The sequence below is a fragment of the Roseburia sp. AM23-20 genome (genome assembly GCF_003470905.1).
GTDB classification, from domain to species: domain Bacteria; phylum Bacillota; class Clostridia; order Lachnospirales; family Lachnospiraceae; genus Roseburia; species Roseburia rectibacter.
The window spans coordinates 1-57,671 of sequence record NZ_QRHS01000010.1 but is presented as its reverse complement, the minus strand read 5'-3'; the positions used below and the strand labels follow the sequence as shown (position 1 = coordinate 57,671).

At 39.2% G+C, this 57,671-nt stretch carries 55 protein-coding genes, 3 tRNA genes and 1 pseudogene (1 of these 59 running past the window's edge); 27 read left to right on the top strand and 32 right to left on the bottom strand.

What is annotated here, in order from left to right; all coding sequences use genetic code 11:
- From DW650_RS09555 to DW650_RS09535, 5 genes are all read right to left on the bottom strand, one after another.
- On the bottom strand, positions 1-426 hold the beginning of the coding sequence (locus DW650_RS09555) for a PSP1 domain-containing protein (protein ID WP_117920553.1). Its footprint begins 486 nt before the window's first position; only the first 426 of its 912 coding nucleotides appear in the window; its start codon is at positions 424-426; its stop codon lies off the left edge, out of view.
- A gap of 1 nt (position 427) precedes the next feature.
- Entirely contained in the window at positions 428-1,477 is a 1,050-nt protein-coding gene (locus DW650_RS09550; protein ID WP_117920555.1) for a DNA polymerase III subunit, read from the bottom strand.
- Between the two features lie 120 nt (positions 1,478-1,597).
- Complete coding sequence (locus DW650_RS09545; protein WP_117920556.1) at positions 1,598-2,041, bottom strand: YaaR family protein; 444 nt, start codon at positions 2,039-2,041, stop codon at positions 1,598-1,600.
- A gap of 82 nt (positions 2,042-2,123) precedes the next feature.
- Positions 2,124-2,726: a guanylate kinase gene (locus DW650_RS09540; RefSeq protein WP_118209767.1), complete on the bottom strand. Its 603-nt coding sequence runs from the start codon at positions 2,724-2,726 to the stop codon at positions 2,124-2,126.
- Between the two features lie 30 nt (positions 2,727-2,756).
- Positions 2,757-4,247, bottom strand: coding sequence for an aminotransferase class I/II-fold pyridoxal phosphate-dependent enzyme (locus DW650_RS09535; RefSeq protein WP_118209801.1), 1,491 nt, complete (start codon positions 4,245-4,247; stop codon positions 2,757-2,759).
- A 107-nt stretch (positions 4,248-4,354) separates the two neighbouring features.
- Here DW650_RS09535 and mobA point away from each other — a divergent pair, with 107 nt between their 5' ends.
- A complete protein-coding gene (gene mobA / locus DW650_RS09530) occupies positions 4,355-4,960 on the top strand; it encodes a molybdenum cofactor guanylyltransferase (RefSeq protein WP_117920559.1) in 606 nt (201 codons plus the stop codon).
- A 24-nt stretch (positions 4,961-4,984) separates the two neighbouring features.
- Here mobA and DW650_RS09525 read toward each other — a convergent pair whose 3' ends face one another.
- The 3 genes from DW650_RS09525 to DW650_RS09515 form a co-directional block, all read right to left on the bottom strand.
- A complete protein-coding gene (locus DW650_RS09525; RefSeq protein WP_118209766.1) occupies positions 4,985-5,860 on the bottom strand; it encodes a hypothetical protein in 876 nt (291 codons plus the stop codon).
- Positions 5,861-6,490 (bottom strand): type IV toxin-antitoxin system AbiEi family antitoxin domain-containing protein, encoded by a 630-nt coding sequence (locus DW650_RS09520; protein ID WP_117920561.1) that lies wholly within the window; start codon positions 6,488-6,490, stop codon positions 5,861-5,863. It abuts the gene before it with no gap.
- Between the two features lie 268 nt (positions 6,491-6,758).
- Positions 6,759-8,165, bottom strand: a complete 1,407-nt coding sequence (locus tag DW650_RS09515; RefSeq protein ID WP_118209765.1) for a D-alanyl-D-alanine carboxypeptidase family protein — start codon at positions 8,163-8,165, stop codon at positions 6,759-6,761.
- Positions 8,166-8,445: 280 nt separating this feature from the next.
- On the opposite strand from DW650_RS09515, the gene trmB reads away from it, so the two are divergent.
- Positions 8,446-9,084, top strand: coding sequence for a tRNA (guanosine(46)-N7)-methyltransferase TrmB (gene trmB, locus DW650_RS09510; RefSeq protein ID WP_118209764.1), 639 nt, complete (start codon positions 8,446-8,448; stop codon positions 9,082-9,084).
- Between the two features lie 239 nt (positions 9,085-9,323).
- Here trmB and DW650_RS09505 read toward each other — a convergent pair.
- Positions 9,324-9,396, bottom strand: a tRNA-Lys gene (locus tag DW650_RS09505).
- 184 nt (positions 9,397-9,580) lie between these two features.
- Here DW650_RS09505 and pepT point away from each other — a divergent pair.
- Positions 9,581-10,804: a peptidase T gene (gene pepT / locus DW650_RS09500; RefSeq protein WP_118209763.1), complete on the top strand. Its 1,224-nt coding sequence runs from the start codon at positions 9,581-9,583 to the stop codon at positions 10,802-10,804.
- A 172-nt stretch (positions 10,805-10,976) separates the two neighbouring features.
- Here pepT and DW650_RS09495 read toward each other — a convergent pair whose 3' ends face one another.
- From DW650_RS09495 to DW650_RS09425, 15 genes and pseudogenes are all read right to left on the bottom strand, one after another.
- Positions 10,977-12,584 (bottom strand): hypothetical protein, encoded by a 1,608-nt coding sequence (locus DW650_RS09495; protein WP_243102914.1) that lies wholly within the window; start codon positions 12,582-12,584, stop codon positions 10,977-10,979.
- Positions 12,585-12,709: 125 nt separating this feature from the next.
- On the bottom strand, positions 12,710-13,159 hold the full coding sequence (locus tag DW650_RS20310; RefSeq protein ID WP_279216628.1) for a response regulator: 450 nt from the start codon (positions 13,157-13,159) through the stop codon (positions 12,710-12,712).
- A gap of 62 nt (positions 13,160-13,221) precedes the next feature.
- Positions 13,222-13,557 carry a hypothetical protein gene (locus tag DW650_RS09485; protein WP_147403013.1) on the bottom strand — a complete coding sequence of 112 codons (336 nt, stop codon included), beginning with the start codon at positions 13,555-13,557 and terminating at the stop codon, positions 13,222-13,224.
- A complete protein-coding gene (locus tag DW650_RS09480) occupies positions 13,542-13,973 on the bottom strand; it encodes an Rrf2 family transcriptional regulator (RefSeq protein ID WP_118209760.1) in 432 nt (143 codons plus the stop codon). The genes DW650_RS09485 and DW650_RS09480 overlap by 16 nt, the downstream gene beginning before the upstream one ends.
- 66 nt (positions 13,974-14,039) lie before the next feature.
- Positions 14,040-14,441 (bottom strand): HI0074 family nucleotidyltransferase substrate-binding subunit, encoded by a 402-nt coding sequence (locus DW650_RS09475; RefSeq protein ID WP_118209759.1) that lies wholly within the window; start codon positions 14,439-14,441, stop codon positions 14,040-14,042.
- The gene (locus DW650_RS09470) at positions 14,425-14,694 is read right to left on the bottom strand and encodes a nucleotidyltransferase family protein (protein WP_117920570.1); all 270 of its coding nucleotides are present in this window, start codon (positions 14,692-14,694) and stop codon (positions 14,425-14,427) included. The genes DW650_RS09475 and DW650_RS09470 overlap by 17 nt, the downstream gene beginning before the upstream one ends.
- A 183-nt stretch (positions 14,695-14,877) precedes the next feature.
- Positions 14,878-15,039: pseudogene (locus tag DW650_RS20040) on the bottom strand (IS630 family transposase); the annotation flags it as partial.
- A 192-nt stretch (positions 15,040-15,231) separates the two neighbouring features.
- Positions 15,232-15,303, bottom strand: a tRNA-Arg gene (locus DW650_RS09460).
- A 517-nt stretch (positions 15,304-15,820) separates the two neighbouring features.
- Positions 15,821-16,699 carry a DUF3881 family protein gene (locus tag DW650_RS09455; RefSeq protein ID WP_118209757.1) on the bottom strand — a complete coding sequence of 293 codons (879 nt, stop codon included), beginning with the start codon at positions 16,697-16,699 and terminating at the stop codon, positions 15,821-15,823.
- Between the two features lie 101 nt (positions 16,700-16,800).
- Positions 16,801-17,835: an HD-GYP domain-containing protein gene (locus tag DW650_RS09450; RefSeq protein ID WP_117920586.1), complete on the bottom strand. Its 1,035-nt coding sequence runs from the start codon at positions 17,833-17,835 to the stop codon at positions 16,801-16,803.
- 25 nt (positions 17,836-17,860) lie between these two features.
- Entirely contained in the window at positions 17,861-18,382 is a 522-nt protein-coding gene (locus DW650_RS09445; RefSeq protein ID WP_118209756.1) for a DUF4446 family protein, read from the bottom strand.
- A gap of 41 nt (positions 18,383-18,423) precedes the next feature.
- Positions 18,424-19,332, bottom strand: coding sequence for a ParB/RepB/Spo0J family partition protein (locus tag DW650_RS09440; protein ID WP_118209755.1), 909 nt, complete (start codon positions 19,330-19,332; stop codon positions 18,424-18,426).
- A gap of 3 nt (positions 19,333-19,335) precedes the next feature.
- Positions 19,336-20,103 (bottom strand): ParA family protein, encoded by a 768-nt coding sequence (locus DW650_RS09435; RefSeq protein WP_117920589.1) that lies wholly within the window; start codon positions 20,101-20,103, stop codon positions 19,336-19,338.
- Positions 20,104-21,556: 1,453 nt separating this feature from the next.
- The gene (locus tag DW650_RS09430; protein ID WP_117920590.1) at positions 21,557-22,198 is read right to left on the bottom strand and encodes a response regulator; all 642 of its coding nucleotides are present in this window, start codon (positions 22,196-22,198) and stop codon (positions 21,557-21,559) included.
- Positions 22,199-22,212: 14 nt separating this feature from the next.
- Positions 22,213-23,217, bottom strand: coding sequence for a sensor histidine kinase (locus DW650_RS09425; protein WP_117920591.1), 1,005 nt, complete (start codon positions 23,215-23,217; stop codon positions 22,213-22,215).
- 184 nt (positions 23,218-23,401) lie between these two features.
- On the opposite strand from DW650_RS09425, the gene DW650_RS09420 reads away from it, so the two are divergent.
- On the top strand, positions 23,402-24,373 hold the full coding sequence (locus DW650_RS09420; protein ID WP_241070821.1) for an alpha/beta fold hydrolase: 972 nt from the start codon (positions 23,402-23,404) through the stop codon (positions 24,371-24,373).
- A 108-nt stretch (positions 24,374-24,481) separates the two neighbouring features.
- On the opposite strand, the gene rsmG is transcribed toward DW650_RS09420, so the two are convergent.
- The 8 genes from rsmG to rpmH all read right to left on the bottom strand — a co-directional run bounded on the left by rsmG (position 24,482) and on the right by rpmH (position 31,866).
- A complete protein-coding gene (gene rsmG, locus DW650_RS09415; protein ID WP_199654240.1) occupies positions 24,482-25,198 on the bottom strand; it encodes a 16S rRNA (guanine(527)-N(7))-methyltransferase RsmG in 717 nt (238 codons plus the stop codon).
- A gap of 92 nt (positions 25,199-25,290) precedes the next feature.
- Positions 25,291-27,267, bottom strand: a complete 1,977-nt coding sequence (gene mnmG / locus DW650_RS09410; RefSeq protein WP_118209799.1) for a tRNA uridine-5-carboxymethylaminomethyl(34) synthesis enzyme MnmG — start codon at positions 27,265-27,267, stop codon at positions 25,291-25,293.
- A 241-nt stretch (positions 27,268-27,508) separates the two neighbouring features.
- Positions 27,509-28,882 (bottom strand): tRNA uridine-5-carboxymethylaminomethyl(34) synthesis GTPase MnmE, encoded by a 1,374-nt coding sequence (mnmE, locus tag DW650_RS09405; RefSeq protein ID WP_118209753.1) that lies wholly within the window; start codon positions 28,880-28,882, stop codon positions 27,509-27,511.
- Between the two features lie 128 nt (positions 28,883-29,010).
- On the bottom strand, positions 29,011-29,637 hold the full coding sequence (gene jag / locus DW650_RS09400; RefSeq protein WP_006857741.1) for an RNA-binding cell elongation regulator Jag/EloR: 627 nt from the start codon (positions 29,635-29,637) through the stop codon (positions 29,011-29,013).
- Positions 29,638-29,661: 24 nt separating this feature from the next.
- Positions 29,662-30,954, bottom strand: a complete 1,293-nt coding sequence (locus DW650_RS09395; RefSeq protein ID WP_118209798.1) for a YidC/Oxa1 family membrane protein insertase — start codon at positions 30,952-30,954, stop codon at positions 29,662-29,664.
- Positions 30,955-30,978: 24 nt separating this feature from the next.
- Complete coding sequence (gene yidD / locus DW650_RS09390; protein ID WP_117920594.1) at positions 30,979-31,188, bottom strand: membrane protein insertion efficiency factor YidD; 210 nt, start codon at positions 31,186-31,188, stop codon at positions 30,979-30,981.
- A gap of 28 nt (positions 31,189-31,216) precedes the next feature.
- Complete coding sequence (gene rnpA / locus DW650_RS09385; protein WP_006857739.1) at positions 31,217-31,555, bottom strand: ribonuclease P protein component; 339 nt, start codon at positions 31,553-31,555, stop codon at positions 31,217-31,219.
- Between the two features lie 176 nt (positions 31,556-31,731).
- Positions 31,732-31,866, bottom strand: a complete 135-nt coding sequence (gene rpmH / locus DW650_RS09380; RefSeq protein WP_015561063.1) for a 50S ribosomal protein L34 — start codon at positions 31,864-31,866, stop codon at positions 31,732-31,734.
- A gap of 691 nt (positions 31,867-32,557) precedes the next feature.
- Between rpmH and dnaA the strand changes: the two genes are divergently transcribed.
- From dnaA to DW650_RS09265, 23 genes are all read left to right on the top strand, one after another.
- Positions 32,558-33,916 (top strand): chromosomal replication initiator protein DnaA, encoded by a 1,359-nt coding sequence (gene dnaA, locus DW650_RS09375; RefSeq protein ID WP_117920617.1) that lies wholly within the window; start codon positions 32,558-32,560, stop codon positions 33,914-33,916.
- 337 nt (positions 33,917-34,253) lie between these two features.
- A complete protein-coding gene (gene dnaN / locus DW650_RS09370; protein ID WP_117920595.1) occupies positions 34,254-35,366 on the top strand; it encodes a DNA polymerase III subunit beta in 1,113 nt (370 codons plus the stop codon).
- Between the two features lie 45 nt (positions 35,367-35,411).
- Entirely contained in the window at positions 35,412-35,627 is a 216-nt protein-coding gene (locus DW650_RS09365) for an RNA-binding S4 domain-containing protein (protein ID WP_118209752.1), read from the top strand.
- On the top strand, positions 35,624-36,730 hold the full coding sequence (gene recF, locus DW650_RS09360; protein WP_118209751.1) for a DNA replication/repair protein RecF: 1,107 nt from the start codon (positions 35,624-35,626) through the stop codon (positions 36,728-36,730). The genes DW650_RS09365 and recF overlap by 4 nt, the downstream gene beginning before the upstream one ends.
- A 4-nt stretch (positions 36,731-36,734) precedes the next feature.
- Positions 36,735-38,672: a DNA topoisomerase (ATP-hydrolyzing) subunit B gene (gyrB, locus tag DW650_RS09355; RefSeq protein ID WP_006857737.1), complete on the top strand. Its 1,938-nt coding sequence runs from the start codon at positions 36,735-36,737 to the stop codon at positions 38,670-38,672.
- Between the two features lie 89 nt (positions 38,673-38,761).
- A complete protein-coding gene (gene gyrA / locus DW650_RS09350) occupies positions 38,762-41,386 on the top strand; it encodes a DNA gyrase subunit A (RefSeq protein ID WP_006857736.1) in 2,625 nt (874 codons plus the stop codon).
- A 33-nt stretch (positions 41,387-41,419) separates the two neighbouring features.
- Positions 41,420-42,511, top strand: coding sequence for a hypothetical protein (locus DW650_RS09345; RefSeq protein ID WP_118209750.1), 1,092 nt, complete (start codon positions 41,420-41,422; stop codon positions 42,509-42,511).
- 37 nt (positions 42,512-42,548) lie between these two features.
- Positions 42,549-43,484, top strand: a complete 936-nt coding sequence (locus tag DW650_RS09340) for a hypothetical protein (RefSeq protein WP_118209749.1) — start codon at positions 42,549-42,551, stop codon at positions 43,482-43,484.
- Positions 43,457-44,392 carry a helix-turn-helix domain-containing protein gene (locus tag DW650_RS09335; RefSeq protein WP_118209748.1) on the top strand — a complete coding sequence of 312 codons (936 nt, stop codon included), beginning with the start codon at positions 43,457-43,459 and terminating at the stop codon, positions 44,390-44,392. The genes DW650_RS09340 and DW650_RS09335 overlap by 28 nt, the downstream gene beginning before the upstream one ends.
- A gap of 333 nt (positions 44,393-44,725) precedes the next feature.
- Complete coding sequence (locus tag DW650_RS09330; protein ID WP_118209747.1) at positions 44,726-45,088, top strand: hypothetical protein; 363 nt, start codon at positions 44,726-44,728, stop codon at positions 45,086-45,088.
- 14 nt (positions 45,089-45,102) lie between these two features.
- Positions 45,103-45,831, top strand: a complete 729-nt coding sequence (locus DW650_RS09325) for a hypothetical protein (RefSeq protein ID WP_118209746.1) — start codon at positions 45,103-45,105, stop codon at positions 45,829-45,831.
- Positions 45,832-45,979: 148 nt separating this feature from the next.
- Positions 45,980-46,423, top strand: a complete 444-nt coding sequence (locus DW650_RS09320; RefSeq protein ID WP_006857732.1) for a LytTR family DNA-binding domain-containing protein — start codon at positions 45,980-45,982, stop codon at positions 46,421-46,423.
- Positions 46,424-46,477: 54 nt separating this feature from the next.
- Positions 46,478-46,936 carry a DUF3021 domain-containing protein gene (locus DW650_RS09315; protein WP_243102913.1) on the top strand — a complete coding sequence of 153 codons (459 nt, stop codon included), beginning with the start codon at positions 46,478-46,480 and terminating at the stop codon, positions 46,934-46,936.
- A 142-nt stretch (positions 46,937-47,078) separates the two neighbouring features.
- Positions 47,079-49,946 carry a beta-glucosidase gene (locus tag DW650_RS09310; RefSeq protein WP_118209744.1) on the top strand — a complete coding sequence of 956 codons (2,868 nt, stop codon included), beginning with the start codon at positions 47,079-47,081 and terminating at the stop codon, positions 49,944-49,946.
- Positions 49,947-50,187: 241 nt separating this feature from the next.
- Entirely contained in the window at positions 50,188-51,054 is an 867-nt protein-coding gene (locus DW650_RS09305) for a Rossmann-like and DUF2520 domain-containing protein (RefSeq protein ID WP_118209797.1), read from the top strand.
- A gap of 32 nt (positions 51,055-51,086) precedes the next feature.
- Complete coding sequence (panB, locus tag DW650_RS09300; RefSeq protein ID WP_118209743.1) at positions 51,087-51,914, top strand: 3-methyl-2-oxobutanoate hydroxymethyltransferase; 828 nt, start codon at positions 51,087-51,089, stop codon at positions 51,912-51,914.
- 13 nt (positions 51,915-51,927) lie between these two features.
- Positions 51,928-52,773, top strand: a complete 846-nt coding sequence (gene panC / locus DW650_RS09295; protein WP_118209742.1) for a pantoate--beta-alanine ligase — start codon at positions 51,928-51,930, stop codon at positions 52,771-52,773.
- A gap of 13 nt (positions 52,774-52,786) precedes the next feature.
- Positions 52,787-53,179: an aspartate 1-decarboxylase gene (gene panD / locus DW650_RS09290; RefSeq protein ID WP_118209741.1), complete on the top strand. Its 393-nt coding sequence runs from the start codon at positions 52,787-52,789 to the stop codon at positions 53,177-53,179.
- A 179-nt stretch (positions 53,180-53,358) separates the two neighbouring features.
- Positions 53,359-54,504 carry a putative ABC transporter permease gene (locus DW650_RS09285; RefSeq protein ID WP_118209740.1) on the top strand — a complete coding sequence of 382 codons (1,146 nt, stop codon included), beginning with the start codon at positions 53,359-53,361 and terminating at the stop codon, positions 54,502-54,504.
- Positions 54,505-54,545: 41 nt separating this feature from the next.
- Complete coding sequence (locus DW650_RS09280) at positions 54,546-55,391, top strand: fumarate hydratase (RefSeq protein ID WP_118209739.1); 846 nt, start codon at positions 54,546-54,548, stop codon at positions 55,389-55,391.
- 102 nt (positions 55,392-55,493) lie between these two features.
- Positions 55,494-56,045: a Fe-S-containing hydro-lyase gene (locus tag DW650_RS09275; protein WP_117920609.1), complete on the top strand. Its 552-nt coding sequence runs from the start codon at positions 55,494-55,496 to the stop codon at positions 56,043-56,045.
- A 97-nt stretch (positions 56,046-56,142) separates the two neighbouring features.
- Positions 56,143-57,201: a Gfo/Idh/MocA family protein gene (locus DW650_RS09270; RefSeq protein ID WP_118209796.1), complete on the top strand. Its 1,059-nt coding sequence runs from the start codon at positions 56,143-56,145 to the stop codon at positions 57,199-57,201.
- A 173-nt stretch (positions 57,202-57,374) separates the two neighbouring features.
- Positions 57,375-57,462 (top strand) — tRNA-Ser (locus DW650_RS09265).
- The last annotated feature ends 209 nt before the right edge of the window (positions 57,463-57,671 follow it).

The following is a 57,671-nucleotide window of genomic DNA, read 5'->3' as shown; positions in this document are numbered from 1 at the left end:
TTCAATCCTCGTGCGGAAAACCGCCGCAAGATCTTTTACCAGTTCACGGAAATCGATACGTCCGTCCGCCGTAAAATAAAAGAGCAGTTTATTATTGTCAAACGTATACTCTGCTTCTACAAGTTTCATATCAAGTTTATGTTTTGCTATTTTTTCCAGACAGATCTTAAACGCTTCTTTCTCTTTTTCACGGTTTTTTAATGCTGTCTTTTCATCTGCTTCCGTTGCGATACGGATAACCGGTTTTAACGGCTGGATCACACTGTCATCGTTTACTTCTCTTGCAGGGATCATAACCGTCCCCATCTCAATGCCGCGTGCAGTCTCCACAATTACATGCATTCCTGCGGTCAGATCCAGATTTCCCGGTCCGAAATAATAAATTTTACCGGCATTCCGGAAACGGACTCCTACTATTTTTATCATGTTAATTCTCCTTTATGGTCAGCAGAAGCAGTTCGATCACCAGATCAAAATTTACATTTGCATTCAAACGCACCTGTGCTTTTGATAATGCCTGTAATATTTCCTCGATCCCATTATAGGAACTCTGCTCTGCCTGTCTTTTTATGTCATAAACCTCATCCTTGAAAATAAGGCCATTTACATCCTTCGTTGCTTTATAATACAATACATCACGATACCAGATCATCATAAGATCAAAGTAATCGTTGATCTTAAGTTTGTATTCACTGATCTGCTTTACCGCCTCTGTCATCTCATAGAGATCGATATCGTGCAGACGCTTGATGAGCTGGAGCGCCGATGCTTTTAACTCATTAAAATCATCTGATGCCGCAAGCTGGATCGCTTTTCCGACATTTCCCTGTGCAAATGCCACACAGACATCTGCCTGATAGTCCGGGATCTGATAATGTGCCATCAGATATTTCTTGATCTTTTCATCCGGCACAGCCTTTAAATTTAATGTCACACAACGCGATAAGATTGTCGGAAGAAAGCTCTCCGCATTGGTGGTCAAAAGCAGGATCACCGCATATGCAGGCGGTTCTTCAATCGTTTTTAACAGTGCATTCTGTGCCTGCTGGTTCATTTTTTCCGCTTCATCCACAATGTAGATCTTATGTTTACTGCTGTATGGTTTGATCACAATGTCGTTGTTTAACTGCGTCCGGATATCGTCTACCGAGATCGTATTCGGCTTTTCATGGCTGACATAAATAATATCCGGCTGATTTTTGCCTGCTGCCTGTTTACAGGAATGACATTCCATACATGGCTCCGCCGTAAATCTGCTCTCTATTCTTTCAGATTCTGTTTCCCCTGCAAGTTCCTCTAATTTTTTATTTACTGCTTCACACTGCAGCGTCTGTGCAAATGCCTCCGCGATCATCATTTTTCCGGATTTGTCCGGACCGTTTAATATATAAGCATGTGAAACTTTATCCATGGTAATGGCATTCTGCAGGTGCTCTATGATCTGTTCATGTCCAACGATGTCCTTAAATGCTGGCATATCATTCCTCGTTTCTGCACATATTTTTACGGTTTATTTTACCGGATCATCTGCGCTATGTGCCGCGCTTTTATCCACCCGATCGGGGCAGAATATCTTTCTTATCCACATTTCAAAAGATCAGGTGAGGATATCTAATATCAATCCCCTTATCTCTCCGATCTTACTTAAAATAGCGATATGGTCTTTCTCATCCTTTACCAGCTCCTGTGCCAATTCGTCCAGATTTGAATCGATCAGCTTGATCAGACCGTACACTCTGTGACGGCCTCTCCGGTCAAGGAAGTTCTCTCTGGAAAATTTGTGGGAACGGAATACCACTTCGTTCATAAATTCACGGATCAGACCGCGGTATTTCTTCATATCACGGATATCCATATGCTGTGCAATACGATTACCCTGTGCTGTAATATCAGAAAGAAGCATGTCCACTTTTGCCTGAAGATCTGCATCTGTGATCGCACTCGCAAGTGTAAACTTAAAGGAACCATCCCCCTGTACATTCTGGCTGGTATCCGGTACCTGTGTAACCTCTGTTACATGATTTAATTTGTTAATATCCAAAGTTTACACCTTCTTCCTCTAAAAAATCCCTACACTTTATCTGATATTTCTGTGGCATGCACCTGATGCCATACACTTTCCGCTATGCATCCTGATGCTGCTCCTGTGCTCTGATATACGCTGCAATCCGCTCTTTTGTCTCGTCTAATAACTCATTGCAAAATCTTTTGGTGATTCCCGCTTCTTTTAATTTTTCCTCGGAAAAATCTTTTTCATCTGCAAGAAAACGACGGCATAATTCCTCATATTTCGGAGTTTCCTGCCTGCGCTCCCTGTCAAGTGCACGCTGTAAGCGCATACCATCCTCTACTTCTATATATATCGGAATAACTTTCTTAATTCCAAAGTATTCCCGAATCTTAAGATAAGACTCTAATGTTCCAATCATAAGATAACTCTGACGATCCAGATCGACCTGATGATCTGCTACGGTGAAATACTTCCAGATGCCATGAACCGTATGATATGCACGCAGTTCAATGATCTTTCCTTCTGCTGCGAGCTTTTCTACCGTATCTTCGTCACAGAAATAATATGATACACCATTTTCTTCACCGGCACGCATCGGTCTCGTCGTATATGGAACCACAGTCTTTAGCTTAAGTGTCCCATCTTTCATCAGCATCCCATACAAAGTATCTTTACCAGATGAGCTTTTTCCCATCATGTAATATATTTTTCCCATTTGTCCTGCCTTATCAGTATAATATAGTCTTTAAAAATATACAATCTTTATCCGTTCTGCATAAAGATCTGTACTTCCCTGTAAATTTAATTTCAAATGGATACAGGTGCGGAGTCTTTCTATAAATTCTGCCGTGATAATTTCTCCCGGAACAATCAGCGGGATTCCCGGCGGATATAAAAAAATGAAATCTGCAGCCACCTTATCTATCGCCTCATCAAAGGGAACCTCTGCTATCTTTCCCTCCTCTGCTTCATAGATCTGCACCCGGCATGGATTCGGACGATAAACCTCTTTTACAAAAGAACTGTTTCCTTTTTGTGCCTGACTTGCTTCTTCCATACCACAGCCCGGCGAGTCTTTTTGCATGCAGCATTTCTGTTCTTTTTCTCCTGATCCACACAGCGACTGCTCGATCTCATGCAATGCAGAAGAAAGTCTCTGATATCCTTCATCCGTATCCATGATACTCGTCATCGCAAGCGCATAATCTCCCGACGCCATTTCAAGCTGAAGATGATATTTCAAAAGAAGTTCTTTATAAAGCCACTCACCGCTTTTACTGCTGTCCCGGACAAATATAACGATCTTAGAATCATCCCAGGCAAATGCCTCTTCTTTCGATAAATCCTGCTCCGTCATAACATGTATTTTTTTTAAATCTTCACAGCTTTTATAAAATTCATTTAATTTTCGCCTGTAATTGTCAAATAGTTCCGCTTCACATTCTTTTACGGTGCGGATACATGCATCCATTCCAGCCATAAGAATATAGGAAGGCGAACTTGTTTCATAGATTCCAAGATATTTTTCTATGCGTGATCTGGAAATACGGTCTGAATTAAGATGAAGCAGTGCTGTCTGTGTAAAAGATGGCAGTGTCTTATGCAGGCTCTCGATTGCAGCATCCGCCCCAAGTCTTACCGCATTTTCCGGAAATTCCCCGCCAAATCCAAGATGTGCTCCATGTGCTGAATCTACAATCAGCGGAATCCCATATGCATGCACGATTCCGGCAATTCCTTCAATATCAGAGATAATTCCCTCATATGTCGGCGAAGTGATCACAACGGCTGCGATCTCCTGATCACTTTTTAACGCATCTTCTACCTGCTGGGGTGTGATCTGTCCCTGGATTCCACATTCTGTCACTGCCGGATAAAGGTATTCGGCAACAAGCTCTGACAAAAACAGGGCATGATATACCGCTTTATGACTGTTTCTTGCCACAAGAATCTTTCCCCGTTTTCCCACTGCTGCACAGATCGACGCAAGAATCCCACAGGTGCTTCCATTGACAAGATAATAACAATGCTTAGAACCATACAGATCAGCCGCACGCTGTTGTGCCTCTTTTAAAATGCCCTCTGCATGATGCAGATTATCAAATCCATCGATCTCGGTAATATCTATCCCATATACTTCCGGAAAAGGCAGCGGATTTCTTTTATGTCCCGGCATATGAAATGGATAAACATCGCTTTTTCCATATGTCTCCAATGCCTGATCTAAATACCTCATCTGCAACCGCCTTTCTGCTTACACAATTTATTTTAACACTTTACATACCAGCCTGACTACTTTAAAATAAGAACATCTTTGGAAAAGAATGGAGCAATAAACCTATTATGAATTACGCACTTGTGATCCTTTGCGGCGGAAACAGTGTCCGTATGGGAACGGATAAAGCACTCTTACCTTTCGGTGACTGCTGCCTGTTAGAATACCTTGTACGCAAATTTAAACCACATTTTTCAAACATATATCTGTCCGTAAAATATATCGGAGATTACGCGCATCTGAATCTTCCGGTCACTGAGATTGCGGACGTTTACGGCAATGCCGGACCGATGTCCGGTGTTTTTTCAGGTCTGTCCATGATCAATGAAGATGCCGCTTTCTTTATGTCTGTGGATACACCTTTCATGGAACCCGAAACCGGTATTGCACTTTTAGATGCGATCGGTGATGCTGATATCTGCATGGTGCGCGGCAGGGCAGGCTATTTAGATCCCGCTACGGCTGCCTATTCCAAAAACTGTATTCCAACGATTGGAAAAAGTCTTATCCTTCGTCAGTTTACCTTCGATGCGCTTCGTGAAAAATGCAAAACTGTCTGCGTAACAGAGAAGGCAATCGCCAACTACACAGCGACCCCCATAGACCGGCAGTTTTTTAACTTAGATACCAGACAGGATTATTATCAGGCATTAAAATTGTATCTGCAGTTATAGCACCACAATATGACCACGCTCGTCCTACCCAAGAAAACGCTCCAGTTCCGGCATCCAGTCTCCAAAAAATACTTCATCTTTGCAGACTGCTTCCCACATATCTCTAAGGAAATGTGCCAAACGCTCCATCTCTTCTTCCCATTTCAGATTTTCTGTTCCGGTGATCACGCTGTGCCTGCAAAACTTTTCCCAGCGTTTTTTCATATAAGGATACTCCCGATAAGATAAGATCTGCTCCATGCGCTCCATATCCGGTTTCAGTCCCTGTGCTTTACACATATTTCCAAGCAGCTCACATACATGTCTGCCGCTTAAATTTTCGTTTCTTAATATAAGAAATACCTCCCGGTATATTTCCATGTCCGGAATCAGTTCCATATCCCGCAGTATCACAAATATCTGTTTTGCCAGCACCAGTTCTGCCGGAAACTGTTTCCATGCGATCCGCTTCGTCTCATCCAGCAAAAATGGAATTTCTTTTTCGACCAGTCCCCATATTTTTCCCAGATGCATAAAATGGATACCGACAGTTACCGGAACTTTCATTTCTTCAAACTGCCCCTGCAGTTCTAAGCATGCCCCCATCTGTTGTAAGGATTCTGTACCCTGCCACCTTACCGGGCTCCCCTCTCTTTTTTCCAGATACAACTGCAACAGTTTTTGTGGTATATTCTCATCCGGCTCACAGAAAAAATCCAGCTTCAGAATGTTTTTCTTTCGGTATTGTTCTAACCCAAACATATATCCATTGCGCAGTAAAAGCCTATCATTAAATTCAGAAGCGGAAAATCTAAGCATAAATTCTTCTAAAACAAATCCTGCGAGCAGATTTGAAAATGGTATCTTCCACTCTTCACTTTTTTCCTGTAAATCTGCTATTTTATACTTTTTATCCTCCATTTAAAGCCATACCCCTATCATCGATTGTACTTTTTTTACCACACGACGCTCTCTGGCATATTTCATCAGCTTCGCAACATCCTTTTTTTCATCTTTGATATAAGAAAGAACTCCTTCTTTAAAAACCGTCCGCTCCATCTTGTCTTCATATTTCAGACATTCACAGATCAGTCTGTCTTTATCAAAAATCTGCATCTTTGCATTTCCAAAGTCAATACTGTCTACCCCAAAATGCAGCGTCTCCGGTTCTGCATAAAACGGCGTGACCTTTGGAAACTCCAGTTTGAATCTGGATTTTGATGTATTCTTGTCCACAGCAACCTGATATCCGTACGGCTTTCTCTTAATATAGCCGTACACATACAATGCACACTCCATGGTAAGCACTGCATCCGGAAATAATTTTGCAATTAATTCATCCTCCGAATAGTCTCCGATCCGGATCGTATAATATCCACTTTTAATCCGGATCAGATCCCCTTTTTCCACAAAATCAAGAATCCTCCGGTAATCAATGTGCAATTCTTCCAGTTGATTTTTCTTTACGATCCCGCCATTGGCAACAATAAAATCCTTTACTTTCTGTAAGATTAACTCCCTTTTTTCATTAACTGCATATGATTCTGACATAACAACCCCATTTCTGCGTTTTCCTGCGCATTGTGCAAACCCAATTCCCAATGATTATCTATGTTGTGTCTATATTTTCCGCTCAAAACTTATGCTTGTGGTACTAATTTTAATATAATCAAAACCTTATCTTCTGTCAATTGTGTGCATATTTATTTTGTCGTATATCAATAAATACCGCAGCTTTTTCATAAAAATACCGGCATCTGATCATCAGATCTCAATCTGACTTTCAGAGCCGGCATCTGTTTACGTTTTATTTTGCATATCATCTGCGTCTTCTGCGCCTTTTATTGCGTTTCTTTTCACGCTTAAATACTCTTTTGTGTTCTTTTCGCACCTCGTAATTATGTTTGATAATATAAAAGTTATCTGCAACCTTCTTTATAATGATTCCAAGAATAATTAATACAAGAATAACAACCAGTACTGTTATGATCGTGCTCATCTTAATCTGTATCTTTGAAACATGCTCTGTTTCTTCGGTCTGTGCCTCTTCGTTTACATCTGTCTGGTTGCTGAATTTATACTCCGGGATCTGCACATTTGTCTTTACAATATCTGCCTTTCCAACTTCATGTCCCGCATATGTGTATTCGATCGTCCCGACCGTATCATTCGTCACATCATCATAGATGATTTTAGATGTTGCGTCCGAAAACTCTGCTGTCTTTGGAAGTACGATACCTGCATCCTTATCAATATCCACAAACGGTTCATTTGTATTGAGTGTCCCTACACTTTTTTGTTCTGCAGACGTATAATTTGTCTCATTTTCTGCAATATTAAAAAGCTGGAAATTATCAAAACAGTAATCAAACAGATTTCTGCTGTCAAGCCACTGATTTGGCGACTGTGTATTCATAACCACACAGATCAGTGTCATTCCTTCCCGCTCCGCATAAGTCACCAGCGTACTGTTTGCTGCATTCGTATAACCTGTCTTTCCACCTGTACAGCCATCATACACATACTTGTTCGTCTGGAACGGATAAAGCATCTCGTTATGATTCTGCAGATCTGTCTGCTCGGAGTGTTTATTTGTCGGCGGGATCGTATAACGTGCCGTTCCCACGATAATACGGAATGTTTCATTCTGATATGCCGCCCTTGCGATCAATGCCATATCATAGCAGCAGGTATAATGGTTTTCATCATGCAGTCCGTGCGGATTTGCGAAATGCGTATTCTGGCAGCCAAGTTCTTTTGCCTTTTCATTCATCATCGCAACAAAATTTTCAATGGTTCCTCCGACATGCTCTGCAACCGCATACGCACATTCATTGGCAGATGCAAGCATTACCGCATAGAGACACTGCTCCATCGTCATCTGCTCACCATAATCCCTTGCGATACCGGAACCTTCTGTATTATCAATTGCCGCATCCGAAAAAGTCACGATATCATTTAAATCAGAATTTTCCAGCGCGATCAGCGTTGTCATGATCTTTGTGATACTCGCCGGATAGTGCTGCTCTAAACTTTCCCTCTCATAGAGTATCGTTCCGGTAGAAGCCTCCATCACGATAACATTTGGTGATACGACCTCCGGGCCTTCAGGCCAGTATTCAGCAGCGAAAACCGGCGTACACATGCTTCCGGTCAATAATATAAGGCTAAGCAGTAAACATAAGAAACGCGTTATTTTATTTTTACGATCTATTTTATATCTCATTTTTTAATAAGTAATCTCCTGATTTATAAGTGCAGCTTTTTCAGTACACTAGTATCAGTATAAACTTTGAAAAAAATACATGCAACCTTTATCCACAAATTTTCTTTTAAGGTTTTCTTAAAATAATGCTACTTTTTTTCATTATTTTATTGTAAAATACCTCTGTGTGCTTTCTGCACTTAAATCCATTATCTGCAATAATGCAAGATTACACCTATCAGAAATCAGTGTGAAAAATATATTTTATATACTTTAAAAGAAAGGCAGGACCATAATTTATATGCGATTAAGAAATATCCCTGGCGCTGATGAAGCCATTTTAAACAGTGAATACTGCATCAAGGAACCGGAAAACAACAAAGGCAACTGGCAGTCTGTTTTTCCTTCCACCCAGCCTCTCCATATTGAGATTGGAATGGGAAAAGGCCGCTTTATCATGGATATGGCTGCAGCACATCCCGACATCAATTATCTTGGCATCGAACGCTATTCCAGCGTACTTTTACGTGCGCTTCAGAAAATGGAAGAAATACCTATGCCAAACTTAAGATTTATATGCATGGATGCCGCCGATATCACAGAAGTTTTTGCTAAAGATGAGGTTTCCCGCATTTACCTGAACTTTTCAGATCCGTGGCCAAAGGATCGCCACGCAAAACGCCGTCTTACTTCCCGCCAGTTTTTTGCACGTTATGATGCCATTTTAAAACCGGACGGCAGACTGGAGTTTAAGACCGATAATCAGGATCTCTTCACCTTTTCTTTAGAAGAAATCCCGGAGGCAGGATGGCATTTAGACGCTTTTACCCGCGATCTCCATCAGGATGCGGTTTTAAATGAAGGAAATATCATGACAGAATATGAAGAGAAATTTTCCTCAAAGGGAAATCCGATCTGTAAACTTATCGCTTCCCGCTAATCGGAATCAGTAACCTCTCTGCAAGGTGCGTATCCTTAAACGGAGCTGATATTACTTTATAACACATATTTTCCTATAAAAATAAAATGCATGCTCAACGAAAATTTATAATTTCAAAATTCTCGTTGAGCATGCATTCTATTTTGTGGATAAATTTATTCAGGAGATCATATCATATAAACCGGACAAAAAAAAGCACCATCCCCATAGCCATCTGCTATAAAAACGGTACTTCGTAGTGCGCCACCAGGGGTTCGAACCCTGGACACCCTGATTAAGAGTCAGGTGCTCTGCCAGCTGAGCTAGTGGCGCATATGTTTATCTCTCGTGAACACAAATGATATTATATATTAATTTATTTCAAATTGCAAGCATTTTTTTAGAAAATCTTAATTTTTTTCGTTGGCGAATTTTCTATTCTGTGGTATTTTATTCATAGACTAAAAAATGCATTTTTTTGCAGTTTATAAAATTCAAAGGAGGTCACTCATTTATCATGCATGTTGATGAAAGACTATTAAAATATGTTTCCTGCTTTACCACTTCCTGTGAAGACTCCGATACGATTCCTTCCACAGACAGGCAGTTTACCCTGGCAAAAGAATTGGAAAAAGAACTTCTGGATCTCGGTTTACAGAAAGTAACACTGACAGACCACTGTTACATCTACGGTCTGATTCCTGCTACTCCGGGATACGAAACCAAAAAAGCTGTCGGATTTATTTCCCATATGGATACGGCACCGGATTTTTCCGGCGAGAACGTTAAACCTCAGATTATTCCGGAATATGACGGCAAGGACGTTGTTTTAAAAGGTACCGGTGATATCTTAAAAACTTCTGATTTTCCCGAATTAAAGACTTTAAAAGGAAAAACCCTGATCACAACAGACGGTACAACTCTGCTTGGTGCAGACGATAAAGCCGGAGTTGCGGAAATCATGACCGCTGTCGAACAGCTCATCTCCTCTGATATTCCACACGGCGATATCTGGATCGGCTTTACACCGGACGAGGAAGTCGGACGCGGTGCAGATCTGTTCGATCTTGATTATTTTAAAGCAGATTTTGCTTATACGGTAGATGGAGATTATGAAGGTGAAGTGGCCTATGAAAACTTTAATGCTGCAAGCGCTGTCTTTTCTGTGAAAGGTGTGAATGTTCACCCTGGAGAAGCAAAAGATATCATGGTCAATGCTGCTCTCGTTGCATGCGAGATCCAGTCCCTGCTGCCTCCGATGGAAACACCAGCCCACACAGAAGGCAGAGAAGGTTTTTACCATCTGACAGATATGTCCGGTGATGTTGCCACAGCTACCCTTTCCTACATTATCCGTGACCATGACAAAAATATGTTTGAAACACGTCAGAAAAAAATGCAGGAAATCGCTGATGCCATGAATACCAAATATGGTGCCGGAACTGTTACACTGACTATCCACAATTCCTATGCAAATATGTTGGAAATCATCGAAAAAAATACCTATGTTGTGGATATCGCAAGGAAAGCCATTTCTTCCGTCGGACTTGAGCCGGTTTCACGTCCGGTACGTGGCGGTACTGACGGCGCACGCTTAAGTTTTATGGGACTTCCATGTCCAAATCTCGGTACCGGCGGTTACGGTTTCCACGGCCCATTCGAGCACATCAGTGTCGAGGGAATGGAAACTGCTGTAGCTGTGATCAAAGAGATCGTACGCATCACCGCAGAACTCGATTAACCAGTGTACCTACCGTGCCAGGCATATTGTTACAGACTGCCATTCATAGGACAATGTTCTATGAATGAGAAAAGAGCTGAGGCACCGGCTGATTAAAATCAGCAGTGCCTCAGCTCTTTTTATGTGCATCATCAGATACACTTTGCTTACTATAAATTTTTTTACTACAGCTTTATAAATTTGCGATCAATGCAGCGATTTCATCCGGCGTCATGATCTTATTCGGATTTCCCATATCCGGCATGGAAGCTGCTGCCTCCTGCTTTGGAACCTCTTCGATCACTGACTCATCTGCAGAAATCGGTATTTCTTCTGTGATCGTTTCCTCTTCCGGGATCTTTACCTCTTCGATCACTGATTCGTCCGGGGAAACCGGTATTTCTTCTGTCAAAGTTACCGTATCTGCATCCGTTGCGTCCTCTGTAAAGACCGGCTCATCCGGATCTATTGTAGTCTCATCCGTAATTACCGGTTCGTCCGGATTTATTGTGGTCTCATCCGCAACTACCGGTTCGTCATTCCAATCACCACTAACAGATAATTCATCCCCTAATGTCGGCAGTTCCATATCTGACAAATCATCATCTACTGCTGATATTCCTAAATCCGGCAATTCTTCACCAATCGCTGACATTCCCAGATCCGGCAGCTCATCATCCACTGCTGACATTCCTAAATCTGGCAATTCCTCATCTGCTGCTGACATTCCCAGATCCGGCAGCCCCTCATCCACTGCTGACATTCCTAAATCTGGCAATTCCTCATCTACTGCTGACATTCCCAGATCTGGAAGCTCCTCATCCACTGCTGACATTCCTAAATCCGGCAATTCCTCATCTGCTGCTGACATTCCCAGATCCGGCAGCTCCTCATCTGCTGCTGACATTCCCAGATCCGGCAGCTTCTCATCTGCTGCTGACATTCCTAAATCCGGCAGCTCCCCATCTGCTGCTGACATTCCTAAATCCGGCAACTCATCATCCACTGCTGACATTCCTAAATCCGGTAATTTCTCCGTGGTTTCTGCGGAAGCCGTCATCACAGGATTCTCTGCAGCGAGGTCTGCTTTGATCGAATCTGCAGCCTGGCTTGCAGCTTCCTTTACATAGGTATGTATCTGTTCTATGGCAGCTGAAAGTTCTTTTTCCAATGTATCATGGATCATTTCTGAAAGGACATTCTGCATATCACTTTCTAATGTCTCTTTTATAGTATTCAGGTTATCCAGAACTAATTTCTGTTTTTCCATCAGCTCCTGTATTTTTTCATCCATCATGCTCTTCTGCATATCTATGATCTGCTGATTGTTTTCTGAAAGTTTTTCTTCTACTTCCAGTGTTTTTTCAATCACCTGCTCATTGGAATGCATGAGAGCATCTGTATTTTCTTTATTACGCGCAAGTGTCAGTTTCGCGATCGCTTTCTGGGCAGTAATGATCTCGTCCGCCGGAACAGCAACTTTTTCCCTAATATTTTCTATTTTTTCTATAAGTTTTTTCTGCATCAGATAGTTTGCTTTTCCTGTACGCAATACTTCTTCTATCTGTTCATCAAAATGGGATTTTTCTGTATTTTTCATATCGTAGATATACTTAACAAGCAAAGCAACCCACACTAAAATAAGTACCGAAATAATAACTGCTACTACCAGTTCCGATGATTTTTTTACAAATAAAAATAAAACAATCCATAAAAATGATATCAGCATTGCCGATATGAAAATCATCATACGATTAAAATCTTTTTTCTTTGGTTTCTTTAATGAGTCGTCTTTAGCCATAACAGAACCTCCCGCTTTTTGCACTATCATGCATAGATTTACAGTTCAATTTTACCACAATAAACCAACCCTGAAAACAGCCTTTGTAAAATATTTATGCGGCGTCTCCATTATTTTAATAATTTCTATACGCTAGGAATTTCTATTTTTCTGCTGACTATACACTCTTTGATCGCACTCACAATTTTTTCTTCATCCAAAGGCTTTGACAGATGAAGGTTCATATCGGAAATCCTGCTGTTTATAATATCATCTGCGAATGCATTTGCAGACATCGCTATTACAGGTATTTTCTGGGCATCAGATCTTTTCAATAACCGGATTTTTCTTGTTGCATCCAGACCATTTAAACGCAGCATCATAATGTCCATATTCAGTTCATTATCTTCTACTACCAGCGCACGCAGACCTGCAACAGAGATATACTCTTTTTCTGCCGGTCTTCTTATCTCTGTTTCCCTGCTGATCTTAAACGGCAGTTTTACAACGCATGTAGTGCCTATGCCCTTTTTGCTATTCATTTCTATCGTTCCATTTAGCTTATCAACGAGCTGTTTGGCTATTGCAAGTCCCAGACCTGTGCCTTCGTATTACACTTCCGCCAGACCGGTTAAACTTTATCGCATTATCCGCAAGATTATGCAGTATCCTTTCCACAAAAATCGGGTTTCCGGATATCATACGACATTGCTGAGAGAAATTGCGTTTTAGCCCTGCTTGCCTGCTCAGAAAGCCGTGCTGCCTCACGCAGACGATGATTCATGCTGATCAGATATATTCCATCTATCACCATAAGTACCACTAAGGTTCCACAGACGATAAAAATGATATACCATGCATCTATGGATGCATTTAAATCTCTCTTACTTGTCACGCCAAGAATATCTAGTGATGAGTTTTTGCCCATATTTTTCAATACTTCATCCCCAATTTGTCTGATCTGACATCGTTTTACTGCTATTTTTCTATGCACAAAGCAACATCATTTTTCACATCTGCAAGTGTCATCGTTGCCAGTTTATCTTCCATTGCTTTCTGAACCTGATTTAACCGGTCATCCAGCACATGGTGGATATTTTTCCCAACAGGACATTTCTGGTTCGGATTCTCATGAAAGTGAAACAGTTGTTCATCCGGAGTACATTCCACCGCCTTATATACATCAAGAAATGTGATCTCATCTAATGGTTTCGTAACCGTGACACCACCGGTTCCCCTTGAAACTTCAATTAATCCTCCAGCCTTTAACTGTTGTAAGAGTTTTCGTACAATGACCGGATTTGTGCCAATGCTGGCTGCCATAAAATCACTTGTCATTTTCCTGTCTGTAAATGTATCTATACAGGCAAACATGTGTATTGCCATTGTAAATCTGCTCGAAATCTGCATCTTTTACGCCTCTTTCTTATCATAAATATTCCATCTGTTCTGGTATGTTTTTCTGCCGAGTCATTTTCATCCCAGTAATTGTTTTACCGTATTTTCAAATTCATAAAAAAGATCAATATATTTTTGCACGATCGTATTGCAATGTTCTTTTACGATCTCACAATCATAGTCATGTGCCAGTTCATTTCTCACCTTAAGCATATTCATCCACGCTTCATCTGAAATTAAGTTTGCCTTATAGGATTCTCTAAGTACTTCCCTCGGCGAACCAGCTACAAATCCGGTAATTGCATAGTACTGCACCAGTATATCTTTCATAACTTTCCATGACAGATCGAATGTAATGCTAAATTTGGCACTTGTACCACTAAGCACGAATGAATCCGTGAGATCTCTCTGTCTTGCTTCCGCTAATGCATCCAGGGAATTGCAAAATGATAGAAATCGTCTGTTAAATTTTTCGTCCATATTGTCTGATATCCTCCAACAACAATTGATTTTTACATGTATCCATATTCACAAGATCCACACTGTAAAGTGTTGGCAGATCTTCTACTTTTTCTATCAGTGCTTCAAAATCTTCTATTCCGGACACCGCTATATCAATGTCACTGCGTTCCCTTGCCGTTCCTTTTGCCCTTGAACCATACAAAATCACTTCTTTTGCATGAAAACTATTACATAATTTTGCTACTTCCTGTATCACTTCTTCTGCCCGCACGAATACCACCTGCCTTTATTATAATATTTTAGCATAAAAAGAGCGATACCGTATAGATGAATCCATACAATACCGCTCTTTTTTATTATCCTTCTCTTATTTTTCACTTCTTAATTTCTGATTTACTTTTTCTACATCAAGTTTATAATAAAGAAATACGATAACTACTATTTCATCCTTTAATTAACTCGACTTTTTGACAGACAGTGTATCAACAATGATTTCTTCCGATACATCAATATCATCGAGATTATATTTCCAATGAAACACAATCGGCTCTTCGTTTATTTCTACAAAATATCTGTAGATACGATTAGTAAGTTCCTCCTTAGATTTAACACGGATTCATTGACGACCTAAATCTTATCCTACACTTTAGTTATCTCCATTGGGTGCTTGGATAGATTTAGTTCTCGGTGCCCGTTTTGTCTTTTTGGTGCTCCAATTACTCATTTTTATAATTTTTCGGTGCTCGCAAGCACCATAAAATAAAAAAAGCAACAATGAATTTTCACGATCATTGTTGCAAAAAATCGATGTTCCCGGCGGGAATTGAACCCACAACTAGCGCTTAGGAGGCGCTTGTTATATCCATTTAACTACGAGAACAAATGCCGTATTTTCGGGCTTTTCAGCCTTTTTCGGTTACGGTAACCTTCTTTATGAACTCAATCACTTTTGTGATGAATCATCTGTTTTCTTATTTCGACATTTCTATATGCCACAGTTCAAATCGAACTCTTAGTTATCGCCTTTTACTCACTCACGGCTTTAACCATGGTTATATCTTAGGAGGACCCCGTTATATCCATTTAACTAAGGAGACAAATGCCGTATTTTCAAGGTTTTCACACCTTTTGGGCTACGGTTGCCATATCTATGAATCCAATCACTTTCGTGATGAATTTCCATTGTATCTTACTTTGACATCTTCGTCAATCCCTGTTGGAATCGAATTCCGATTTACCACCTCTGTGTTTTCACTGGGTTTAACCATGATTAAACCTTAGGAGGCGCTTGTTATATCCATTTAACTATGAGAACTTATATAAGATATATATGCTGTATGTGGTAAATCCACATACAGCTTTTTTATTCTATCATACTTCCTCAAAAATATCTATACTTATTCTCTATATTTTATACTTCCCTGCATCCATACAATGCCCTTAAATCTTCTTCCAACCTGTGGCTCCCCAACCAGATCTTTCTGATTGATACATACACCAAAATTCATTTCATTGCAACAGATATCAAGTACCCATACATTCTCACCGGTAAGATTATTCTGCTCCATCCTGCAGTCCATGATTTCGCCAAGGATTGCATACTGATCGCTTTCAATACCATATGGCATAAAATAAGAATCGACAATGCTGAGTACATCCTCATGGGTAATGCGTCTCGATAACATGGAATATGTATCAATATCTTCTAATGTTAAATTTTCAATCGCATTCTCATCCCCGTCTCTTGCAGCTGCAACCAGATAATTGCGATCTGTGGTATTCTGCTGATTCTGTTTATTTTTTTTCTCAGCTTTGTTAATTGGGAGCAAAATTTTTCCCTCTGTGGAAAGTGCACCTAAAATGACACCCTCTTCCAGATTCATATATCTTTTTGATCCTTTTACTGCCAGAAAATCAACAACATTCTGCAGATAGAAAATTAATGTTACACCTATCCGGACTTCATCACATATCCCCGCATAGGACTCTTTTTCCGCATGCTTTTCCACTTCTGCCTGTTCTCTTGTGGATAACATTGTGCCAAAAAAATATGGATAGTAATAATCCATCTCAAATGTATCATCTTCCCGATAGGTACCTCTTAATGTCAGACCAAAAAAGTCACCAAATTGATAACAAAGTTCTGCAAATTCATTTCCTTCAGAATCCTCTGCCACCTTAATCGTATCTGGTTTTGCTTCTATATCTTTACATATTTTTTCGAGTTCTTCTTTCTTAATATCAGAAAGACCGACTGCTCTTAAAAATTTATGCATACTTATCTCCATTCCTGCGCTTTCCTACAGCGCATCTCAAGTTTGTGTGCCAGCACAAATCTTGTGTGTGAAAAATGTATTTTTCACACTGATCTCCATTCTTAAACCAACTGCAGAATTGATATTTTTTTATTTTTTGTCAGGTCATACCTGATTTCCGTCATTTGATTCGTCTGATCCAATACCGCAACGATTGGACGAATCGAATTATCCGTCTGGCATATGACAATCCCTGTTTCTCCTGTATTCAGCCTGATTTTCGTACCAACCGGATAATATGCAACCATTTTCTGTATTACTTTTACAATTTTCCGTTCAAATAAGAGGTCTGCCGCCTCGATCATTGTCTCAAGTGCCTGCTGTACACTGATTCTTTTACATTCCATTCCGGAAATCATACAATCAAATGCATCACACACCTGTAATATATTACACTCTATATCCTTTGTTTTTTGTTTTAAAGGATATCCTGATCCATCTTTTCTCTCATGATGTGTTAATACCATTTTTTTTGAGACCGGTGATATCCAGTCTTCACCTTCTAACGCTGAATATGCCAGTATTGTATGTTTTTTTAATTCAAATACTTCAGATGCCGGTCTGCTATCCATATCAAAATTAATATATGGAACCGTAGTATAACGCATACCAAGATCATGCAATAATGCCCCTATGGCAATATCAATATAATCCTCTTCTTTTACTTTTAACATTTTTGCAACTGCCAGAGACAACATAGTCACCTGTACCGTATGCTCATAAAGATTTCCATTGCGTTCTTCTATATCTATTACCTTAGGCTGTTCTGCTTTTGTTATTTCACTGACAATTTCATTTGCCAGCTCAGCCATTTTGCTCAGTGAATTTTTTCCATGGTATATATGATTTTCCAGAATTTTCTGTACTTCACTGACATAATACTTTTCTCTTTCTTCATTGATAATCAAATGTGTTGTTTCAAAGGCTTCATACGGATCTTCAATACATACTGTATCAATTCCCAAAAAAGAAATCAGATCCAAATACTCCGGTTTTAACACAGTTCCGCCGGATATCAATATTTCTTTTTCTTTCGTTATAACCGGTTCCGCCAGTGTTTCTCCGCCTACAAGTGATTTGACCTGCCGTATTATCATTATCTCTCCATTATCTTATTTTTCATTATTCCTCATTTGAATTTTTCAAATCGCTATTTGGATTCATTGCACGTTTTAAAGCTTCCTGCTCTTCCTCTGATAAAACAATTACAGAATTGCCATCAATAATTTCTTTAATATATGTATAGCAGCCTTCTCTGGTGTGCATTGCATTAATAATAAATCCATTATTGCGCATATCTAACATTGCAAGAGAAAAACTTAATTTTCCGCCCATCTCATGAAATGCATCATACTTAATAAGTCCCATTTTCTGATAGGTACACTGCATATTTTTAGAGAGTACTTTAATATTTCTGTCATTTTCTTCATTTGATTCTAACAGGGAATCAACCTGATCGAGCCTTTGAATCAATGTATCTTCCAATGTCTTCGCATCTTTTCCGCTCATAAAAATACGATAATTCTTTTTCAGTTTTTTCATCTGAACAATATTTATAATCACCAATATAAATAAAATCAACAGAACCCCGCAGAGTCCTATAATAATATAATCTGAATCAATTCCTAAATACTTTGAAATCATTATTTTACCTTTCGTTATTTAGAACAAATGTTCTATGTATTTTATGCGATTGTACGAATCAGATCAATAATCCGGTCTAATTCATCCATAGAATAATATTCAATTTCGATTTTTCCTTTTTGATCATCCTTTTTATTGATAGCGACTTTTGTTCCAAGGATTGATTTCATCTTTTCCTCTAAATCATGATAAATTGCTTCCATTGCAGGATCTGAAACCTTTTTCTTTTCTACAGGAACATCTTTATTCTTTTGGATTTTTTTTACCAGCTTTTCTGTCTCACGTACACTCAAATTTTCGTCAAAAATTTTCTGAGCCGTTGCATATTGTTTTTCCGCATCTTCAATTCCAAGCAGTGCCCTTGCATGACCAGTTGTAATCATATCATCAATTACCATCTGCTGAACACGTTCATCTAATTTCAAAAGTCTCATCGAATTGGTTACCGCCGTTCTGCTCTTAGAAACACGCTCAGCAACCTCATCCTGTTTCAAATGAAATTCTGTCAAAAGTCTTTTATATGCAAACGCTTCCTCAATTGGATTTAAATTTTCTCTCTGTATATTCTCCACCAATGAAATTTCTACTACTTCCTGATCCGTAAGATTCATGATCCGGACTGGAACTTCTTTTAATCCTGCAAGTTTTGCAGCTCTCCAGCGTCGCTCACCTGCAATGATTTCGTAATAATCCTTTTTATCTAATACAAGTAATGGCTGAAGTACCCCTACCTGTTTAATGGACTCTGATAAATCTACTAATGAATCTTCATCAAAATTTTTTCTTGGCTGTTCCCTGTTTGGTTCTACTTTATTAATATTGACAAAAATTCCATCTTTCTTCTCAGAATCTGCATTTACCTTTATTGTCTCTGATTCTTTATTTACATTTACTTTATTTGGAATCAATGAATCTATTCCCTGTCCCAAACCACGTTTTTTTGTTGCCATATTTTATACATTCTTCCTTTCCATAACTTCTTTTGCTAACATGCGATAGCTCTCTGATCCTGCAGATTTCGTATCATACATGTTAATAGGTAATCCATGTGATGGTGCTTCTGCAAGACGTATATTTCTAGGTATTAATGTATCATAAATCTTTGTATCAAGATTTGTTCTTACATTTTCAACAACCTGGTTTGATAGATTTGTTCTTACATCATACATGGTAAAAACGATACCATCAATATGAAGTTCAGGATTCAATCTCTGCTGTACAAGATCAATAGTGTGTATCAACTGACTGAGTCCCTCTAATGCATAATATTCACACTGGATTGGAACAAGTACAGAATCAGCCGTAGTCATGGCATTAATTGTCAACATATTCAATGACGGCGGACAATCAATAATTATAAAATCATAATCATCCCTGACATAATCTACAGCATTTTTCAAAATATATTCTTTATCTTCAATGCCTAACAGTTCAATTTCTGCTCCTGCAAGATTTACATTGGACGGTATAATTTTCATGCCTTCCACTACCGTATCTACCATACTTTCTTTGATAGAACATTCATCCAGCATTAATTCGTATACCGTGTTTTCCAATTCATTTTTATTTACACCTAATCCACTCGTCATATTTCCCTGCGGATCAAGATCAATTGTCAAAACTTTTTTTCCTGCTTCGGCTAAACAGGAAGCAAGGTTAATCGCCGTTGTTGTTTTACCTACACCACCCTTTTGGTTGGCGATTGCTATAATTCTGCTCATTTTAATCCTCATTTCCTTTTTTATTGTTTTCATTATAGCACTTATATATATGCATTTCTATAATAAAATGTTTCACGTGAAACATTTTGTATAATTTTACTTTTATTATTCATCTGGAATTAAAAGAATTATATATTTTTATCGATTTAAAAATTATTTACTTCTTCATCTGATAAAGAACCTTTTGTAGCTCTTTCGTATACTTGGACTGCCCCGTTTATAGCCATTTTTGATCAGGTACAATTTCTGGTCAAAATGACTTTTATATTCATAAGACACAATTATCTGTGGAAATTCTGGTAGTAAAAAACTTTTGTATAAATTATCAGCCAACAAATCACACAAAGTCAAGGCTTTTATATAGCTTTAGTTAAAAATTATTTTTTCTGGTAATAATATAATATTTTACAATAATATAACATAGGTCTAATGTCTCATATGTAATGTCTCATTGATCACGAATCATTCAAAAGATATATATTCCTAATAAAAAATTTTAATTTGACAGATAAGCATATAAATTCTACTCTGATACTTTCAGATTGTGTGCGATTTTATTGATATAATAATATGTACCTCCTATTATCATGAGCTGAAAATGTTTCACGTGAAACATTTTTAATATTTTCTTTTTTATATTGATATCAATATAAAATATATTTTTAGTTTTGTCCTTGTTACAAATTTCCATTATATAAGTATAATTTTAAATATATGAATCTTACTTTTACACTATTTTTCCTTGAATATTTATTTTAAGAAAACAATTAATTTATAAATATAATTAATCAACTTCTTTTTAAGAATGTTTCACGTGAAACATTCTATATATAACCATCTTTATAGATTTAATAATAGTCTGGTCAGATATCACTTATAAATTAGTTTTTAATGTAATATATTACAAAGTACTAAGATTAATTTTGCGGATTCTATAAAATCAATACATTTTTACTTTCTTTTATCTAATATGCTAATTTACTAATTTAATTTTCTAAGCTTATTTGATGTAAAGAAGTGATATAATTATCCCATTTACGATACTATCAAATGTATCTGTTTTGTTTAGGAACAACAAATAAGCTATTAAACTTATTTGTAACTTAATTTTAAAATAACCTATATCAAGAAATGGCACACATTTTAAATTCACTGTTACGCTAGAGCGGTGACAAAGTGGTGCTGTTTACAGCTAATTTTTCCACAAGGTGTTTGATCCTGACCAAAGGAATTTAATTCATAGGGCGCATTTTTCTGTAAAGATCCGGATGTCAAAAGATGATTTTTAATTGGCATATTGTACAAAGTTATGAATCACCTTTTGACACCTAAATTCTATAAATTTAAAAAACCCATATAATGTTTCACGTGAAACATTACATGAGCTTTTTATTTATTACTAATCTTATATATTTAGTAGTAATTTTCAACTCCGCAAACGTATTGACTATGATTAAATTGTAATCAGATTATTACGAATTGCAAATACGGCTGCCTGTGTACGATCTGTAACTCCAATTTTCTTAAAAATATTAGATACGTGATTCTTTACCGTACGTTCACTAATATTTAACTGCTCTGCAATTTCTTTATTATAAGTTCCATAGGAAAGCATCTTTAAAACTTCAAGTTCTCTTCTGGTAAGACTTTCAATTTTACTGCTGTCGCTGTCACGATCAAGCATCTTAGAATTTAAAACCGGTATTAAACTTGGCTGTATATAATCTTCCCCATTAACAACTGCTAAGATTGCTTTTTTTAATTCTGCAGATTCAGAATCTTTTAATAAATAACCATTTACTCCAATATCAACTGCCTTCAAAAGATATTCGACCTCATTATGTACTGTTAAAACCATTACTTTAATTTTCATTTTCATATCTTTTATTCTCTGAAGGACTTCGAGTCCATTCATATTTGGCATATTGATATCAAGTAATAATATATCAGGTACAACTGTTTTTAATTTTTCAAGACAATCTACTCCATCACATGCTTCTGCAATAACCTCAAACTCGCCTTCTAACTCTAATAACTGCTTTAAACCTTCACGAATCATTGAATGATCATCTGCTATCATAACTTTTACTGACATCGTTTTGTACCTCCCTATTCGGCAATTGGAACTTCAACCTGAATCTTCGTTCCTGCATTTGTTTTTGAATGAATGTCTATTTTTCCAGATAAAAGATATACTCTTTCTCTCATCATTGACAAACCAAATCCAGAATTATCTGCTTTGCAATTACACTCATTCTCCTCATATACAAATCCCTTTCCATCATCTTCAATAGAAAGTATAATTGTTCCCGGTTGATAGTTTAAAACTACCTTTATTACAGAACAATCTGCATGGCGGATTGCATTACTGCAGGCTTCCTGAATAATTCTTAGCAAAGTAATTCCAATAACAGGATTTATTTTGTAAGACTCACCAACTACAGAAAAATTTATCTTTTTTGTTTCACTGCTCTCTAACTTTTCTAACGCACGTTCAATCGTAACTTCTAAGCCTATATCATCAAATGACATTGGTCGCAGATTGTAGATCATATTTCGTGTATCATTGATAATATCACGCAAAGTTTTAGACATGATATTTAATTCCAGTTTACATCTGACCTTATCCATATCGATTAATTTACTGCATAATTCTGTTTTATGAACCAGACTTGTCAGATTCTGCACCGTTGAATCATGTAATTCCCTTGATATGCGCTGTCTCTCATTTTCCTGTGTTTCTAATAATTTTAACCGGAATATCTCATCGCTTATATCAGAGTTATTATCATTTATTTTTTGTTCCAGCTCAGAAATTGCCTCATTTAATTCATTCAGCTTTGTAACACAGGATGTATATTCTTTTTTTCTGGTATCTAACTGTTCCTGTAAAAGTTTCTGCTGCTCCTCTAAATGTAAAATCTGTTCCCTGCCCTTTGGATTAACATCCCTGGGGCTGAATGATTCATAGTTTGAATCATTTTCTTCTTTTAAAAGCATTATAAATGCCTTATTTTCTTTCATCTGTAATTCCAGTGTCTGAATCGATTTATGTATATCTTCCTTATTAGTCATCAGCTCCGACTGAAATTTTTTTAAATATTCACTTATCATATACTTCCTTCGAACGTATGTTTTATATTACATAAATAATAAACCATTTTTATTTTATACTAAATTCACTTTGTTGAAAAGATAAATTTTTCATGAATCAAAAATTTAATTTGTATAAGCGGCCAAAAGCGGCTATAATATTATTATAAAAATAGCCTGTTATTTGGCAGATATGGAGGCATTTATGAATAAGAGTATGAAAAAAAATATCAGACATTTTTTTCTGTTAACTGCATTAGCTGCCGGAACCATTCATTTCGTAAATCGTTTTATCGATCTTACTGCTTCAATGAAAAACATCTTAAAGACGGAAAATGGTAATTTTTTTGATTGGAAGAATGGAAAAATCTATTACACAAAACATGGTTCTGGAACACCTGTTTTATTGATACATGATCTGAGTCCACTCAGTTCCTCTTATGAGTGGTGCCGTTTTGCAAAAAAACTTGAAAAGCAGCATACCGTATATACGATTGACCTCTTAGGATGCGGACGTTCAGAAAAACCTTATCTGACATACACTAATTACTTATATGTTCAGCTTATTACTGATTTTGTAAAAGAAGTAATAAAAGATACCCCTACAGTAATTGCAACGGGTTCTTCCATTTCATTTGTGACGTTGGCAGAAAATATGACGAATCATTTATTTCATAAAATCATTGCTATCAATCCGCCAATGCCTGAAAAATTTAACCGCACGCCAAGTAACTCTTCTACTTTAAAGAAGACATTACTGGAAGTTCCTGTTCTCGGAACATTTATTTACAATGTAAAAACGCATGAAAAAAATATACAGAAACTATTTTATACTGAATATTTTAACAAACCACAGCTTGTCTCCTCTAAAATGCTGGATGCCTACTACGAAGCATCACACATGAATGGCAGCCACGGAAAATATTTAATGGCAAGTATTGAGGGACAGTACACTGACAACTGCATTTTACATGCACTAAAGAAACTTTCCATTCCATTCTATGTTGTGGAAAGCCGGAGCAATCCTGATTCTGTTCAGATCGTAACCAGCTATGCAAAACAAAGTTCCTTTATTGAAACTTCATATATTTCTAATGTAAAATACCTTCCACAATTAGAAGCTCCTGATAAGTTAGCTGAAGTTATTCAGATGCTTTTTAATCGTGAAAAAAATTAATTTTATATCGAATCAACAGACGGTATGTTCTGGGAATATTTTATTACCATGAAAAAAGTGACTGTGAAAAGTAAATTTTCTACAGTCACTTTTTTTATGAACATAATATTAATGTAATGGCTCTTTCGTCGGCGTCCCGGCTTTTCTTGGATATATTTTCGGTGTGTGCTTTTCCTTGTTGATCACAACAAACGATCTTTTCTGTTCATACAGATCAAATTTATACACATCCGTTACTTTTCCACCTAAAACAAAAACAGCTTTTTTCGCTTCTACCACTTCTTCTTCAATGCTGCCTGATTTATATGAAATAAATTTGCCACCAACTTTCACAAATGGTATACAGTATTCGCTAAGAGAAGACAAATTTGCCACTGCACGTGAAACACATACATCAAACTGTTCTCTGTAATCTTTATTTTTACCAAGCTCCTCCGCTCTGGCATGAACAGCAGTAATATTTTTCAGCTCCAGTTCATCAATTACCTGGTTTAAAAATTTAATCCTTTTATTTAAGGAATCTGCAAGTACCAGTTCTAAATCTGGAAATGCAATTTTAAGCGGGATTCCGGGAAATCCTGCCCCGGTTCCGAGATCTAAAATTTTAACATTATCTTTTAAATCGTATACACGACACAAAGAAAGACTGTCCAGAAAATGTTTTTCCACTACTTCATCAAATTCTGTGATTGCAGTCAGATTCATCACCTTATTGGTTTCTACCAGAAGTTCATAATATTGAAGAAACTGATTGATCTGTTTATCACTCAATTCAATCTGAAGTTCTTTTAAACCTTCTTTAAACTGTTCCAGATTATAATTCATTCTGATCTCCATTCTCTGTTTTATATGCAAATGTCCTAATTATATAAAATCCTCGTTTTTTTTAATCTGCCGACAATGTCATTAAATTTATTTTAGTCTTCCGATTTCTTCTCATGGTACTTCATCTGCTCCATATACACAAGCAGTACTGATACATCTGCCGGCGATACTCCTGAAATACGGGATGCCTGTCCGATTGAAGTTGGTGAATAAGTCTTTAATTTCTGACGTGCCTCAATTCGCAGACTTGGAACATCATCATAATTAAAGTTTTCCGGTATCTTTTTCTTTTCAAGTTTCTTAAAACTTTCCACCTGCTTCATCTGACGCTTAATGTAACCATCATACTTGATACTGATATTTACCTGCTCAGTAACTTCAGCAGGAAGATCCGGACGTTCCGGATCGATCGGTGCTAATTTATCATAATCAAGCTCCGGTCTGCGGATCAATTCTGTCAGAAATGTTCCTGTATTTAACGGAATACTGTCATAACTTTCCAGCAATTCCTGTACTTTTTTATTCGCACCAATTTTTACTTTTGCAACACGTTCAATTTCCTGCGCGATCAGCTCTTCTTTTTTGCATACCCAGTCATAACGTTCTTTTGAAATTAAACCAATTTCATAACCTTTCTTCGTCAGACGCAGATCTGCGTTATCCTGTCTTAACAGCAGGCGATATTCTGCACGTGAGGTCATCATTCGGTATGGCTCGTGGTTTTCTTTGGTCACAAGATCATCGATCAATACGCCAATATAGGCTTCTGACCGGTCTAAAACCAGAGGTTCTTTTCCTAAAATACTCATAGATGCATTGATACCTGCGATCAGTCCCTGACAAGCTGCCTCCTCATAACCGCTGCTTCCGTTAAACTGTCCACCGGAAAAAAGTCCTTTGATCTTTTTAAATTCAAGTGATGCATAAAGCTGATTCGGGTTAATGCAGTCATACTCGATCGCATATGCATTTCTTACAATTTTAACATGCTCCATTCCAGGCAGCGTGCGGTACATCTCATGCTGAACGTCCTCAGGCAGTGAAGATGACATACCTCCAACATACATTTCATTTGTATTAATGCCTTCCGGCTCAATAAAAATCTGATGACGGTCTTTGTCTGCAAATTTTACTACTTTATCCTCAATGGAAGGGCAATAACGCGGACCGGTTCCTTCAATAATTCCGGCATAAATTGGTGAACGATCCAAATTTGCACGAATGATTTCATGTGTCTTTGGATTTGTATATGTCAGCCAGCAGGAAACCTGATCAATCTGCACATCATCCGGGTTTGTTGTAAATGAAAATGGAACTACTCTCTCATCTCCCTTTTGTTCCTGCATTTTTGAAAAATCCAGAGAACGTTTATCCACTCTCGCAGGCGTTCCTGTCTTAAAACGAAACATCTCGATTCCATGCTCTTTAAGTGAATCTGTAAGATGATTTGCTGCCATAAGACCATTCGGTCCGGTATAAGTGATCATCTCGCCTGTCAGACAGCGTGCTCTCAAATACGTTCCTGTACAAAGTACAACTGCCTTACAATGATAAATTCCACCGGAAACAGTCTTTACCCCGGTAATTTTCTGAAGTTCGCCATTAACTTCTATAACCTGTCCATCTTTTTTTCCTGCATTTATATCTTCTTCTGTAACAGCAGAATTTACCGGAACCGTAATGATCTCGGCTACTTCTGCCTGTCGGATTGTAAGATGCTCTGTATTCTGAAGTGTTTTCCGCATCTCCATGCTGTAATTCACTTTATCTGCCTGTGCACGCAGGGAATGTACTGCAGGACCTTTGGATTTATTTAACATCTTAGACTGGATAAATGTCTTGTCAATATTAATCCCCATCTGTCCGCCAAGTGCATCAATCTCTCTCACAAGATGCCCTTTTGAACTTCCTCCAATATTTGGATTACAAGGCATCATCGCGATACTGTCCACACTTACTGTAAAAATAATTGTCTCCAATCCAAGCCTTGCACATGCTAATGCCGCCTCACATCCCGCATGACCTGCTCCCACAACTACCACATCATAATTTTCTTCAATCGCAGGCATCTTCTTATCCTTCTTTCTAAAAAATCTTATCAAAAAAGCCAGTACACCGGAAGAATGCTGCTCTTGCATTCTTCCAATAGTTGTCGTCCAATGGCGACAATAGTTTTTGCCAACACACCGGAAAAATGCTGCCTTTGCATTCTTCCAATAGTTGTCGTCCATTGACTTAACCATTCTTTCCAACACACCGGAAGAATGCTGCCTTTGCATTCTTCCAATAGTTGTCGTCCAATGGCGACAACTATTTGCCCAGACAAAACTTACTAAATATCTCATTCACAAGATCATCTTCGACTGCCTCACCAATGATGCTTCCCAGTTCTTCATATGCATTCATCAGATCAATAGAATAAAAATCTTCCGGCATACCGTCCATAATACTCTGCACCACTAAATTTAAACTATTCATTGCTTCCTGTAAAGCAGTTTTATGACGAATATTTGTGATATACACTTCATCATTAAATGTAACTTCTCCGGTGAAAAACATCTCACGGATTGTCTCTTCCAGTTCCCCGATCCCGGTCTGCTCCTTCGCAGAAATTGCAATCATCTTTTTATCCAGATGCTTTCTGATCGATTCACTATCAGTAACCGGAGCCAGATCCGATTTGTTTAAAAGAATGATTGCTTTTCTGTCTTTTAAAAGCTCCATAATTTCAAAATCATTTTCATCCAACTGTGTTGATGTATCCACAACATAAATCGCCAGGTCTGCATCATTTAAGTATTTTTTTGCACGATCCACGCCAATTTTTTCCACAACATCATCCGTTTTCCGGATTCCCGCTGTATCGATCACATTTAAAATAATTCCATTTAAATTGATCTGTTCTTCTAATACATCCCTTGTCGTTCCTGCAATATCAGTAACGATCGCCCGTTCTTCTCCAACAAGTGTATTTAACAGTGATGATTTTCCGGCGTTTGGTTTTCCAATGATTACCGTTGAAATACCTTCTTTTAAAATTTTTCCATTATCGCTGTTTGCAAGGAGTTTCCTGATTTCTTTACCTGCTTCTTCCACGATACCCTGAAGTGTTTTAGGATATCCATCCAGACTGATATGTTCCGGATCATCTAATGCAGATTCAATAAATGCAATCTCATGCAGTAGTTTTTCACGGACTGTTTTTACTGCAGACGAAAGAGAACCGGAAAGCTGCCGTTCTGAACTCTTTAATGCAAATTCATTTTTTGCATGAATAATATCTATGACTGACTCTGCCTGTGCGAGATCGATCCTGCCATTTAAAAATGCACGTTTTGTAAATTCACCAGGCTCTGCCGGACGCGCACCGTATTTGATCACAGTCTCAAGCACACGCTTCATGACATACACTCCGCCATGACAGTCAATCTCGACGGTATCTTCTTTTGTGTAACTTTTTGGTGCCCGCATCAGCACTACCATAACTTCATCGATCACTTCATCCTCATCTTTGATGTGACCATAATGAATCGTATGTGTCGGCATATCAGATAATTTTTTTCCGTTTTTCATAAAAAAAATCCGGTCAACAATCTGAACTGCCGCATCCCCACTGATCCTTATAATGCCGATTCCTGAACTTGACATAGCTGTTGCTATCGCAGCAATCGTATCTGTTCTCATAATCCCTCATTTCTGAGCAGCTTGTTAAACTGATCCCTCGTCTCTAATATACAAAAAAATTCGTGGACGTTTTCTTTATCCGCCACGAATTTTTCTGTGTCATTCATCACACACGGATGAAAACCTGTTTACTGTCTCTTTAATGTTACAACAACATGACGATAAGGTTCGTCTCCTTCGCTGTGTGTTGTCACAAACTTATCATTCTGCAAGGTAGAATGAATCACTCTTCTCTCATAAGGATTCATCGGCTCTAAAGAAACCGGACGTTTTGTTCTCTTTACCTTGTATGCAATATTCTTTGCAAGATTCTCTAATGTCTCTCTTCTTCTCTTGCGGTAATCTTCCGTATCAATTTTGACTTTTACAAAGCTCTCTGCATTTTTATTAACAGCAAGATTGGTCAGGTACTGGAGAGAATCTAAGGTCTGTCCTCTTTTTCCGATCAGAACGCCCATGTCATCACCTTTTAAATCAACATTGATCACATTGCTGTTTTCCTCTGCAGTCATAACGATCTCAACTTTTAAATCCATCGCTTCGAATACTTTATTTAAGAAATCTTTGATATCATCATTCACAGAATATTTCTTGCGTACTTTGATAACTGCATCTTTTCTTCCGATGCCGAGAAATCCGTTATTTCCTTTTTCAACGATCTCATATTCGATTCTGTCACTGGTTGTCCCCAGTTTTACCAGTGCTTCTGTGATTGCTTCATCGACTGTTTTTGCTGAAATTTCAATATATTCCATATCCAAAACCCCTGTCCTTTCTTATTATTTTCTGCTGTTTTTCTCATTAAAATCACGAACCATATTGGCTTTTGCAGCCATACTTCCGGCTTTTGCCTTTGCTTTTGCGGCATTTGCTTTTTCTAACTCAAGTTCACGCTGTGCCTCACTCATACCGGACTTTTTATCTTCTTTTTTCGGCTCATTGATCTGTCTTGTATTGATTTTTGCCGCATTGGAAATCTGATTTTCAGCAATTCCCATTTTTTCACGTTTTTTCTTTGCTTTCTCCTGATTCTTCTTAATGATATCCTCAAGATTGATCTTCTCAAAATGCTTATTTAAGAAGAACTGCTGAACACTTCGAACTACCGCACCGGCGATCCAGTAAATACCAAGACCTACAGGAACTGTAAAACACATTACAAATGAGAAGATCGGCATTGTACGGTTCATCATCTTCATCTGCTGTGCAGCCATATCATTTTCATTATTGCCATTAGATGGAGCAGCCTGTGGCATCAGCTTGATATTAAGTACCTGAGTCAGATAAGAAACGATCGGTACAAGCAGCGCTAAAACTACAAATAAAAAGTTATGTGATGCAAAATTAGATGTCATAACCTGCCATGGTGTATCTGAAATATTCAGTCCCAGAAAGTTATTTACATGTGAAACTGTATCATATGTTGCATTAATGGTATCCGTTAAAGAAGGAAATGCACTCTTTAAAGTATCCCATCCATTCGAATTCATTTTATATAAAACATCAACAATAGAGTTAGAAAGTGCAGTCGGATCTGATACTGTAAAGTCTGCTGCCGGCTGTGTCATAACTCTTAAATCTGTAACGAGCTGCGTCATCTTATCCTGATAACCGCTTGTTGCCATAATTCCATCAACCAGTGCAGAGAAATTGTTCTTTACACCGGATACATATGCCGGAACATTCAAAAATACACGGTAAAGTGCAAACAGTAATGGCATCTGGATCAGCATCTGAACACAGCTTCCCATCATGGAAACACCATATTTTTCGTATACTGCCTGTGTTTCTTCCTGCATTGCCATCATAGATGCCTGATCTTTTTTTCCATTATATTTTTTCTGGATTGCCTGTAATTCAGGCTGCATCTTCTGTGATAATTTTGAGAACTTCTGCTGTTTGTAAGTTAACGGGAATAAAATCGCATAAATTACGATTGTAAAAATGATGATAGAAAGACCAACATTCTCAATACCAATCATTGACATCAACGCATAAATACCATTCATTACCCAGCCAAGTACTTTGGCGATCGGTCCTAAAATAGCACCATTGTATGCTGTTAATAACATATCTGACACTTGTAAATACCTCCGCTATGGAACTGGATCATATCCACCTTTTGAAAAAGGATTACATCTTAAAATTCTCCATAAAGCAAGTGCTCCTCCTTTTATTGCCCCATATTTTTCAACTGCCTCTAAACCATATAGAGAACATGTCGGACAATACGGACACTTTGTCGTTTTCATTGGAGAAAGATATTTTCTATAAAACTTAATTAAAGCAATTAATATTTTTTTCAAAATGATTCCATCTTCTTTTTTTCTGAAATTAACGATTGATTACTTTGTGAAGACCTCCAAGATGCAACAGGGCACTTTCTGTTTCATGATAACTGATATCACGTGCCGTGCTTCTTGCGATGACTACAATATCCAAACCATTATTGAACATGTCTTCATGTAGTCTGTAGCTTTCCCGGATCAGCCGGGTCAGATGATGTCTGATAACACTGTTTCCAACTTTTTTACTGACGGATATGCCAAGACGATTTCCTTCTGTATGATTTTCCAGAACATACATTACCAGATAACGGTTCGCATAGGATTTTCCCTGTCTGTACACTTTCTGGAAATCACTGTTCTTTTTTAATGATTCCGAAAACTTCATCCTAGTATGCCCTTTCTGATTATTTACCTAAGGCACCAATTACCTTCTGTCTGTTTTGAAGGTCTGCTTACTTCTCTTATAAAATATCTTTGTATGAACAAATAGGTGGTACAAAATGCACCACCTCATTATTCATCCATTCTTCTTAAGGAAAGAAAAGACCACAAAAATGTGGCCTATGCTGATAATTTCTTTCTACCTTTTAATCTTCTAGCAGCCAATACTTTTCTTCCGCCTGCTGTGCTCATTCTGCTTCTGAAGCCATGAACTTTTGATCTCTGTCTTTTCTTCGGCTGAAATGTCATCTTCATGTTATATCCACCTCCTCTGCCTGGCATTCACCATCATCCAAAAATGACGGTGCGATAGAAAACGTCCTAAGACGCATATTCTCAGTTAAAAAACATCATTTTCAATTATAACAGAAAAATGTTTCAAGTCAAGCACTAAAATTCTGGTTGATTGGATTTTACTTATCTACATTTCAACATTTATCCATTTGTGGAAAATGTTGACCACTATATATATAAGGAAGAAACTCTATCTTTCTATATCTTGTTATTTGCATTTCCACAGTTATCCCCCTGAAATGTTAAAAAATGTGGGTTAAAGAATGCCGATTTTTAGCGGGTTTGCAAAGTTATCCCCAATTTGTGGATAACTTGTGGATATTTTCTGGATAATCCACGGATAATGTGTTAATAAACAGTATAACCCCTTGTATTTAGCGGTCTATAACTTTTTTCGACTTATTCACACATATTTTTTTTTATTTCTACAAATTTTTATTATTCAGGCTCTCTATTTTGCCCAAATCGGGATTTTTTTGCATTTACCCTAACTTGAAATACCCTGTACAAACTTTTCATTGATAAAAGCAAAAAAATAGTGTAGGATAGAACTATGTAGGATTTTTTATGATAGGCGTTAATGTGGAAAACTATCCACATGCAGATGAAAATACTCTTTTCATTAGAAAACAACGCAAAAATGAGGATTAAAATGGATAAAATTTTAGAAAAATGGGACGAGATTCTCTCAACCGTCAAACATGAACATGATATCAGCGATATTTCTTTTGATACCTGGATACGTCCGCTCGAAGTTTACGGTGTTGAGGGTAATACATTATATATACTGGTTCCATCTGAACAAATGACCCTGAGCTATATCTCAAAAAAATATTATCTTCCTTTAAAGGTAACGATCGCAGAGCTTACAGGAACAGAATACGAGATTCAGTTCATTCTGCCGGAACAGACAAAAAATATCCGTACCGGCAATAACAGTGTACCGAAAAAAAATGCACTTTCCGAAAAAGCGGACAGATCTAATCTTAATCCGAACTATACCTTTGACACTTTTGTCGTCGGCAGCAATAACCGTTTTGCCCAGTCGGCGTCACTTGCCGTTGCCGAATCTCCGGGCGAAGCATACAATCCACTTTATATTTATGGAGGACCTGGACTTGGAAAAACTCACCTTATGCATTCCATCGGTCATTTTATATTAGAAAGAAACCCGAATGCAAAAGTACTTTACGTTACATCCGAGGAATTTACCAACGAAGTAATTGAATCAATTCGAAGTGGTAATGCCTCAGCAATGAACAAATTACGTGAAAAATATCGTACGATCGATGTACTGATGGTCGATGACGTTCAGTTTATCATCGGTAAAGAAAGTACGCAGGAAGAATTTTTCCATACATTTAATGCACTCCACTCTGCCGGCAAACAGATTATCTTAACATCTGATAAACCACCAAAAGACATGGAAACTTTAGAAGACCGGATTCGATCTCGTTTCGAATGGGGTCTTATTGCTGATATCGGAACGCCGGATTATGAAACACGTATGGCGATCCTCCGGAGAAAAGTCGAAGCAGACGACATGAAACTCAGTGATGAGATTTTAAATTATATTGCAACGAACATCAAATCAAACATCCGTGAACTTGAGGGTGCCTTAAACAAACTTCTGGCTTATTCCAATCTTGAAAAGACTGATATCACGATGGAAATCGCCATGAAAGAACTTCAGAATATTATTACACCGGACAAGCCAAGAGAGATCACACCTCAACTGGTAATCGAAGTTGTCACTGAACACTTCAATATCTCGCTGGATCAGATGATCTCCAAAAACAGAAGTAACGAAATCGCAAGACCAAGACAGATTGCAATGTACCTCTGTAAAAATATGACTGACATACCACTTGATTCGATCGGACAGTTACTTGGGGGAAGAGATCATTCCACCATTATTCATGGTATCAAAAAAATTGCCGACGAGTATGAATCAAACGAAAATACACGCAATTTAATAGAAACTATCAAGAAAAAGATCAATCCTAACTAAAGTTATCAAGGTTTTTCGAAGTTATACACGAAAAATTGTGGATATCTTGTTAAATTAAAGTGAATTCCGTATGGACAAGTCTCATTTTCATGTTTAAAACCTGTTTATGGCATTTATGAGCTTCATCCTCAATTCACATCATTTCAAGATAATTTCCGCATGGTTTTCACAGGGTTATACCACCTCAAATTTTTTTGAGCCCCTTGAAAATTAAGGTTTTGTGCGGTTATCAACTTATTAACAGCCTCTAAGACGACTACGGCGGATTTCTATTTATTTTTTTATGAACACGTTTTGGCGAGCCACTACGTTTCACCAGGAAGGAGTTATCTACAACATGAAATTAATTTGTTCTAAATCTAATCTGTTACATGGCGTTAATATTGTTTCAAAAGCAGTTCCTACCAGAACGACCATGGCAATATTAGAATGTCTTCTGATTGATGCTTCTGCAAATGAGATTAAACTTACCGCTAATGATATGGAACTTGGAATTGAAACTAAGATTGAAGGTGAGATTGCAGAACGCGGAGTAATCGCACTGGATGCAAAAATCTTTTCTGAGATTGTCCGTAAACTTCCGGACAGTGATGTCACGATCGAAACAGATGCATCTTTTAAAACAACGATCACCTGTGAAAAAGCAAAATTTAACATTGTCGGTAAATCCGGTGATGATTTTTCCTATATCCCATATATTGAACGTAACGAACCTATCATTATGTCCCAGTTCACCTTAAAAGAAGTCATTCGTCAGACAATTTTTTCAATTGCTGATAATGATAACAACAAGTTAATGACAGGTGAATTGTTTGAAATCGAAGAAAATGACCTTAAAGTTGTTTCTCTCGACGGTCATCGTATTTCAATCCGTAACATCGAACTGAAAAATAATTATTCTCACAAGAAAGTTGTCGTTCCGGGAAAAACACTTCAGGAAGTCAGCAAAATTCTTCCTGGAAGTGCAGAAGACGAAGTATCTATTTTTCTGACAGACAACCACATTGTTTTTGAGTTTGAGAATACGACAGTTGTTTCACGTCTGATCGAAGGAGAATATTTTAAGATCGAACAGATGTTGTCTTCCGACTATGAAACAAAAGTTAAAATTAACAAACGCGAACTGTTAGACTGTATTGACCGTGCGACTCTTCTTGTCAAAGAAGGAGATAAAAAACCGATCATCATGAATATCACAGATGATTCCATGGAACTGAAGATCAATTCATTTATTGGTTCCATGAATGAAGATATTGATATAGCCAAAGAAGGAAAAGATATCCTGATCGGATTCAATCCGAAGTTTTTCATTGACGCATTAAGAGTCATTGACGAAGAGGAAGTTACACTGTACATGGTCAATCCAAAGGCTCCATGTTTTATCAAAGATGATGAAGGTACATTTATTTACCTGATTCTTCCGGTTAACTTCAATGCAGCTGCAAACTAATCATTTTTTGATTGATATTGCCGTAAGGCGATAGAAAGGAATTCCATGATAGAGATTCAGATCAGAGAATCAGATGAATTTATAAAACTTGGACAGGCTTTGAAAAAAGCCGGTCTGGTGGAATCCGGGGTTGACGCAAAATTTGTCATCCAGGATGGTTTAGTAAAAGTTAATGGCGAAACAGAATATCAGCGTGGAAAAAAAATCCACGATGGTGATGTGATTTCCTACAACGGAGAAACGGTGAAAGTCTCAAAATGATCATTCAATCCATTGAATTGAACAATTTCCGCAATTATGAAAATCTCCAGATTTCGTTTGATGAAGGGACTAATATTTTATTTGGTGATAATGCGCAGGGAAAAACCAATATCTTAGAAGCTGCTTACTTAAGTGGAACTACCAAATCCCACAAGGGAAGCAAAGATAAAGAGATGATCAGGTTTGGAACAAACGAAGCACACCTTCGGACTATGGTTTTAAAAAAAGGCAAACAATATCAGATTGACATGCATTTAAAACACAACCGTTCCAAAGGAATCGCTGTAAATAAAATACCAATGAAAAAAGCGAGTGAGCTTTTTGGAATATTGAACATCGTATTTTTTTCGCCAGAAGATCTGAATATCATAAAAAATGGTCCATCAGAGCGCAGACATTTTCTGGATGCTGAGTTATGTCAGTTAGATAAGATCTATTTATCTGATCTGTCGAACTATAATAAAATTCTGAATCAACGCAATAAACTGTTAAAAGATATGGTTTATCGTCCTGAATTATCGGATACACTTCCGGTATGGGATATGCAGCTTATTGATACCGGGAAAAAAATCATCAGGCGTAGGGAACAGTTTGTAAAAGAACTAAATGAAATTGTTCATGAAATACACTACCGGATATCAGGTGGGAAGGAAGAACTTTTTCTGTCCTATGAACCAAGTGTTTCGGCAGATATGATGGAGCAGGAGATAGAGCGGGTAAGGCAGCGTGATCTGAAAATGTGTCAGACATCCGTAGGACCACACCGTGATGATCTGCTTTTTTCCATTGCAGGTGTTGATATCCGTAAATTTGGTTCACAGGGGCAGCAGAGAACCTCTGCACTCTCTTTGAAGTTATCCGAGATAGAGCTGGTGAGAAAATCAATTCATGATACTCCGGTACTTTTACTGGATGATGTTTTATCAGAGTTGGACAGCAATCGTCAGAATTATTTGTTAAACAGTATATGTGATACCCAGACAATTATTACCTGTACCGGTTTGGATGAATTTATCCGTAACCGGTTCGAAATCAATAAGGTTTTTGAGGTAATAAGTGGTCAGGTATTTGAAAAAGGTCAAGTTATAGAAAGGCAAGGTTAGCAGAATGGCAACAGAAAAAATTGAAAATCCAAATGAATACGGAGCTGACCAGATCCAGATTCTGGAAGGACTTGAAGCAGTTCGTAAAAGACCAGGTATGTATATCGGCAGTACATCGGCGAGAGGACTCCATCATTTGGTCTATGAGATTGTAGATAATGCCGTGGATGAGGCACTTGCCGGATATTGCAAAAACATAGAGGTTACCATCAACCCGGACAATTCCATTACAGTTGAAGATGACGGGCGTGGTATTCCGGTTGGAATGAATCATAAAGCTGGAAAATCAGCACTTGAGGTTGTATATACGGTTCTTCATGCAGGCGGAAAATTCGGCGGTGGAGGATATAAAGTATCCGGTGGCCTGCACGGAGTAGGTGCGTCAGTTGTAAATGCGCTTTCCACCAAACTTTGTGTTGAAGTATACAAAGAGGGACAGGTTTATTTCCAAAGTTACCATATCGGAAAACCGGACGAACCGGTCAAAGTAATCGGAACCTGTGATTCGGAAAAACACGGCACGAAGGTTACATTCCATCCGGATCCTGAGATTTTCGAGGAGACCGTTTATGATTACGACACTTTAAAACAGCGTCTTCGTGAAACAGCATTTTTAACAAAAGGACTTCGCATTGTACTTACGGATACCAGAGAAGAATCGCATCATTGTCATGAGTTCCATTATGCCGGTGGTATCAAGGAATTTGTCACTTACTTAAACCGCAGCAAGGAGGCATTGTACCCGGATGTCATTTACTGTGAGGGAACCAGGGATGGTGTGTATGTCGAAGTTGCCATGCAGCACAATGATTCCTACAACGATGCGACCTACAGTTTTGTAAATAACATCATTACGCCGGAAGGTGGTACGCACCTCGCCGGATTCCGTAATGCGCTGACGAAAACATTTAATACTTACGCGAGAGCAAATAAGATTTTAAAAGATTCGGAACCAGCACTGACCGGTGACGATATCCGAGAGGGACTGACTGCGATCATCAGTATCAAGATTGAGGAGCCGCAGTTTGAGGGACAGACAAAACAGAAACTCGGAAACAGCGAGGCGCGTGGAGCAGTGGATTCCGTGGTAAGTGAGCAGCTCACATATTTCTTAGAGCAGAATCCTGCAGTTGCAAAGAGTATCTGTGAAAAATCTCTGCTTGCGCAGCGTGCGAGAGAGGCAGCGAGAAAAGCGCGTGACCTGACCAGAAGAAAAACAGCCTTGGAAGGTACTTCCTTACCTGGAAAACTTGCAGACTGTTCGGACAAAGATCCGAAAAACTGTGAGATCTTTATCGTCGAGGGAGATTCCGCGGGTGGTTCTGCAAAGACAGCAAGAAGCCGTGCAACACAGGCAATTCTTCCTTTGCGTGGTAAAATCCTGAACGTGGAAAAAGCGAGACTGGATAAAATTTACGGCAATGCCGAGATCAAAGCAATGATCACTGCATTTGGTACCGGAATTCATGAAGACTTTGATATTTCCAAGCTGCGTTATGACAAGATCATTATTATGACGGATGCCGATGTCGATGGTGCTCATATTGCGACACTGATGCTGACATTTTTATACCGTTTTATGCCGGAACTCATCAAGCAGGGGCATGTATATCTTGCAACTCCGCCGCTTTACAAGATTGAGAAAAATAAAAATATCTGGTATGCGTACGATGACGCTGAATTAAACAATATCCTGATTGAGATCGGACGTGATGGCAATAACAAAATCCAGCGTTACAAAGGACTTGGAGAGATGGATGCCGAGCAGCTCTGGGAGACGACTATGGATCCGGAAAAACGTATTTTAAAACGTGTCATGATCGATGAGGAAAATTCTTCGGAGATTGATGTGACATTTACGACTTTGATGGGTGACAAGGTAGAACCGAGACGTGAGTTTATCGAGGAAAATGCAAAGTATGTACAGAATCTGGATATTTAACAGATAGGTGCAGCCGGATTTTTAGAAGATGTGATCCGTTTGCAGAAGTTCGGATGACAGAGACGAGTTAGAAATGGAGAAGAAATCAGATGGATGATAAAATTTTTGATCAGATTCATGACGTCGATTTGAAAAAAACGATGGAAACATCCTATATCGATTATGCCATGAGTGTTATCGCGCAGCGTGCGCTCCCTGATGTAAGGGATGGTTTAAAACCGGTACAGCGCCGTGTGCTTTACTCAATGATAGAGCTGAACAATGGTCCGGATAAGCCGCATCGTAAATGTGCGCGTATCGTCGGTGATACGATGGGTAAATACCATCCGCACGGAGACAGTTCTATTTATGGAGCTCTTGTAAATATGGCACAGGAGTGGTCGACCAGATATCCGTTAGTTGACGGTCATGGAAACTTTGGTTCCGTGGACGGTGACGGCGCGGCTGCCATGCGATATACGGAGGCACGTCTCAGTAAAATTTCCATGGAAATGCTTGCCGATATTGGAAAAGACACCGTTGATTTCGTTCCAAACTTTGATGAGACGGAGAAAGAACCTACCGTTCTGCCATCCCGTTATCCGAACCTTTTAGTAAACGGAACTACCGGTATTGCCGTTGGTATGGCAACAAATATTCCGCCGCACAACCTGCGCGAAGTCATCAATGCCGTAGTAAAGATCATTGACAACAAAGTCGAGGAGGACCGCGATACCGATATCGAAGAATTACTCTCTATCGTCAAGGGACCGGACTTCCCTACCGGAGGCATGATTCTTGGAACAGCCGGAATCAATGAGGCTTACCGTACCGGACGTGGAAAAGTCCGTGTGCGTGCAATTACAGATATAGAACCAATGCAAAACGGCAAAAACCGTATCGTGGTAACCGAACTTCCGTATATGGTCAACAAAGCAAGACTGATCGAAAAAATCGCAGAGTTAGTGCGTGATAAGAAAGTAGACGGGATCACAGATCTTCGTGATGAGTCAGACCGTCAGGGTATGCGTATCTGTATTGAACTCCGTCGTGATGTCAATCCAAATGTAGTACTTAATTTACTTTACAAACATACACAGCTTCAGGATACATTTGGCGTGATCATGTTAGCGCTTGTCAATAACGAGCCGAAGGTATTAAACCTCTACGACATGTTAAAGTATTACCTGATCCATCAGGAAGAGGTTGTTACCAGAAGAACCAAATATGAATTAAATAAAGCCGAAGAGCGTGCCCACATTTTAGAGGGCTTGCTGATCGCACTTGACAATATCGATGAAGTCATCAGCATTATAAGGAGCAGCCAGAATACACAGGAAGCAAAATCACGTTTGATGGAGCGTTTCTCCTTAAGCGATGCACAGTCACAGGCAATTGTAGATATGCGTCTGCGTGCACTGACCGGTCTGGAACGCGAGAAACTCGAAGCAGAGTATGCAGAGCTGATGGACCGCATTGCAGAACTGCGTGCAATTTTGGCAGACAAGAAAAAACTGCTCGGCGTGATCCGTACGGAGATTCTGCTTATTGCGGATAAATACGGCGATGACAGAAGAACATCGATCGGATTTGACGAGTACGACATTTCTATGGAGGATCTGATTCCGGTAACCAATACCGTCATTACCATGACAAAATTGGGTTACATTAAGCGTATGAGCCTTGACAATTTCCGTGCACAGAACCGTGGCGGTAAGGGAATCAAGGGAATGGAGACGATCGATGACGATTACATCGAAGAACTTTTGATGACAACATCCCATCACTATATGATGTTCTTTACCAATACCGGGCGTGTATATCGCATCAAGGCTTATGAGATTCCGGAGGCAAGCCGAACAGCAAGGGGAACTGCAATTGTAAATCTGCTCCAGCTCCAGCCGGGTGAAAAGATTACGGCAGTCATCCCGATCCGTGAATATACAGAAGGACATTTCCTGTTCATGGCAACAAAGAAAGGTATCGTAAAGAAAACACCGATCACCGATTATGCAAATGTCAGAAAGACAGGACTTGCTGCGATCAGTTTAAGGGAAGATGATGAGCTGATCGAGGTGAAAAAGACTGACAATAATCAGGATGTTTTCTTAGTGACCAAATACGGTCAGTGTATCCGGTTTAAAGAGACAGATGTAAGAAAAACAGGTCGTACTTCCATGGGAGTCATCGGTATGAATCTTACGGATGGGGATGAAGTTATCGGTATGCAGATGCAGTCTCAGGGTGATGCACTTATGATCGTATCGGAAAAAGGTCTTGGAAAATGTACACTGATCTCCGAATTTACCACGCAGAACCGTGGCGGTAAGGGTGTAAAATGTTATAAGATCACCGAAAAGACTGGAAATATTGTCGGCGTGAAAGCGGTAAACCAGGACAATGAACTGATGCTGATCACCACCGAAGGAATTATTATCCGTATCAAAGTCAGTGATACAACATTACTCGGAAGAATTACTTCCGGTGTCAAACTCATCAACTTAGACGAGAATGTCACGGTGGCAAGTATCGCAAAAGTGCGTGAGGATAAGAGTCTGATCGACAATGCAGACACATCCGAACTGCTCAGTGAGGAGGAAGAAAAGGAAAGTGCAGCCATCGCTGCGGAAAATGCAAAAAAGGCATCTGTAGAAAATACAGAGACAGACGACGAGCTGATGAAAGAACTGTTAGAGCGCGCAGAGGCTGATGGTTCCGAGGATGAGGAAGAATAGATAACCGTATAGTGAAGAAAGGGCAGAAGCTGAATGGAAAAAACAGTGTATGAACTAATGCATGGCGAAAAGATAGTAGCAGACATTGGGACGAACGGAGTATGCACAGTTTTGGACAGGGCGTTTCTGCCCTTTTCAATTTATCTGGAGGATACAGCAGAAAATGATGATCTCGATATCCGCATGGATAACCTCACAAATTTTTATTACTGGTGTGCAACCCGTGTTCTGACACTTGACCGTGTCTATGCAAAGGAAATTTTAAACAGTATCGGAGCACTGCAGGCGCAGACCGACCGTGACCGTGCCAAAATAGCGCTGTCCTATCACTGTCTGTCACTGACTGATATTTTCTGGGTCAGGGAAAAAGGGGAGAATATCACATTTGCGCAGATCAATCTTTTTGAAAATCATCTGGATAATGCACTTGTAGATATTTCCCTGCGCGGAAAACAGATGACAGTAGAGAACAGTTACCTGATCGCGGACGATCTTTCAACCAACGGTGTGTTTCCAAAAGCGTGGATCAGGGAAAAAAATTTGTTTTCCCTTTTGAAAGATGGAAACAGCAGGGCTGTGGAAAATGAAATCCTCGCAAGTAAGATCTGCCGCTGTTTTGACTGCAGACAGGTGCTCTATGAGGAAAGTATGTTTGACGGACAGAAAGTTTCAAAAAGCAGGATCATTACGTCGGTGGATTACAGCATGGTATCAATGGAGGCATTTGAAATCTATGCAGCAAATCATGACATTCACGTTATGGATTTCGTGTTAAAGCTGGATGCATATTCCTACTACATGATGAACCTGCTCGATTACCTAATTGGTAACACGGACCGCCACTGGGGAAACTGGGGATTTCTGGTGGACAACCGCACAAACCAGCCGGTACGCCTGTTTGATCTGATGGATCTCAACCAGACTTTTTTGGCATATGATACGCCAGATGGTGCAAACTGCATGACTACCGGAAACCGGAAAATGTCACAGCGTGAGGCTGCGGTGGAAGCAGTAAAAAATATCGGACTGAATCAGAAGGATGAGATCAAAGACGAGTGGTTCAAAGGCAGGGAAAAAGAGAGGGAGATGTTCTGGTGCAGATTTGGAATATTAAAGGAACAATGAAAAGCGTAAAAATCTGAAGTTGCAAAGAGCGTGGGTTATGGAACAAAAGACAATGGAAGTAGTATTAAAATATTACAGGGAGAAGTATCACCTGAGGCAGGAAGATATCTGCAGAGGAATCTGTTCTGTTACCACTTTGTCGAGATTGGAACAGGGGAACAGGGAAGTCGATTCACTTCTTGGACAGACACTGCTTGGAAGGATTGGAAAAGAAGTCACTCTGTTTGAAACAATTTTGAGTGAACAAGATTACGAATTGTGGAAAATGAGGGAGCAGATTGAAAAATCTGTGGAAAACAATCAGGTAAAAACTGCGAAAAAGAAGATTAGAGAATACCGGGGAGTCATGCCACAGGATGAATCTGTACATGAACAATATTGTCTTTATCAGGAAGCACGTACCATGATCGCAGAAAAGAATACTGGAAGCAGTTTGTGTGGGATTTTAGAAAAAGGAATCTGTCTCACAATTCCTGAGTTTAGGAAATCAATGGAAAAGGTGCGTCTGTACAGTCCGGTTGAGATTGAGATGATACTGCTGCTCATAAACTATGATTCGCCGAAGACAGAGATGGCAGAACAGGAATTATTAAATATTTTAGCGTATGTCAGTGGGTATCAGTCCGGGAGCAAAAAAGAAAAAGTCAGTACGGATATTTTTTTAGAGCTGATCTCCATACAACAGAGAAAAAATGATTACAGAAAAATTATGTTTTACACAGAAAAAGCGATTCAATGTATCAGTGAGGGAGCGGGTTTTTATCATCTTGCAGACATCTATTTTCTGCGGGCAAAAACGAGAGAAAAGCTCACGCCAAAAAATACGGATAAAAATATGCTGTTAAAGAAAGCGATGGAAGAATGTAAGATTGCTGCGTGTCTGTATCAGTTGGAGGGGCAGGATGAAAAGGCACGGGATGCAGAAAAGTATGGTGAGGGATTAGTATGTCAAACTACAGAGCCGGAGATATAATACGGATGACAAGAGAGTTTGTTGGAATGTCCAGGGAAGAACTGAGTGATGAGATTTGTTCGGTACAGACATTGTATCGTATCGAGAGCGGAAAGACCCGCGTAAAAAGAGAACTGTATGCAAGACTCATGGCAAAAATGGAGCGTGTACCGGAAAAGAGCTATGCCATCTGTGTTGGGAAGAACTTAGAACTGTTAGAGGAACGAAAACTTTTTGAGCAGGCAATGCAGAATTATGACTATGAAAAAGCAGATTTATATTTAGGCAGGATGAAAGAGAAAGCGGATGATAATGTGATCACCAGGCAGTATCTTTTAAAGTCAGAAGCATTGATGGACTATTACTGCAAAAGAAGTGACAATCAGACAACAATCGAAAAATTGCAGGAGGCAGTCCGGCTGACACTTCCGGATTATGAGGAATGTCTGAAAAAAGATTTCCCGTTTACCGAACAGGAAATCATGAATCTGATGAGCCTTGCAAATGCTTATGCACATGCCGGGGATGTGGATGAGGCGGTGTATATTTTTGAGAGACTGCTGCAATGCTTGCAAAAGGACTATATTTTTGGAAAATATGCAGAACATATGAAACTTATTATTTTGCGAAATTTATCGGTTGCGTATATTGAAAAACGACAATATCATAAGGCAATTACACTCAATGAAAAATGTTTGAATATGGCAAAAGAAAACGATGAAGGGAAGGAACTGCATATTCTTTTGAGTGACAGAGCTTGTATTCTAAAAAAACAGAATGAGTGTGGACAGATAAATCGTGGAGAATTATGTATGGCGGAAAAATATTTAAAGCAGGCATATCTTTTAGCTTGTGCCAGAAGAGATAATAAAATGGCAGGAAGGTTAAAAGAAGTTTATCAGCATATGTTTGAAAAAGATTTAAATTAAAACTCGTTATAGTCCCAAATGGTATCGCCACTTAATGTAGATATATAAAAAAGAGTTTTTTGTTGTGGGTAATTTTTTAAATTAAATAGTAAACATAAAAACGACAATATAATTATAGCCTTTTTTAGAAAGTAATAGAAATTTTTCATAAAACTAGATACTCCTGTAAATCTTATTTCGATTTAATATATTACAAAAATAAGCAAAAAGACCATACCATAACTGGAAAATAATGTTTTCCAGTTATGGTATGGTCTGAAAAAATAAAATCATGTATCATAAATATGTAATTATAAAAATTGTTTGCAAAACAGGGGGGAGGGGGGAAAACAAATGAGAAAAAAATTATTTTCAAAACAATTAGTCTGTTGTATGATGGTATTAGTAATGGTATTTGGGATGACAAATACTGCAAGTGCATGGACTGCAAGATATGCAAGGTGTCCAAGGTGTGGCGTATCAAATAAAAGTTATGGATTTGAGGGAAGAATATATACAGATACATTAAATTATGGTCCGGGGAAAACATGTCCAGTATGTAACATTGTTGTACCGGTAGGAAGCAAACATTATGTAGATGTAATATATGATAGATATTATTTTTTATGTAATGGAGCAAAGTGTTCTGGATTAAGTATTGAGAATCGAAAGTATACTATTTTGGTTGAATCTGATAGACAACATTGGCAAAAGTAGAAAGGAATGTTGATATGGATGTAGGATCAATTCAAAGTAAAGTCACAAGAGGGAACTATTTCAATTCTAAAAAATCTGTGACTTTAGCAGGTGAGCAGGAGTTTTTGCCGGAAAATAAAGATGCAGGGCAGCAGTCTGGAATCAGCCATTGGACATATACGACTGTTTCCAATTCATCTGTTCACAATCCGATGCAGGATAAACTGCAGTCTGAGAGTGAACAGATTCAGGATGATGGAGTAAAAGACTTATTTCAGCAGATGGTAAATTCATATAAAAATCTGAACCTGAATCTGGTTGAATCTGAGGAAGAGTGTAAAGCGACTGAAGTGGCAAAAGATGGCGACCAGAATAAAAATAATATCATCAATGTAGATAGAAAAGTTATTTTATCTATGAAACAAAGCCAGGAATATGCAGAACGGGTCAATCATATTTTACAGAATGCAAATGAAGTGACAAGCGGATTTATCGAAGACTGTATACAGCATGCAAAAGAACTTTCAGACGATGAGACAATCTGTACGGTAGGAAAAATTGAGACAAAGCTCATAGATAATGGTGGCAAACCGGCATTGGTCACATCCGTGCATTTTGAATATACATCGAAACATTCGGATGAAGTGAAAGAACACAGATGGGACGGAAATGTGGAAAACCTGAAAAAAGAATATATGCAGAAAATAGCGAAAAAATTTGAGGACAGAGTGGAAGAATTGTTAAGAGACAGGGAAAAACATTGATAAGTTATCAAAACAAGACACGAAAAAACAGGGTGGCAGCACCCTGTTTTTTTTCCATCCACCGACCCAAACCGACCACTTACCGCAAATCAGTAGAAAACGTCTAAGCCATTGCCTATAATGACATCAGAAAGGAGGAAGTGAGAAAATGCAAATAGAAATAAAACTCGATGAATCCTGCAAAGAACCTAAAATCATCATCCATACAGACAAGATGACCGAAGAAGTATCGCAGATCGTAAAGCTGCTGTCGGAGGAAAAACCGGAAGTCTTTGCGGCGATTCACGAGAATGGCGAAATCATTTTGTTAGAACAGACGGAAATAATACGGATCTATGCAGAAAATGACAGGGTATATGCAAAGACAAAAGACGGCAGCTACCGGTTAAAGGCAAGACTGTATGAGTTGGAGGAGAGACTGAACAAAAAAATGTTTATCCGCATCTCCAATTCTGAGATCATTAACCTGAAAGAAGTAAAAAAATTTGACTTAAGTTTTTCAGGGACGATCTGTGTTTCGATGTCAGACAAAACAGCAACGTATGTTTCAAGGCGTTACGTCAGAAAAATCAAACAGGTATTGGGATTATAGAAATGGTGGTGTGTGTGAAAAATATATTTTTCACACACAGGAATGGAGGTTATCATGAAAAAAAGAATTTTATGCAGAGCGCTTATAGGTGCGCCGATCGGTCTGGCAATCAGTACTGCAATCACAATTTTTTCTTCACTCATATACGGTGACGGAAATTATTATCCGGTCGTCCCGGCATTGGTGGAGCAGTGTGGAAATGAAATCAATGCGGTCGTGGCACAGATGGTGGCATCTTTACTGTATGGTGCGGTCTGGGCGGGCGCGTCCGTGATATGGGAGATGGATGACTGGAGCCTGCTGCGGCAGACAGTGACTCATCTGCTGGCAGGTTCGATTGCAACATTTCCGGTTGCATATCTGATGTATTGGATGAAACATAGCATTGCAGGGGTCGTTGTGTATTTTGCGATATTTATCGGAATCTATGTTGGAATCTGGATCACATTATACAGCAGGACAAAGAGAGAGGTCACAAAGCTGAATGAAAAAGTAAGTTTACAAAACCGGTAAGAGATCTGTTTTTTATTGCAAAACACCGCTCCATTTGCAGGTATTTTTCTAAAAAAAGAAATGATACATTGAAGAAAATGAGAAACTTGCAGGAGGGAGGCTGCTGTATGGAACACAGGTTCTTACGGCAGCAAGGCAGAAAATGGAGAAAAATATAAAATTTGAACAGAACACACCGCTGTGGGATAACAGTCTTTCGTTGGAAGAACGTCTTGATTATCTGACAGGAGCACTGACACTCGAAGAAAAAATACACTGTCTTACAACCGGATGTCCGGACATTCCACGTCTTGGAATCCATGCAACTTATATGGGCGGAGAGGCTGCGCACGGAATTGAGGCAAGACATGACCAGGCATTTAATAAAGGAGAGCCGGAACCGACAACAGCTTTTACCCAGCCGATCGGTATGAGCGCGAGTTTTGACAGGGAGCTGATCAGAGAATGTGGGCGTGCTGTGGGTGAGGAAGCCAGAGCTTTGTATACAAGAAACGGTGGAGGCGGACTCTGCCGCTGGGCGCCGACGATCGATATGGAGCGTGATCCAAGATGGGGAAGAACTGAAGAATCATACGGTGAAGATCCATATCTGACCGGGGAGATGGCAGGCGCATATATCCGCGGTATGCGTGGAGAAGATCCGTTTTATATCCGCTGTGGTGCGACGTTAAAACATTTTTACGCAAACAACGTGGAAAAAGACCGGATTAAGATTTCATCTTCTGTGGACCGGAGAAATAAAAACGAATATTATTTAAAACCTTTCAAAAAGGCGATCATGGAGGGCGGTGCGGAGGCAGTCATGACATCCTACAATGAGATCAATGGAATCCCTGCGATTGTCAATGATGAGGTACGTCATGTTTTAAAGGGCACTTATGGGCTGCCGGGACATGTGGTCTGTGACGGTGGTGATTTTTCACAGACAGTAAACGACCATCATTTTTACCGGACACATGGTGAGACACTGGCAAATGGATTAAAGGCGGGCATTGACTGTTTCACGGATGATGGCGAACTTGTTTATGCCGCTGCAAGAGAGGCATTGGATAATGGCTGGATCACCGAAAAAGATATTGATGAATCAGTGCGCAATTCTTTCCGGACAAGGATAAGGCTTGGAATGTTTGATAAAGAGGGCGATTGCCCATATCAGAACATGGGGGAAGAACATATCAATAATCAGGAACACAAGGAACTTGCCCGTAAAATGGCAGATGAAGCGGTTGTTCTTCTGAAAAATGAAAACGGCATACTTCCTCTGGATGAAAAAGCAGAAAAAAAGATAGCAGTGGTTGGTCCACTCGCAGATGTTTGGTACAAGGACTGGTACTGTGGTATTCCACCGTATGCGGTGACGGTTTTGGATGGAATCCGGGAAGTATTTCCTAATGCAGAAATCAGTCATGAAACAGGACTTTCTGAGATTCAAATTTATCTGACAGATCAAAATGGTGAAAAATGTTATGTGGGACTGGATCAAAACAGCCGATTAAAACTGGTAAAAAAAGAACAGGCAGAAACCTTTATTTTCAATGACTGGGGATGCGGCAGCATGACACTGGTGGCAAAAAGCAATGGCATGTTTGTCACTTTAGAGGAGAATACAGATATCATTAAGGCAGATAAAAAAGAAGCCTTTGGATGGTTTGTCCGTGAATCGTGGAATTTTAAGAAAGAAAAAAACGGTTTTACACTGGAAAGCTGGAATAAAAAGCAGGTCTTTGTGGATAAAGCAGGTTATTTTTCCATTTGCGTGGATAATCCTGCTGCAGAATTTGAAATAGAAATCGTAAAAGATGGAAAGAAAGCTGCTGAAAAAACAGCAGAGAAAGCTGATTATGTGGTTGCAGTCATTGGCTGTGATCCGGTTATCAACAGCAAAGAAGAGGTAGACCGCACCACACTCGGACTTCCACCGGAGCAGGAAGAACTGGTAAAAGAGGTTGCAGCGGCAAATCATAACACCATCGTGGTCTTGATTAGTAATTATCCGTATGCAATTGGCGAACTGCAGAAACAGGTTCCGGCAATCCTGTTGTCAGCATCGGGCAGTCAGGAACTTGGACACGGAATTGCAGATGTAATGACTGGAAAAGCATCGGCAGCAGGAAGAGTAAATATGACATGGTATCATTCAGATGAAGACCTGCCGGATATGAATGACTATGATATCATCCAGGGAAAACGCACTTACCAGTATTTTGACAGAGAGGCGCTCTATCCGTTTGGATATGGTTTGTCCTATACGACGTTTTCCTACGAAAAAATGCAGATCAAAAAAGAACGGGGCTGCGTCAAAGTAAGCTGCTTTATCAGGAATACCGGAGAAAAAACCGGGGATGAAGTCGTACAGCTTTATGTGCATAAAAAGGATTCCCGTGTAAAACGACCGATCAAACAGCTGGCTGGATTTGAGCGTGTCCATAATATAAAACCGAAAGAAGTCAGAAAAGTTAACTTTACAGTACAGTTGTGGGAGTTAGAGTATTATGATGTGATCTCAGAGCGTATGATCTTAGAGGACGGAAACTATCAGTTTATGGTTGGCGCATCTTCACAGGACATCCGTTTAGAGCAGAGCATTATGATTGATGGATTACATGCCGGAAAAAGAAATCCATTCCAGACGACTGCTGCTGATTGTTATGATGCGTATAACCACATGTTCCTGCATCGGGGAATCAACGGTTCCTCCTGTGTGATTCCGGGTTCTGCCGGGGATGATCCGGATATGATCGGGGAATGTCCGGTAGAGGGAACGTTGATTTATCATGATTTTGTCTTTTATAAAAAACCGCGCAAGTTAAATATCACGTTAAAGGTACTCGAAACAGCTTATATCACTGTGACGGGTGAGAACGGAGTGCAAATTACTGCAGAACCGGTAGACTGCTACCGGATGTTGGAAATAGACCTGCCGGAAGATTTTATAAAGACAGGAGTACCGGAAACGATTCAGATCCGGGTGGAAGGAAAATGTAAGATATCTAAATTTGTGTTTGCCTGATAAAAAATTCACAATTGAACCGCAGGCTGTGAAGTGTTATAGTATGTTCTGGATGATATTCCGTATACAAGGAAATCATACCAGAACATATTTTTTATCAGAAAAAGAGAATAAAACAAGGAAAACCGCTTGTATCCGTCAGTCGACGGAATGAGACAGTCGCATGCTGCTCTACCGGAGGAGAAAATTCATGCTCGTAAAAGAGTCTGTATTTTGTTCCACAAAAAAAGGGGAGGATCGCATGCAGATCAGTTTTATTGGCGCCGGGAAAGTCGGCGTGTCACTCGGAAAATATTTTATCAGTAAGGGCAGGAAAGTAGGAGGTTATTATAGTCTAAGCCCAGAGTCTGCCGCATGGGCAGCAAATTTTACACACACAAAGCAATATCAAAGTATCAAAGAAATCATTAGCAGCAGCGACATGATCTTTTTTACCGTACCTGATGACAGAATCAGGGAAGTCTGGGAGTCGGCAAGACCGTATACCCATGGTAAAATCATTGCACACTGCAGCGGGATTCACAGTTCGAACATCTTTTCTGATATAGATCGTACTGGTAGTATGGCCTATTCTATTCATCCACTCTGTGCCATCAGTGACAGGGAAACATCCTGGCAGGCGCTTGGTGATGTACTGTTCACCATTGAGGGGGATGCACGAAATATCTCCAATATCCAAGAAATGTTTACGCAGATGGGAAACCGTACCTGTTTTATTTCTGCGGAAAACAAAATCAAATATCATGCAGCGGCGTCTTTGGCATCAAACCATATGACGGCGGTATTTTTTATGGCGCAAAAACTGTTCTTAGAGTGCGGTTTTACGGAACAACAGGCAAATGAGGAATTGTACCGGCTTGCAAAAGGCAATCTGGAAAATATCCATGCACAGGGATGTATTGCTTCCCTGACCGGACCTGTGGAGCGCGGTGACAAAAATACCGTACAGAAACATCTGGATGCATTGAATGCTGACATGAAAAAAGCCTATCTGGAAAATGCAAAGCAGCTTTTAGAGATTGCGGAGCAGAAAAATCCGGATAGAGATTATGCGGCAATGAAAGAAGTTTTCATGCCGACAAAAATTGAAAAATCGTGTGAAAAATAAAGATTTTCACATGCAGGAATGGAGAATGAAAAATGAAAAACACAGTACTGACTTTGCAGAAGCAAAAAGACGAACACGACAAAATCACAATGGTAACGGCTTACGATTACACGACCGCGAAGATCATGGATGAATCCGGCGTGAACACGATCTTAGTCGGAGATTCACTGGGTATGGTCATGCTTGGTTATGATGATACATTATCCGTGACCATGGAAGATATGATCCATCACACGGCAGCAGTGACCAGAGGAGCAAAAAATGCATTTGTTGTTGCAGATATGCCGTTTATGTCCTACCAGACTTCCGTCTATGATGCGGTGGTCAATGCGGGACGCCTGATGAAAGAGGGCAGGGCAAACGCAGTCAAATTAGAGGGTGGAGTAGAATTTGCCCCGCATATCAAAGCAATCGTACAGGCATCGATCCCGGTCGTTGCACATCTTGGACTGACACCACAGTCAGTCAATGCATTTGGCGGATTTAAAGTGCAGGGCAAAGATATCGAAGCAGCACAGAAACTGATCGAGGATGCAAAAGCAGTGGAAGAAGCAGGTGCATGCATGGTTGTTTTGGAATGTGTACCGGCAAAACTTGCGAAGAAAATCACGGAGACACTTAAGATTCCGACCATCGGTATCGGGGCAGGCGCAGATTGTGACGGTCAGGTGCTTGTTTATCAGGATCTGCTTGCCATGTACGGTGATTTCCGTCCAAAATTCGTAAAAGTATTCGCAAATGTCGGTGATGCAATGCGCGAGGGAATGGCAGCATACATCAAAGAGACAAAAGAGGGAACATTTCCGTCAGCAGAGCACTGTTTTAAAATAGACGATTCCGTGATCGAAAAATTATATTAGGGGGACAAAAAAAATGAAAATCGTATCAACCATAAATGAAGTAAGAGAACAGGTAAAAGAGTGGAAAAAAGAAGGAAATACGATCGGTTTTGTTCCGACCATGGGCTATTTACATGAGGGACATGCGAGCCTTATTGATGCGGCACGCAAAAATAACGATAAAGTAGTTGTCAGTATTTTTGTAAATCCAATCCAGTTTGGACCAAATGAAGATTTAGAAAGTTATCCGAGAGATTTAGAGCATGATGCAAAACTCTGTGAGGAGCATGGAGTTGATCTGATCTTCCATCCGACACCGGATGAGATGTATGGGGATAACTTCTATACCTTTGTGGATATGGATGTGCTCACAAAAGAACTTTGTGGATTAAGCAGACCGGTTCACTTTCGTGGAGTATGTACGGTTGTATCCAAGCTGTTTAACATTGTGACTCCGGACAATGCATATTTCGGACAGAAAGATGCGCAGCAGTTAGCAATCATCAAACGTATGGTCAAAGATTTAAACATGCCATTATCCATCCACGGCTGTCCGATCATCCGTGAAGAGGATGGTCTTGCAAAGAGCTCCAGAAATACATACCTTTCTCCGGAAGAGAGAAAAGCTGCACTTGTTCTGAGCCGTTCTGTTTTCCTTGGTGAAAAAATGGTAAAAGAAGGCGAGCGTGACTGTAAGAAAGTGATTGCTGCAATGACCGCGGAAATTGAAAAAGAACCGTTGGCAAAGATCGATTATGTCAAAATTGTAGATTTATCCACAATGCAGCAGATCGATACAATCGAACACGGCATACTTGCAGCAATGGCAGTCTATATCGGAAAAACAAGACTGATCGACAACTTTATGATCGAGGACTAGAAAAGAGGAAAATATGACAATTTCAATGTTAAAAGGAAAAATCCACCGCGCGACCGTAACACAGGCAGAACTTGACTATGTGGGAAGTATTACCGTAGATATCCAGCTTTTAGAGGATGCCGGAATCTTCGAATATGAAAAAGTACAGATCGTGGATGTAAACAACGGCGCACGCTTTGAAACTTATACGATCGCAGGGGAGCGCGGCAGCGGAGTCATCTGTTTAAACGGTGCAGCAGCCCGTATGGTACAGACGAATGATAAAGTGATCATCATGGCATATGCAGATGTGACGCCGGAAGAGGCAAAACAGCAGAAACCGGTTGTTGTGTTTGTAGATGAAAATAACCATACGACTGAGATTACAAACTATGAACATCATGGGGAGATATCGGCGATCCGTTAAAGAAATCCGGTAACAGCAGATATGAGAATGTGGCGTTGGTGAAACGGTAACAGTTGAATCATAAAAAGCAATAAGTTATAATTATTTATAATTTATTGCTTTTTTTAGTTATGTCAATTTATTTTTGCAGAACAAAATTCATTTTTTGAAAAATAGATCTGTTTACATGGAGGGAAAATATGCCGCATAATTTTTATGAACTCGTATGGATTTTTATCATTTATGCCTTTATCGGCTGGTGTACGGAAGTATCTTATGCAGCCTTAGACCGTGGAATTTTTGTAAACCGTGGATTTTTAAATGGGCCTTACTGTCCGATTTATGGCTGTGGCGTTGTGATCGTCGTTGCGGTGTTAACCCCATTGAAAGAAAATCTGTTGATATTGTTTATCGGTTCATTTTTACTGACATCCATTCTGGAATATATTACAGGATATCTGCTTGAAAAAGTATTTCATAACCAGTGGTGGGATTATTCTGACAAGCCGTTTAATATTCATGGCTATGTCTGCCTCAAATTTTCCATCTACTGGGGACTTGCATGTACATTTATCATGGATGTTCTGCATCCGATCATTTATAAAGGAATTACGCTGATGCCGCATATTCCAGGCGTAATATTGCTGTGTATTATCATGACTGTCTTTTTTGTGGACTGCGGCATTACCGTTGCAACAATCCTGAAATTTAATAAACGACTCAAAGTTATGGATGAAATGGCGGAACGTATACATAAACTGTCTGATGAGATCGGAGAAAACATTTATGAGAACGTGACGGACATTGTAGAAAAATCAGAAGAATTCCAGAAGACACATGCGGAGCTGCTGGATAAATTAGCGGAAACAAAGGATAACCTGATGGAGATTCCGGGCAGTGCCAAAGAAAAGATCACAGAAACGACTGGTGCAGCGAAAGATAAAATTGTTGAGACAACTGGAACTGCAAAGGATAAGATTGCAGGAACGACTGGTGCAGCAAAAGATAAGATTACAGGAACAACCGGCGCAGCGAAAGATAAATTTGCAGATACTGCCGCAAATGCCAGACTTGTGCTGGAAGAAAATATTATGGAAGCTAAGAGCAGTTTTGAAGCTAAGAAAAATGCCTGGACTGAAAAATCCGAAGAGTGGAAGAAAAACCGCGAAAGACAAAAGGCGGAACTTTCCGAACTTTCCGAAAAATATGAACATCTTTTTGAGGAGAAGAACTTTGGTTTTAAGCGTCTTATGAAGGCATTCCCTGATATGAAGTCAAGAGAGAACGATAAGACTCTGACGGAATTTAAAAAACATTTTCATTTAGACAAGCCGGAACAAAAATAAAATAAACGCACAGCGGGCAGCAGTGCAGAAACGGAGAAAACATGATCAGAACAGTCGATACCAAGATAATTACAGAAAATATCAAAGAGATGTGTATTGAAGCAAATCATTATCTTTCAAAAGATATGGACATTGCAATGAAGCAGGCAGTTGAGACAGAAAAATCCGAACTTGGTAAAAAAATCTTAAACCAGCTTCAGGATAACTTAAAGATCGCAGATGAAGAGATGATACCGATCTGTCAGGATACCGGAATGGCAGTCATCTTTTTAGAAGTTGGACAGGATGTTCATTTTGAGGGAGATGCGATCGAGGATGCCATTAACGAAGGCGTGCGTCAGGGATACACAGAAGGATTTTTACGGAAATCTGTTGTAAAAGATCCATTGATCCGTGAAAATACAAAAGATAATACACCGGCAGTTATCCATTATTCCATCGTACCGGGAGATAAAGTAAAGATTACGATTGCACCGAAAGGATTCGGAAGTGAAAACATGAGCCGCGTGTTCATGTTAAAGCCGGCAGATGGTATCGAAGGAGTGAAAGATGCCATATTAACAGCCGTAAAAGATGCAGGACCGAATGCATGCCCGCCTATGGTCGTGGGAGTCGGGATCGGTGGTACGTTTGAAAAATGTGCAATTCTTGCAAAAAAAGCGCTGACCCGTCCGGTTGGCGAACATTCCGATATCCCTTACGTGAAAGATATGGAAGAAGAACTGCTTGGAAAGATCAATAAACTTGGCATTGGACCGGGCGGACTTGGCGGTACGACAACAGCACTTGCAGTCAATATCAATACTTATCCGACACATATCGCAGGACTTCCGGTAGCTGTTAATATCTGTTGTCATGTAAACCGTCATGTAGTAAGGACAGTCTGAGATTAAGACTTTTCAAATGCAAAATACATTTTTCACACGCAGGATTTGTGCTTCGCACAAACTTGTGATGCGCTTAAAAGCAGCGTAAGAATGGAGGTTATCATGGATAAACACATTACAACACCGATTACGGAAGAAGTCACAAAAGATTTAAAATCTGGTGATTATGTTTATATTACAGGAACGATTTATGTAGCAAGGGATGCTGCACATAAAAGAATGATCGAGGCACTGCAGCGTGGAGAAGAACTGCCGATCGATATTAAGGACAGCACAATATATTATATGGGACCGTCTCCGGCACGAGAAGGGAGACCAATCGGTTCGGCAGGACCAACAACAGCTTCACGTATGGATAAATATGCACCGACATTACTTGACCTTGGAGAAAAGGCTATGATCGGTAAGGGGAAACGCACAAAGGAAGTTATTGATGCGATTGTACGTAACCATGCAGTTTACTTTGCGGCGATCGGTGGTGCAGGAGCACTGTTATCAAAATGTATCACAAAATCAGAGATTGTATGTTATGAGGATCTTGGAGCAGAGGCAATCCGCAAGATTGAGATAAAAGATTTCCCGGTTATCGTTGTCATTGACAGCCAGGGGAATAATCTTTATGAAACAGCGATCAGGGAATTTGCATCCATTTAAGAATAAAATTTTTACATGTGAGGATTTGTGTTTATGCACCGACATGCAGATGAAAAAGAGATTTTCACTGGAAAGCAGCACAGGAATGGAGAATTTTATGGAAAGAAATTTAAACTGGGCAGTTCTTGGAACCGGTGTGATCGCAAATGAGATGGCGCAGGCTTTAAATACCATGGGGAAAAAACTCTATGCAGTGGGAAACCGTACTCATGAAAAGGCAGTTAAATTTGCGAAAAAATATCAGGTAAAAAAAGTATATGATGATTTTCATGAGATGTTTACTGATCCACAGGTGGATGTGATCTATATCACTACACCGCATAACACCCATATCGAATTTGTCAGGGAAGCGCTGAAAAATAAAAAGCATGTGTTATGTGAAAAATCAATTACTTTAAACAGTCTTGAACTGGATGAAGCATTGCAGCTTGCAAAGGAAAATAATGTTATTTTTGCAGAAGCGATGACAATCTGGCATATGCCGCTTTATAAAAAATTATGGGAATTTATCGATGCGGGGAAAACGGGAGAATTTTCTTCAAATCTGAAAGAAGAGTATGCAGAGATTGCAGACTGGTTGAAAGAAGGGATACCTGCACTTGGAAAAGTCCAGATGATCCAGCTTAATTTTGGAAGTTATAAAGAATATAATATGGATAACCGTTTCTTTAATATGAATCTTGCAGGTGGGGCATTGTTAGATATCGGTGTCTATGCACTCAGTATTGCACGCAGTTTTATGGAGAGCAAACCGGATCAGGTTTTGAGCCAGGTAAAATTTGCACCTACCGGCGCGGATGAACAGGCAGGCATTTTACTGATGAACAAAGAATCACAAATGGCAACGCTTGCTTTATCCTTACATTCAAAACAGCCAAAACGTGCAGTCATCAGTTGTGAAAAAGGATATATTGAAATCATGGAATATCCGCGGGCAGATCAGGCGGTGATTGTGGAAGCTGAGTCCGGGGTGCGCCATATTGTGACAGCAGGAGATACAAAAAAGGCCTTACAATATGAAATGGAAGATATGGAGTATGCAATAGAGACGGGAGATATCCGGAAACTCAGAATATCTGATACAAAAGATGTCATGGATATTATGACAGGTTTAAGGAAAGAATGGAATATGAAATATCCGGGAGAGATATGGTAAAAGTATACTGGCATTTAAAATGCCTTTTCTGTGATATAAATAATTATAAATCCGTATTCCGGGAATAAAAAACAGAAATGTGAAAATAATAGTTGACAAATCAGGAAAGATTTAGTATAGTTATTCATGCGTTACGGCGCACGAACAATATCATATTGATAAATAAAGACTTTGGAGAAGTACTCAAGTGGCCGAAGAGGTGCCCCTGCTAAGGGTATAGGTCGGGTAACCGGCGCGAGGGTTCAAATCCCTCCTTCTCCGCTTATTATTTACAATATGAGTTGTTCAAATTTTTTTTGAAAATGTTGTTGACAAACATCACAAACTTTGGTAATATAAACGAGTTGTGAAAAATAAGAATTACAAATTGTTTAAAAAAACATGAAAATTCAAAAAGTTACAACAAATCAGAAAAAAGTTCTTGACAAACAGAACAACACATGATAAGATATCAGAGTTGTCGCGTTTGA

What these genes read in the sequence shown, in the direction of transcription:
- DW650_RS09550 (WP_117920555.1), bottom strand. Translation starts at nt 1,477, where the DNA reads ATGCCAGCATTTAAGGACATCGTTGGACATGAACAGATCATAGAGCAC.
- DW650_RS09540 (WP_118209767.1), bottom strand. Translation starts at nt 2,726, where the DNA reads ATGGGAAAAATATATTACATGATGGGAAAAAGCTCATCTGGTAAAGAT.
- DW650_RS09535 (WP_118209801.1), bottom strand. Translation starts at nt 4,247, where the DNA reads ATGAGGTATTTAGATCAGGCATTGGAGACATATGGAAAAAGCGATGTT.
- mobA (WP_117920559.1), top strand. Translation starts at nt 4,355, where the DNA reads ATGAATTACGCACTTGTGATCCTTTGCGGCGGAAACAGTGTCCGTATG.
- DW650_RS09525 (WP_118209766.1), bottom strand. Translation starts at nt 5,860, where the DNA reads ATGGAGGATAAAAAGTATAAAATAGCAGATTTACAGGAAAAAAGTGAA.
- DW650_RS09520 (WP_117920561.1), bottom strand. Translation starts at nt 6,490, where the DNA reads ATGTCAGAATCATATGCAGTTAATGAAAAAAGGGAGTTAATCTTACAG.
- DW650_RS09515 (WP_118209765.1), bottom strand. Translation starts at nt 8,165, where the DNA reads ATGAGATATAAAATAGATCGTAAAAATAAAATAACGCGTTTCTTATGT.
- trmB (WP_118209764.1), top strand. Translation starts at nt 8,446, where the DNA reads ATGCGATTAAGAAATATCCCTGGCGCTGATGAAGCCATTTTAAACAGT.
- pepT (WP_118209763.1), top strand. Translation starts at nt 9,581, where the DNA reads ATGCATGTTGATGAAAGACTATTAAAATATGTTTCCTGCTTTACCACT.
- DW650_RS09495 (WP_243102914.1), bottom strand. Translation starts at nt 12,584, where the DNA reads ATGGCTAAAGACGACTCATTAAAGAAACCAAAGAAAAAAGATTTTAAT.
- DW650_RS09480 (WP_118209760.1), bottom strand. Translation starts at nt 13,973, where the DNA reads ATGCAGATTTCGAGCAGATTTACAATGGCAATACACATGTTTGCCTGT.
- DW650_RS09475 (WP_118209759.1), bottom strand. Translation starts at nt 14,441, where the DNA reads ATGGACGAAAAATTTAACAGACGATTTCTATCATTTTGCAATTCCCTG.
- DW650_RS09455 (WP_118209757.1), bottom strand. Translation starts at nt 16,699, where the DNA reads ATGCATAAATTTTTAAGAGCAGTCGGTCTTTCTGATATTAAGAAAGAA.
- DW650_RS09450 (WP_117920586.1), bottom strand. Translation starts at nt 17,835, where the DNA reads ATGATAATACGGCAGGTCAAATCACTTGTAGGCGGAGAAACACTGGCG.
- DW650_RS09445 (WP_118209756.1), bottom strand. Translation starts at nt 18,382, where the DNA reads ATGATTTCAAAGTATTTAGGAATTGATTCAGATTATATTATTATAGGA.
- DW650_RS09440 (WP_118209755.1), bottom strand. Translation starts at nt 19,332, where the DNA reads ATGGCAACAAAAAAACGTGGTTTGGGACAGGGAATAGATTCATTGATT.
- DW650_RS09435 (WP_117920589.1), bottom strand. Translation starts at nt 20,103, where the DNA reads ATGAGCAGAATTATAGCAATCGCCAACCAAAAGGGTGGTGTAGGTAAA.
- DW650_RS09430 (WP_117920590.1), bottom strand. Translation starts at nt 22,198, where the DNA reads ATGTCAGTAAAAGTTATGATAGCAGATGATCATTCAATGATTCGTGAA.
- DW650_RS09425 (WP_117920591.1), bottom strand. Translation starts at nt 23,217, where the DNA reads ATGATAAGTGAATATTTAAAAAAATTTCAGTCGGAGCTGATGACTAAT.
- DW650_RS09420 (WP_241070821.1), top strand. Translation starts at nt 23,402, where the DNA reads ATGAATAAGAGTATGAAAAAAAATATCAGACATTTTTTTCTGTTAACT.
- rsmG (WP_199654240.1), bottom strand. Translation starts at nt 25,198, where the DNA reads ATGAATTATAATCTGGAACAGTTTAAAGAAGGTTTAAAAGAACTTCAG.
- mnmG (WP_118209799.1), bottom strand. Translation starts at nt 27,267, where the DNA reads ATGCCTGCGATTGAAGAAAATTATGATGTGGTAGTTGTGGGAGCAGGT.
- mnmE (WP_118209753.1), bottom strand. Translation starts at nt 28,882, where the DNA reads ATGAGAACAGATACGATTGCTGCGATAGCAACAGCTATGTCAAGTTCA.
- jag (WP_006857741.1), bottom strand. Translation starts at nt 29,637, where the DNA reads ATGGAATATATTGAAATTTCAGCAAAAACAGTCGATGAAGCAATCACA.
- DW650_RS09395 (WP_118209798.1), bottom strand. Translation starts at nt 30,954, where the DNA reads ATGTTATTAACAGCATACAATGGTGCTATTTTAGGACCGATCGCCAAA.
- rnpA (WP_006857739.1), bottom strand. Translation starts at nt 31,555, where the DNA reads ATGAAGTTTTCGGAATCATTAAAAAAGAACAGTGATTTCCAGAAAGTG.
- rpmH (WP_015561063.1), bottom strand. Translation starts at nt 31,866, where the DNA reads ATGAAGATGACATTTCAGCCGAAGAAAAGACAGAGATCAAAAGTTCAT.
- dnaA (WP_117920617.1), top strand. Translation starts at nt 32,558, where the DNA reads ATGGATAAAATTTTAGAAAAATGGGACGAGATTCTCTCAACCGTCAAA.
- dnaN (WP_117920595.1), top strand. Translation starts at nt 34,254, where the DNA reads ATGAAATTAATTTGTTCTAAATCTAATCTGTTACATGGCGTTAATATT.
- DW650_RS09365 (WP_118209752.1), top strand. Translation starts at nt 35,412, where the DNA reads ATGATAGAGATTCAGATCAGAGAATCAGATGAATTTATAAAACTTGGA.
- recF (WP_118209751.1), top strand. Translation starts at nt 35,624, where the DNA reads ATGATCATTCAATCCATTGAATTGAACAATTTCCGCAATTATGAAAAT.
- gyrB (WP_006857737.1), top strand. Translation starts at nt 36,735, where the DNA reads ATGGCAACAGAAAAAATTGAAAATCCAAATGAATACGGAGCTGACCAG.
- gyrA (WP_006857736.1), top strand. Translation starts at nt 38,762, where the DNA reads ATGGATGATAAAATTTTTGATCAGATTCATGACGTCGATTTGAAAAAA.
- DW650_RS09345 (WP_118209750.1), top strand. Translation starts at nt 41,420, where the DNA reads ATGGAAAAAACAGTGTATGAACTAATGCATGGCGAAAAGATAGTAGCA.
- DW650_RS09340 (WP_118209749.1), top strand. Translation starts at nt 42,549, where the DNA reads ATGGAACAAAAGACAATGGAAGTAGTATTAAAATATTACAGGGAGAAG.
- DW650_RS09335 (WP_118209748.1), top strand. Translation starts at nt 43,457, where the DNA reads ATGTCAAACTACAGAGCCGGAGATATAATACGGATGACAAGAGAGTTT.
- DW650_RS09330 (WP_118209747.1), top strand. Translation starts at nt 44,726, where the DNA reads ATGAGAAAAAAATTATTTTCAAAACAATTAGTCTGTTGTATGATGGTA.
- DW650_RS09325 (WP_118209746.1), top strand. Translation starts at nt 45,103, where the DNA reads ATGGATGTAGGATCAATTCAAAGTAAAGTCACAAGAGGGAACTATTTC.
- DW650_RS09320 (WP_006857732.1), top strand. Translation starts at nt 45,980, where the DNA reads ATGCAAATAGAAATAAAACTCGATGAATCCTGCAAAGAACCTAAAATC.
- DW650_RS09315 (WP_243102913.1), top strand. Translation starts at nt 46,478, where the DNA reads ATGAAAAAAAGAATTTTATGCAGAGCGCTTATAGGTGCGCCGATCGGT.
- DW650_RS09310 (WP_118209744.1), top strand. Translation starts at nt 47,079, where the DNA reads ATGGAGAAAAATATAAAATTTGAACAGAACACACCGCTGTGGGATAAC.
- DW650_RS09305 (WP_118209797.1), top strand. Translation starts at nt 50,188, where the DNA reads ATGCAGATCAGTTTTATTGGCGCCGGGAAAGTCGGCGTGTCACTCGGA.
- panB (WP_118209743.1), top strand. Translation starts at nt 51,087, where the DNA reads ATGAAAAACACAGTACTGACTTTGCAGAAGCAAAAAGACGAACACGAC.
- panC (WP_118209742.1), top strand. Translation starts at nt 51,928, where the DNA reads ATGAAAATCGTATCAACCATAAATGAAGTAAGAGAACAGGTAAAAGAG.
- panD (WP_118209741.1), top strand. Translation starts at nt 52,787, where the DNA reads ATGACAATTTCAATGTTAAAAGGAAAAATCCACCGCGCGACCGTAACA.
- DW650_RS09285 (WP_118209740.1), top strand. Translation starts at nt 53,359, where the DNA reads ATGCCGCATAATTTTTATGAACTCGTATGGATTTTTATCATTTATGCC.
- DW650_RS09280 (WP_118209739.1), top strand. Translation starts at nt 54,546, where the DNA reads ATGATCAGAACAGTCGATACCAAGATAATTACAGAAAATATCAAAGAG.
- DW650_RS09275 (WP_117920609.1), top strand. Translation starts at nt 55,494, where the DNA reads ATGGATAAACACATTACAACACCGATTACGGAAGAAGTCACAAAAGAT.
- DW650_RS09270 (WP_118209796.1), top strand. Translation starts at nt 56,143, where the DNA reads ATGGAAAGAAATTTAAACTGGGCAGTTCTTGGAACCGGTGTGATCGCA.